This window comes from Amycolatopsis sp. NPDC021455 (assembly GCF_040640995.1).
Classification (GTDB): domain Bacteria; phylum Actinomycetota; class Actinomycetes; order Mycobacteriales; family Pseudonocardiaceae; genus Amycolatopsis.
Map to the genome: position 1 here is coordinate 55,547 of NZ_JBFACT010000008.1, position 55,951 is coordinate 111,497.

A 55,951-nucleotide genomic window follows, 5' to 3' on the forward strand; every position below is an offset into this window, starting at 1 on the left:
CGCACGAGGAAACGGAGCACTTGCAGTCCTTTGTTGCCAGCCCGGGAATCAGGCGCAGGGGGTGGGTGCGGTAGCACCCACCCCCTGCCTTTGGCTGAGAGCCTTCGATCAGCTCACGGTCACGGTGTTGAAACGCTCGTCGGTGAGCGGGCTCGCCACCAGACCCTTGACCTTCGGGCCGACCACGATCGCCGGGGTCGGGTACGCGATCGGGACCGCCGGGAGGTAGTCCATGATCATCTTGTTCACGTCCTGGTACGCCTTGGCGTGCGCGTCGCCGGCCGGCGAGGCGTCCGCGGCGGCCAGCGCCTGGAACAGCTGCGGGTTGTTGAAGCCGAACTCCTTCTTCTCCCGGCCGAAGAAGGTGCCGATGAAGTTGCCGGCGTCGTTGTAGTCACCGGTCCAGCCGAGCAGGTGCAGGTCCTGCTTGCCCGCCTTCTGGACGTCGTCCTTGTAGCCACCGTTCCACGGCTCGGCGTGGGCCTCGATCTTGACGCCGATCTTCTTGAGGTCCTCGGAGATCGCGGTGAAGGTGTCCGCCGGGTTCGGCATGTACGGACGGCTGACCTCGGTCGGGTAGTAGAACTTGAGGGTCAGGTCCGTCGCGCCGGCCTGCTGCAGCAGTTGCTTGGCCTTCTCCGGGTCGTACGGGTACTTCGTCACGTCGTCGGTGTAGCCCGAGATGACCTTCGGGACGAACTCGGTCGCGACCTCGGAACCCTCGGCCAGCTTGCTCTTGACGAACTGCTCGCGGTTGATGCCGTAGGCCAGCGCCTTGCGGACGTTGGCGTCCTTCAGCTTCGGGTTGTTGGCCTGGTTGATGCCCAGGTACAGCACGTTGAACGACGGGCGGATGAGCACCTGCTCGCCGTCGTTGCGCAGCAGGCCGTAGTCCGCCGGGCTCGGGTAGTCGTAGCCGTGGATGTCGCCGGCCTTGAGCGCCTGCTTGCGGGCGTTCTCGTCCGGGATGACCTTGAAGATCAGCTTGTCGAGCTTCGCCGGCGTCGGGCTGGTGTCGTTCTTCACCAGGGTGATCTCACCCTTGGCCTGGTCCCAGCTCTCGAACTTGAACGGGCCGGTGCCGACCGGGTGCTTGTTCGCGTACTCGCTGTAGGTGAACGAGTCACCGCTCTGGGTGACGGTGTCCGCGTTGTACTGCTTGAGCGCGGTCGGGCTCTGGATCGCGAACGACGGCAGCGTGAACGCCGCCGGGAACGCGCCCTTGGCCTTGTTCAGGTTCAGGACCGCGGTCGTCGGGTCCTTCGCCTCGCAGCTCTTGTAGACCGGGTCGCCCGTCGCGTCGCCCTCGTTCTTGGCGAAGCCCTCGAAGACGTCGCCGTAGTAGATCATCTGGCTCTGGGCGGCGGCGCCCTTCATGTTGAACCAGCGGTTGAAGTTGTAACAAACCGCCTCGGCGTCCATCGCGGTGCCGTCGGAGAACTTGACGCCCGACTTCAGGGTGAACGTCCAGGTCTTGCCGTCGTTGCTCTGCTCCCACTTCTCGGCGAGGGAGGGCTCGAGGTCGGCGGTGCCCGGCTTGTTCTGGATCAGCGTGTCGTAGATCTGCCGCGTGATCCGGAAGGTCTCGCCCTCGTCGTTGAACGCGGGGTCGAACATCTTCGGGTTACCGGCCGCGCCGAAGATCATCGTGCCTCCGGAACCACCCCCGGCGCCCTCGTCACGCTTGGATTCCGCACAGGCGGACAGCGAAACCGCGAGCGCGCCGGCGAGCCCGATCAGGGCCACGCGGCGTGTTCGGGTCAGCCGCAATTGCTGCATCTGGCACCCCTTGGGAGATGTTCGGGTTCAAAGTCACCGTCCGGTCGGTCAGGAACTCGACGGACGATCGGTGTGCCCGCCGACACTAGCGGGAACTCGGCCCGCACTTAAGCACGTGAGGTTACGATCGCGCTACGTGGACGTCGATTTGACCGCAATGTGTCCGTAAATCACGACAGAATGTGACCATTTGAGGCTCGTGACACCATTCGGTGCCCGATCACTAACTCACTTGGCGGTACACACGTTAGCCCGCTCGTGTCTGGACGGACAGCAGGCTTGATCGATTCAGGGCAACCCGTGCACTGAGGGTGACGGGCTGGAATCCTCCGAAAGTCGGGACGCGGCGGCCCCGGCGGTGCCGTCGACGGCGAACCAGCCGCGCTCGAACCGTTGCCAGCGCGCTAATTCGGCCCGTGCGCCCTCGCCGTCGCGCGCGACGGTCTTGGCCAGCCGCTCGGCCTCGGAGCCGCCAGAGAGCCAGCAGAGCCCGGAAAGCAGGGGTCTTACCGAAGTCCGGCCGCTCGACACGCCCTCGAGCACCAGGACGTCGGGCACGGGCACCCGGACGAGCTCGCCCGGCCGGGGTACCCCAGTGGTCCAGTCCATCCGCCGATAGGCGCCGGCCACGCCGTCGCCGAGCGGACGCAGGACGCCGTCGACGAGCCGCGGCCACCACGCGACCGGGTCGTCCCAGGTCGCGAAGGCGTCGGTGCTCACCAGGGCCGTCCGGCACCCGCGAGCTTCGAGTCCGGCGACGACCTGGGCGGCCAGGGTGGACTTGCCGGCGCCCGAAGGGCCGTCGATGGCCAGCACCCGCACCCGGCCGAGCCGGGGTGGGGCGGCGAGCAGGGCTCCGATCAGCGCGTCACTTGCTGACGCGCTCGACCTCCGGGAGCCCTTTGACGTCGTCGGGCGCCGCCGTCTTCGCCTCCAGCTCGACGATCCGGCGCTCCAGCTCGCGCTTGGCGTCCTCGAGCTCGCAGCGCAGCAACGCGATCTCCTCGACCGACGTCCGCACCTCTTCCTCCAGGTGCCCGACCTCGGTGGACAGGTGCAGCGACACCAGCGCCAGCACGACGCCGGCGAGGAGGAACACGAAGTTCGACGGGGTCTCCACCCCGGTCAGCCGGGCCAGGAACTGCGCCGCGGACGGGATCGCGGCCAGCACCACGACGCCGATGGCGACGATCAGCCACACGCCCGCGTACTTCTCACGGAGCTTGCGCCGCCGCATCATCTCGATGACGACGAAAAGCACCAGGCAAGCGATGACGATGCTGAGGATGCGCCAACCGGCCATCTTCGGAAGCTCCTTATGCCGAGTCTGAGGAGTCGACCGCGGGGCGGCGGCGGACCAGCGCGAGCAGCAGCGCGAGCCCGGCACGGCCCAGGTAGACGGCCGACTTGACGGGCGAGTGGCTGGGCGTGCCGCCCGCGCGCTCGCGCATGATGACCGGGATCTCCTTGATGGTCAGCTTGGCCCGGATGGCCATGACCAGCGATTCCACCGTGTCGCCGAGGTACTCCGCCGGGTAGTAGCCGGCGAACAGCCGGATCGCCCGCGGACCCATCGCCTTGAACCCCGACGTGACGTCGGTGAGCCGCGTCTTCGCCAGCCGGGAGAACACGATCGACAGCGCGACCATGGCGTACTTGCGCGGCCCGCTGGCCTTGTACGCGCCCTTGCCGGCGAACCGCGAGCCGATCACGATGTCCGCGTCGTCCAGGCCGCGCAGCAGCGCGTCCAGCTCGTCCGGGTCGTGCTGGCCGTCGGCGTCCACCTGCACGACGACGTCGTAGCCGCGGGCGGCGGCGTACCGGAAGCCGGTGCGCATCGCGCCCCCGACCCCGAGGTTCACCGACAGCCGGGCCACCTCGGCCCCGGCGGCGCGGGCCAGCTTGGCGGTGTCGTCGACCGAGCCGTCGTCGACGACCAGCAGATCGCCGTCCGGCAGCGCCCGCTTCACCTGCTCGATGACCGACGCGACGCTCGCCGACTCGTTGAGGGCGGGCATCACGATGAGCACCCGGCGGCTGGTCACGGACGTCACAGACACGCGATCACTTTAGCCCTTCACTTGCCGTTACCGGCGGTGGACCCGGGCGCCGCACCGGACGTGACGACGCCCTGCTGGCCTTCGATTTCGTAGATGGAGGCCCCGGCGTTGCGGAAGACCAGCTTGAAGCCGGGGGTGGTGTCGAGGTGCTGCAGGCCGACGTCGTTCTGCCGGTCCGCGATGACCTTGCCCTTGCCGACGAACGCGTACCGGACCTTCAGGTCGGTGAGCGCCTTGCGGACCCGGGGGAACCGGTCCAGGTCGTTGGCGTAGATGCTCAGGTACTGCTCGTCGGTGTTCGTGGTCTTGTCCGAGCCGTAGAAGCTCCACTGCGTCGGCATCACGCCCGCCAGCGCGTACATCCAGACCGAACCGTCGATCCGGTCGTTCAGCACGCGCTCGCCGGGCTTGGTGTGCGCGGCGAGCCAGCCGAACGCGGCCTCTTCGTCCTTGCTGATGGTCGGGCTGTCGTTGTAGGCGTACTGGACGCGGGCGGCGTTGCGGCCGACGTAGCCGCCGCGGCTGAGCCCGCCGACGACCAGCGCGATCAGCACCACGCCGACCAGGGTCAGGGTGGCGGGCCGGAGGTTCGGCAGCCGCGGCCGCACCTTCTCGGCGAACCAGCCGGACGCGGTGTGCACGAACTCGCCGAAGGCGACGCACCCCGCCAGCGGCACGAGGGCCGCGACGCGCCAGTTGTCGTTGTAGAACGGGCTGCTCAGCAGGTGCACGATGTCGGTCTCGAGCGAGACGGTCGCGGCGAACAGCGCGCCGAGCAGGATGTACGCGCCGACCATCCACATCATCCGGCGGTGCCTGACCAGCATGAACACGCCGATGAGGGCCGGGACGCCGATCCACCACTGCGGGAACGACGCCATCGGGGAGAACGTGATCGTCTCGCCGACCGCACCGGACACGGTGGCTTCGGAGGCCCAGTACGTGCTGGTCACGCCGCCCGCGTTGTAGAGCGAGGGCAGGACGACCGGGATGCCGAACGCGGCGGCCAGCACGAAGGTCGCTACCAGCGACGGCATCGAGCGGCGCCAGGTGATCTTCTCGAACTTGAGCAGCACCGCGGCGAGGATCGTCAGGAAGTACACGATGACCACGAACACGACGCTGGTGTGCAGGCCGGCCAGCCCGGCCACGCCGACGCCGATGCCGACCGGCCCGGCGATCGCGCGGGGCTCCAGCAGGTGCCGGGCGACCGCGAGCATCGCCGGGATCAGCGCGACACCGGCGACGAACGGCCACAGCGGGCCGCGCCACAGCGAGTCGTACGGGAACACCGTGAAGCAGGCCGAGACCGCCGCGGCCGAGGCCACGGCGACCGGCGGCATCCGCCAGGCGTGGCACATCGCGGCGACGCCGATCGGCACGGTGAGGACCACGGTGAGCGCCGCCAGGTTCAGCGTCGGCATCATCGTGAGGCCGCCCTTGCCGAAGACCAGGGCGAGCAGCGCGTGGTAGGTGTCCGGGTAGAAGTAGTTCGTCTGGTTCGGCAGGTTCGCGATCGTGCCGACGGTCGACGGCCGGGCGTCGCCGTGCTCGGCGATCCAGCGGACGAGGTTGGCGTGGAACGGCGCGTCCCAGCCCTGCTGAACGTTGTTCAGGTTCCGGACGCCGCGCAGGAACGTGACGGCGCCGATCCCCAGGCCGGCGGCGACGCCGAGGCCGATCAGGACGTGGTCGCGGACACTGCGCTCGGGCCGCTCCGGCTCGGTCCAGTCGGGGTGGCGGCGGCGCGCGAACCGCGCCACGGCGAAGGCGAGCGCGAACCCGACGGCCGAAACCAGGACGGACCACAGCGCGACGTTCAGCATCGACCAGCGGATGCCGAGCTTGCCGAGGACCGGGATGCCGAGGGCGACGAGGCCGAAGGTGAGCATCGGCCCGGCGGCGGCCAGCGTCCAGCCACGCAACCGGATCGCGGCACCGAACAACAGACCAGGCAGCCAGAACGCGAGCAAAACGAGTAGTACGTTCATCGAATTCGCTGTCCAAACCTTACCGGCGTTTCACGCCGTTTCCCGTCCCCACCGGCGGGTTCGCCACGCACCTTACTGGGCCGCTACGAAGACGTTTCACCGGTGCCCGGGGTTGTCCCGGTACCCGTTTCCGGAGCGCGCCGCAGGACGAACGCGAGCACCACGGCCAGGCCCAGCGCCGGCGCCGCGGCCAGCGCGACGACCGCACGGAACACCGTGTCGCCCGGCAGGAACAGCAGCACCAGCGAGGCCGTGCCGGTGACCACGGCCCACGTCGCCAGCACCAGCTTCGCCTGGGTGCGGGCCACCAGGACCGCCGTCAGCAGCTGCATCGGGACCAGCAGCACCGACGACCACACGAGTCCCGCCACCGACCAGCCGTCGATGGCGTACTTCGGGCCGCTGACGAACCGGACCGCCCACGGCCCGAGCCACAGCCCGACCAGCGCGCCGAGCGCGGCCAGCACCAGCGAGGCGGCCGCGCCGAGCGCGAGCACGCGGCGCAGCCGGTGACGGCCCTCCTCGGTGACCGAGAGCCGGACGACGAACGGCACGGCCAGCGACTGCACCGGCCCGATCAAGGTCAGCGGCAGCCGCGCGATGACCAGCGCGGCGAACAGGGCGCCGACGCGGTCGCCGTCGCCGCCCGGGGCGAGCAGGCCGACCAGGGCCGGGTAGCCGGTGATGACCGCGGCCGTCAGCGCCGCGCCGGTCAGCAGCATGCCCATCCGGCGGGACGTGACGCCCCAGCCGTCGCCCTCGACGTGGACGTCGAGCAGCTGCCGGGCCGGGCGCGCGAACAGCAGCCAGGCGAACGAGCCGGCGGCGACCGCGATGGCCAGCGAAACGACGTTGTAGGCGACCGAGACGAACAGGACACCCAGGATGAGCGCCCGGATGGCCGGTTCGGCGATCACGAGCAGTGAGAAGGCCTTCACCTTGTGCTGCCCGATCAGCAGCCCGCGCGTGCCGAACTGGCAGGCGAACGCGACGCCGCCGGCCAGCACGATCACGGCCAGCGACCAGTCGCCGTGAAAGAGCTTTTCGTTGATCGGCGGGATCAGCAGGGCGAGGGAGAACGCGGCCGCGACGACCACGCCGACGGCGACCGCGCGCAGGGCCGGGCGGCCCGCCTTGCCGCCGGTGAGCGCGGCCACCGCGGACTGCCGCGAGAGCTCCTGCTCGAGCGGCGAGAGCGTGCTGCCGAGGCCCATCACCAGGCCCCAGAACGTCACGAAGACCGCGTACTCCTGCGGCGGCAGCAGGCGCTGGCAGGCGACGGTGAGCAGGTAGCCGAGGCCGATCGACACGATCAGCGAGCCGCCGAGGCTGCCCGCGGTCGTGCGCCCGCTGGTCGTGGCGGCCGGGGTGTCCACTTCGGTGCTCATCGGCGGCGGAGCTTGGTCCGCACGGCCATCGCCAGCCCGCGCAGGACGCCGGCGCCGAACCCGCCGGCGAACACCGGCAGCAGCTTGGTGACCGCGCGGGCCTCCGGGCCGGTCGCCCCGCACTTCTTGACGACCTCGCCCGCCGCGACCGCGCCGAGGACACCGGCGGCCAGCGTCGTCTTCGGCTTCTTCGCGGCGAAGGCCAGGCCGAGGACACCGGCGGCGAGCGCGCCGAACAGGGCGTTGCGGGCCGGGCCGGGCGAAGCGATGTAGGAGTCCACGTAGGTGGTGCCGCGGAAGTAGGCCTGCTGCGTGAACTTCTTGAACGAGTCGCGCCCGTTGTAGGTCGCCGACAGCTCCGGGGCCAGCCAGATCCGCTCGCGCTCGGCGATCCAGCGCAGCATGCGGGTGTCGTCGCTGGCGAAGCGGATGTCGTCGAAGAGCGACGCGAACGCCGTCACCGAGCCTTCGAGGAGGCCGCGGCGGGCGCAGAAGAACGTCGTCCCCTTCGGATAGACGTCGAACTCCTCGATGCCGTACGACATCAGGCGCGGGTTCGCGCAGTACTTGCGCCACGGCACCTTGACCAGGCCGGCCATGAATCCCGCGTACGGGTTGTGTTCGGAAGCGACGTTGATGTGGCCGTTCCAGACCGCGCGCTCGGGGTGCTCCACGAGCTGGTCGCGCAGGAACGTCAGGGTGTGCTCGTCGACGATGACGCGGCTGTCGAGCAGCGCGATCCACTCGCCGGAGGACTTGGCGATGCCCGCGCTCCTGGCCTCGAACCGGCCCGCGTTGGCCTGGCTGATGACCGTGATGCCGTGGCGTTCGCGCAGGTCGTCGAGCCGCGACGGCGTCGCGTCGGTGCTGCCGTCGTCGACGACGACGACCTCGATCGGCCAGCTCGCGGCCGATGCCGAAGCGAGCAGCGCGCCGACACTGCGTTCGATCCAGTCCTGCTCGTTGTAGACCGGGATCACGACGCTGAGCGAGGGGAGGAGCGGGTTCGCACTCACCGTGCCGAGGCTACCCGGCGGCCCCCGCGGCGGGTCGGCCAGTATCCTTACGCCACCGCACCCGACCGGAAATGGGCTCTTCTGGTGATTTCCTTCATTCTCGGCACCACCGCGGAACTGATCAAGATCGCGCCGGTCTACCACGGAATCCGCGAGCGCGGGATGCGGCCGAAGATCTGGTTCACCGCCCAGCACGTCGACGAGGTCGCCGACGTCCTCGCGGACCTGAACATGCCGGCGCCCGACGTCTGGCTGGTGCCGGAGGACAAGGCCCACAACCTCGAGTCGCCGGCCCAGGTGCCCGGCTGGGCCGCGCAGGTGCTGCGGACGGCGTGGAGCCGCCGCCACGAGCTGCGCGCCGCGCTGACCGAGGACGGCCGCCCGCCGCTGGTGCTGGTGCACGGCGACACGTTCACCACGCCGTACGGCTCCCTGATCGGGAAGCGGATCCTCAAGTCCCGCGTCGGGCACGTCGAGGCGGGCGCGCGGTCGGGCAGCATCCTGTCGCCGCTGCCGGAGGAGCTGAACCGCAAGATCGCGGCGAAGATCGTCGACATCCACTTCGCGCCGAGCATCCGCGAGGTGAACAACCTGCGGCACGCCCGCGGCGTCGTCGTCGACACCGAGGCGAACACGGCGATCGACGCGATGCGCCTGGCGATCAACGGGCCGCTGGACGTGCCGAACCTGCCGGAGAAGTTCGGTCTCGCGACGCTGCACCGCTTCGAGCTGGTGTCGCGGCCGGACAAGTACCGCGAGGTGCTGGAGATCCTGCGCGAGCAGAGCCGCAAGATGCCGATCCTGTACATGGCCGGTGCGCCGGAGCGCGAGAAGATCCGCGCGCTGGGCATCGGGAACATCTTCGACGACCAGTTCATCGTCCAGCCGAAGATGCGGTACCTGAAGTTCCTGCCGCTGGTCGCGCGCGCCGAGTACGTCGTCACCGACTCGGGTGGTCTCTCGGCGGAGTGCTACTACCTCGGCCTGCCGTGCGCGGTGCACCGCGAGCGCACGGAGACGCCGCAGCACCTCGGCGAGACGGTCGTGCTGACCGAAATGCGCGGCGACAAGCTGCAGAACTTCCTCGACACGTACCAGAACCGCCGCGGCGAGTCCTGGATGGACAAGTACCACCCGTCCGAGATCGTCGTCGACACCCTGGCGCAGCTCGGCTACTGCTGAGTCCGTCGTCCGGGTGACCGCCGGATTTTGCGGCGGTCACCCGGATTTCGACGTCTCTTAGAGCGCGCGTCGACCTGAAAGCGCGCGGCCCAGCGTCAGCTCGTCGGCGAACTCCAGGTCACCACCCATCGGCAGGCCCGACGCCAGGCGCGTCACGCTCAGGCCCGGGAAGTCCCGCAGCATGCGGACCAAGTACGTCGCCGTCGCCTCGCCCTCCGTGTTGGGGTCCGTGGCGATGATGATCTCCTTGATGTCCGCCTCGCCGATGCGCTTGAGCAGCTCACGCATCCGCAGCTGCTCCGGGCCGATGCCCGACAACGGGTCGAGCGCGCCGCCCAGGACGTGGTAGCGGCCCTTGAACTCACGCGTGCGCTCGACCGCCAGGACGTCCTTCGGCTCCTCGACCACGCAGATGACCGTGAGGTCGCGGCGCTCGTCCCGGCAGATGCGGCACGTCGGCTGCTCGGAGACGTTGCCGCAGATCTCGCAGAACTGCACGCCCTCCTTGACCTTGCCGAGCACGTCCTGCAGGCGCGCGATGTCGGCCGGGTCGGTGGCCAGCAGGTGGAACGCGATCCGCTGGGCACTCTTCGGCCCGACCCCGGGCAGGCGCCCGAGCTCGTCGATCAGGTCCTGGACGACACCTTCGTACAAGTTCGTCAGCCGCCGAAGCCGAGGCTGCCGAGGTCCGGCATGCCGCCACCGCCGCCGAGCCCGCCGGCCAGCGGGCCGAGCTTCTGCTCGGTGAGCTTCTGCGCGCTCGCCGAGGCGTCGCGCACCGCCGCGACGATCAGGTCGGACAGCGTCTCGACGTCGTCCGGGTCGACCACCTTCGGGTCGATCTGCAGGCTCTTCAGCTGGCTGTCACCGGAGACGGTCGCGGTGACCAGCCCGCCCCCTGCCGTGCCGGTGACCTCGGTGTTGGCCAGTTCTTCCTGGGCCTCGACGAGCTTCTGCTGCATCTGCTGCGCCTGCTGCATCAGCTGGGAAAGGTCGAAGCCGCCGCCGGGTTGGGCCATGATCGCACTCGGTCCTCTCTGCACGCCTGTGTCCCCACCAGGGTAGTCGCGCCACGCGGGAGCCCGGGGTGTGGCACCGTGGTCGCCGTGCGACGCGCGACTGTCCCCCTGCTGCTGGCCGGTGCTCTCCTGCTCACCGGCTGCTCCGACGACGCTCCCGCGGCTCCCGCGCCTGCTCCGGTGGTCACGCGGACGATCACGCCCACGCCGTCCTCCCCGTCGGCGTCGCCGTCGCCTTCGCCGCCGGCCACGTCGTCGTCCGCCACCGCGACGCCGGTGCCGCCCGCGGCCGGGAAGGTCGTCGTCCTGGATCCGGGGCACAACGGCGGGAACGCCGCGCACCCGGCGGAGATCAACCGGCAGGTGCCCGCCGGGCGCGGGCAGACCAAGCCGTGCAACACCACCGGCACCGCGACCAACGCCGGCTACCCCGAGCACGCCTTCACCTTCGACGTCGCCCGGCGGGTCGGGGAAGCGTTGGCGGCCAACGGAATTCGCGTCGTCTACACGCGACAGGACGACACCGGGGTCGGCCCCTGCGTCGACCGCCGGGCGGCGATCGGCAACGAGGCGAACGCGGACGCCGTCGTCTCCATCCACGCCGACGGTTCGGACGCGGCCGGCGCGAACGGTTTCCACGTCGCGTATTCGTCACCGCCGCTGAACGCCGCGCAGGGCGAGCCGTCGACGCGGCTGGCCCGGACGCTGCGGGACACGATGCGCACGAGCGGCTTCAGCCCGGCGAACTACATCGGCTCCAGCGGCCTTTCGGCGCGCGCGGACCTCGCCGGCCTCAACCTTTCGACGCGGCCGGCGGCGCTCGTGGAGTGCGGCAACATGCGCGACGCGGCCGAGGCCGCGCGGATGGCGAGCGCGGAAGGACGGCAGCAGTTCGCGGCGGCCATCACGGCGGCCATCGAGGCCTACCTGGCTTCCTGAGCCGCGACGACGGCTTCGCCGTTGACGGTCGCCCACCTGGTGAGGACGCCGATGGGCTCGACGAGCGTCCGCCCGAGGTCGGTCAGGCAGTACTCCACCCGCGGCGGCGCTTCGGCGTACGCGCGGCGGTCGACCAAGCCGTAGCCCTGGAGCTTCCGCAGCGTCTGGGTGAGCACCTTCCGCGAGATGCCGCCGATGAGGCCGACCAGCTCGCCGTGCCGCCGCTGAGCGCGAACACCACGACGACCGCCCAATTGTCGGCGATGATCTCGATCGCCAGCCGGTACCGAGAGGTACCTTTCGGCTTCCTAATCTCGGGACCATGGAACTCCCCGAAACTCGATGGTCTGGGCCAGCCGGGAGGGCGACGAGATCGTCATGGGCATGGAGGGCCGCCGTCCCAAGGTGCGCAACATCCGCAACGACCCGCGCGTCACGGTGCTGATCGAGGACCACGACGGCCACGACGAGCGCGGCCTCCCGCAGTACCTGCTGGTCCGGGGCACCGCCCGGATCATGGGCCCGGACATCCCCGGCGAGTTCACGGCGCTGATGGACCGGCAGGCCCGGCGTTACCTGGGCGCCGAGAAGTACGAGCTGGGCAACCAGGGCTCGACGACGGCGGTGATCGTGCGAGTCACCGCCGACCGGGTGACCGGCATCGGCCCCTGGGCCTCCTGACGCGGCGTACCTGGACGGTCGGTTCGCGTACTTGGAGGGTCGGCTCGTGAGCCGACTGTCTGGGTACGGCCCGTCAGTCCAGGGGGCGGGCGCCGAGGTGGTCGGCCAGGAGTTTGCGGGCCACTTCGTCCGGGTCCTGGTCCGGCGGGGGCGGGGGTGGCGGCGGGGCCGGGCTGGCGTCCTCGTTGTAGAGGTCCTCGTCGTCCTCGTCCGACGGTTCCGGGGGCAGCGGGATGTCCGGCTCGGTCGTCGTGACCTTCGGGCGCGCCGGTGGCGCCGGTGGCGGCGGGGTCGCCGGGCGCGCGGGCTCGGCGGGGGGCGGCGGCGCGGCCGCCGACTGGCGGGTGAACGACCGCTCCGGCGCCGGGGCCGCCTGCTGCGGCCGGGCGGCGGGCGCGGCCGCAGCAGCGGTGCCGTGGACGCAGCGGACCTGCCAGTCGCCGCCGAGGACGTCGGTCAGCGCGCCGGCGATCTTGCGGGCGTTGTCCTGGTCGGACAGGCGCCGGGCCAGCGGCTCGGACTTGTGGGTCAGCGTCACGGCGTTGCCCTCGACGCTCGCCACCGCCGCCTGGGTCAGCATCGCCTCGAGGCTGCGGCCGCCGGTGAACTTGCGCAACGCCGTCATCAGCTGCGGCCAGACGTTCCGGATCGCGGCGGCGTCCATCCCGCCCGACGCTGCGGGCGCAGCCGGCGCGGCGGGGGCCTCGGCGGCGGCGGGAGTGCTCGGTCCGCCGCCGGAAGACGCGGAGGCGTTCGAAGCCGCGGGCGTACCGCCGCCGGGCGTGCGCACCGCACCCCAGCCACCATCGCCCGGCTGAGCCGGGGCCGCCGAAGCAGCCGGTGCTGCCGCAGCGGAGGAAGTAGTCGCGGCCGTGCCGCCTCCCGGTGGCCGCGATGCGCCCTCGTCGGCGGGCCTGGCCGCCGGCTCGGCGGTGGCCGGGCGGGCGGGCGGCTTGACCGGCTCGGGTACCGGCGCCGGGCCCGCGGCCCCCGCGCGCTGCGAGGGCCGCGAAAACTCCCGCTCGGGTGCCGCCCGCACCGGCGGCTCCACGCCGCCCTCGGCCGGGGCCGCGGGCGCGGTCGCGCGGCGCTCCAGCCGCTCGATCCGGGCCAGCAGCGCCTTCTCCGCGTCCGTCACCGACGGCAGCAGCATCCGCGCGCACAACAGCTCCAGCACGAGCCGCGGCGACGTCGCGCCGCGCATCTCCAGGAGTCCATTGTGGACGATGTCGGCGTAGCGCGAGAGGGTGGCGAGGCCGATCCGCTCGGCCTGCGCGACCATCCGCGACAGCTCCTCCTCCGGCGCGGACACCAGCCCGCCCGCGGATTCCGGCACCGCGCGCAGCAGCACCAGGTCGCGCAGCCGGTCGAGCAGGTCGGTGGCGAACCGCCGCGGGTCGTGCCCGGCCTCGGTGAGCTTCTCGACCGTGCCGAACACCGTCGCCGCGTCCTCGGTCGAGAGCGCGTCCACCATGTCGTCGATCAGCGCGACGTCGGTGACGCCCAGCAGCGCGACCGCCCGCGAGTACGAAACGCCTTCCGGGCCCGCGCCGGCGAGCAGCTGGTCGAGCACCGACTGCGTGTCACGCGCCGAGCCGCCGCCCGCCCGGATGACCAGCGGGTACACCGCCGGCTCGACCTCGACGCCCTCGGCCGCGATGTTGCGCTCCAGCAGGTTGCGCATCGAGCTCGGCGGGATCAGCCGGAACGGGTAGTGGTGCGTGCGCGAGCGGATGGTGGTGAGCACCTTGTCCGGCTCGGTCGTCGCGAAGATGAAGATGACGTGCTCGGGCGGCTCTTCCACGATCTTCAGCAGGGCGTTGAAGCCCTGCGTGGTGACCATGTGCGCCTCGTCGATGATGAACACGCGGTAGCGCGACTCGGCCGGGGCGTAGAACGCCTTGTCGCGCAGCTCGCGGGCGTCGTCGACGCCACCGTGACTGGCGGCGTCGAGCTCCGTGACGTCGACGCTGCCCGGGCCTTCGGGCGCGAGCGCCTTGCACGAGTTGCACTCGCCGCACGGGTCCGGCGTCGGGCCCTTGGCGCAGTTCAGCGAGCGCGCCATGATGCGCGCGCTCGACGTCTTGCCGCAGCCGCGGGGGCCCGAGAAGAGGTAGGCGTGGTTGATCCGCCCGGCGGACAACGCCGTGCGGAGGGGTTCGGTCACATGCTCCTGACCGACGACCTCGGCGAAGGTCGCCGGACGGTACTTGCGGTACAGCGCGAGAGCCACGCCGCGAGACTACCGCCAGGGTCCGACAACCTTCGCCGTGCGGTCAGGGCAGCTGGGCCAGCAGCGCGTTCACCTTGGCGACGTGCGCCGCGGTGAAGGCGTCACGCGCCCGCGCCCTGGGCAGGTCGTTGTCCAGGTAGGGCTGCAGACCCGAGTCCGGGCCGTCGAGCACGCCCTGCCCGACGGCGTCGACCTCCGGGCCGCCGGCCGACAGCGACTGGGCCACCTTGACCCGCAGGTCGATCAGGTGCGCGACGTACTGGCCGTGGGCCAGGAACTCGCGGACGTCGGCGACCGTGCCGTCGAGCGCCTTCTGCGCCGCCGACTTCGTACTCGGGCCGCCGGCCGCCATGAGCTGGTTGACCTCGACGCGGTCGTCGGTGTCCCGGCCCGGGTAGTCGCCGGTGCGCAGCAGCGCGGCGACACCGGCGTACGGCCCGGCGAGCGCGTCACGAGCCGCCTGGCGCAGGCCAGGGCGGGCCTTCGGGTCGGCCGCGATGGCCGCGACGGCGGCGCGGTCGTCCGACTCCTGCGCGACGGCGAGCCCGGTGCGCACGAACGTGACGACGTCGTCGTCGGAACCGCTCAGTGCGGCGCGGGCGGCGTTCTTGACCGCGGAGCCGCCGTTGCGCAGCAGATAGACCGACGCGCGACGGCCGTTCGGCACGGTCAGCGCCGGGTCGGCGGCATCGGCGAGCAGCTTGTCGTTGTCCGCCTCGGCCTGCGCGGCGCGGGCCGCCGCGTCCTTGGCCGCCTGCTGCGCCGCAGCTTCCGCGTTCAAAGCGGCACCGGCGTCCTGCTGGCCCTTGGCCCGCTGGGCGGCGAGCCGGTTCGTGTTCACCGTCCGGGCGTCGCTCGCGAGCGTGGTGGCGCGGCTCCTGGCGAGGTTGACGCCGATGGCGCTGTGCCTGGCCGCGGCCGCCTTGGCGAAGTCGACCTGGAACTTGACCGCGGCGAGTTCGGCGTCGCCGTCCGCCGCGACCTTCCGCCAGAGGGAGAGGAAGTACCGGACGTCGTCCGGGGTGCCGTCGAGCGCCGTCTGCGCGGCGGCCTGGACCTCGGGTCCGCCGGCGGCGAGCGCCTGGTCGGCCGCGATGCGCTCGTCGGTGTTTTTCGCCTGCTGCAGGCCGGTCTCGAGGAACGCCCGGACGTCGCCGGGCGTGCCGTCGAGTGCCTTCTGGGCGGCGGCGTTGACGGTCGCGCCGCCGGCGCTCATGGCCTGGCCGACGGCGATCCGGTCGTCCGCGATCCGGGCCTGGGCGAGGCCGTGGGCCAGGAACTCGCGGACGTCGGCCTGGGTGCCACTGAGTGCCTGCTGGGCGGCGCGCTTGGTGGCCGGGCCGCCGGTGGTCATGGCCTGGGTGACGAGGACCCGCTCGTCGTCGTCCTGGGCGCGCTGACGGCCGGTGGCCAGGAAGGCCTGCAGGTCGGCGGGTGTGCCGAGCAGCGCCGCTTCGGCGGCCCTGGCGACGCCGGGACCGCCGGTCTCCAGCAGCGAGACGGCCTGGGCCCGGTCGGGCAGGACATCGGCGGCCGCGGGTGCCGCGAAGACGCCGGCGGCGAGTGCCGCGGCGACGATTACTGCGTTCGCACGCAAGGAGAACCCCCTCGATCGATGATCGTTCCGTTCCCCTATCGCGGAGATGGGCGGAATGTTTCCGTTAGTCTCGGATTTCGTGAGCCGCACGCGGAAAGCCGATCCGGTGCCCGGCCGGTACCCGGTGCGCTTCGGGACGGCGGAACTGGTGAAGGACGCCGACCGCGCCAACGCCTGGCTGGTGTCGGTCGACGGGGTCGCGCAGTCCTACGTCGACCTCGACGACCCGGCGCACCTGGAGTTCGACTACGTCCGCCGGTTCGGCGACGTGGTGGACCGGCTGCCGCCGGGCCCGGTGGAGGCCCTGCACATCGGCGGCGCGGCGTGCACGCTGCCGCGCTACGTCGCGGCGACCCGCCCCGGGTCGAGGCAGCTGGTGTTCGACGCCGACGGCGAGCTGGTGGAGCTGGTCCGTGCCCAGCTGGGACTGCGGATCCCGGGCCTGCGCGTCCGGGTGACGGACGGCCGCGCGGGCCTGGCGACGCGCCGGGAGGATTCGGCGGACCTGGTGGTGGTCGACGCGTTCGAGCGCGCGACGCTGGCCGGCGGCCTGGCGACGCGCGAAGCGACGAAGGCGATCGCGGGCATCCTGCGCCCCGCGGGCCTCTACCTGGCGAACATCACGGACGGCTCGGGCCTCCCGTTCGCCCGCCGCTTCCTGGCGACGCTGCTGTCGGTGTTCCCGGAGGTCCTGCTGCTGGCGGACCCGGGAGTCCTGCGCGGCCGCCGGTTCGGCAACTTGGTACTGGCGGCCTCGGCCACCCAGCTCCCGACGGCGGAGATAGCGACCCGAACGGCCTCGGCGGCATTCCCGGCAAGGTGCGTGTACGGCCCGGAGCTGCGGAAACTGGCGGGCAAGGCGCCCCCGATCACAGACGCGGACGCACCCTCGCCCCCGAACCCGCCGGAAGACATCCTGGGCCTGTTCTGAGGCGCCGACCCGCCCCAAACGCCCCAATGTGGCGTTGGTTGCATCCAACGCACCGAACGCCACATTGGTTGCGTCCAACGCACCCAACGCCACATTGGGGCGCTTGAAACCCGACCGGCTCGCCAGGTGGCGCGGGAGGCACCGTGGGGGTCCGGGGGCTCGGCCCCCGGGCGAAAGGACGAAGTGAAGGCCCGGCGAAGGGGCGAAGCCCCGAGAGCCGGAAGCCGAAAAGAAGGGGACCCCGCGCACCCGCCAGAGCCTGCTTATCCTTGCTGCCTTCCGGCCCTGGGGAGGTTCACAGGGTGGACGCCGCGCGGGGTCCGTGGATCAGTGTAGCGAAGGCCTCTCAGGCGCCCGCGCCCGCCTGGGCACGGGCCTTCTTGAACGTGTTGTGCAGCACCGCCAGCAGGGCGTCGCGCACCGACAGCTTCTGCCGGGCGTCGAACGTGATCAGCGGGACGTCGTCGCTGACCGCGAGGGCCCAGCGGACGTCGTCCAGGTTGTGGCCGAGCGATCCGTCGAACATGTTCACCGCCACCACGAACGGCAGGCCCGCGTTCTCGAAGTAGTCGACCGCCGGGTAGCAGTCGTCCATGCGGCGGGTGTCCACGATCACCAGCGCGCCCAGTGCGCCGTGGACCAGGTCCTGCCACATGAAGCCGAAGCGGTCCTGGCCGGGGGTGCCGAACAGGTACAGCTTGACCTCTTCGTCGATCGTGATGCAGCCGAAGTCGAGCGCGACCGTCGTCGTGGTCTTGGCCGGGACGTGCCCGGTGCGGTCCACGGACGCCGCCACCGACGTGATCGCGGCCTCGGTCGTGAGCGGCTTGATCTCCGAGATGGACGACACCGCCGTCGTCTTGCCGACGCCGAAGCCGCCCGCGATGACGATCTTGACCGGGGCCGGCGGCCGGGCGCCCGGTTCAGTGAATGGCTTCGAGTCCACGAATGACCCTTTCGATCATGCCGAGGTCGTGCGAGTTGTGGTTGCCCGGCCGCCGGACGACGACGTAGCCCAGTTCGGCGAGGTCGGCCACCAGCACCCTGGCCACGCCGATGTGCAGGCCGAGCATGGCCGCCACCTCGGCGACCGACATCGTGTTCCGGCAGAGGGAAACGATTTCCTGGCGTTCGAACGTGAGCTTCGGGTGCGACGCCGCGCCGAGGCGGGACGTCATGACCTGCGCCTCGATCTCGAGGCTCTGGTCGACCGGCTGGGCCCGTCCCGAGGTCATCAGGTACGGCCGCAGCAGCGAAGGCTCTTCGGTCATCACGACCCCACGGTGTTCTTCAGCTCCTCGATCAGCCCCGGCGTCAGCACCTCGGTGGCGCGGTTGGCGAACATCGCCATCTCGTAGGCGATCGTGCCGAGGCTGGCCTGCTTGTTGGCGAGCACGCCGAGGGAGCAGCCGATGCTGATCGTGCAAACGAGCAGGTACCCGTGCTCCAGCTCGATGATCACCTTGTCGGGTGAACCGAGCGGGTGGCTTTCGGAGACGCCGTGGGCGAGGCCGAGCATCGCGGAGGAGATCGCGGCGAGGCGGTCGGCGTTGGAGCGTTCGAGCTCCGACGACATCGCGATCAGCAAGCCGTCGGCCGAGACCGCGATGGCGGCTATCGCGCCCGCCGTGTGCTGCGCGAAGCGGCTCACCAGCCAGTTGAAGTTCTGGGCTTCGACACTGACGCCAGCTGCGGGGATGCTCATTTCCTGCTCTCTTCTCCTCGTTCCATCACACGACCGGCGACCACGCCTTGGGGCGGGCTGTCTGCCGTAACGTCCTCCGCCTTGGCGAGGCCGGCGGCGAACGCGTCGAACGCCGCTCGCTCGGCCGCCGGGTCCCGCCTGCTGCGGTTGGCGACGGCTCGGGCGATCGGCCGCCCCGCGGTCTGCTTGCGCAGGCCGGGGGCGAGCTGGGCGCCGGGGACGCGGCGGATCAGGCCGTCGCGCGACTGCGCGGCGGCCGTGATCGGGGCCGTGGCCACCGGCGGCGCGCCCACGGGGACGCGGACCGGAGGAGGGGACACGGGCGCGGTGACGACCGTGGGCGGCGCGGGCGGCGGGTCGGTCGTCAACGCGGTGACCTCGGCGGCCTTCGCGAAGGCGCTGGCGAAGCCGTCCATCGCGGCCTTGGTCGCCTCCGGGTCGTGCCGCGGCTTGCCCTCGTCGGCCGCCGCCGTCGACGTGCCCGGGCTGGGCAGCTGGGCGCCGCGGACCCGGCGGCGCAGTCCGCCGCGGGTTTCTCCGCCGCCGGTTTCACCGTCGGTATCCGGCGCGAGTTCTTCGGCCGGTTTGACGTCGGGTTCGGCGTCCGGCCACACCGGTTCCAGCTCGCGGAACCAGCGGAAGCCGTTGCCGTTGCCGAGCAGCGCCGGGATCGCCGGCGCGGGCAGTTCGGCGGGCCGGTCGAGCACCGGCCCGGGGGCCGGCTCGGCGACGGACGGCCGGAAGTCGTCCAAAGTGGACAGACCGGTGGCCGGCGCCGCGTGCCGCGGCGGCGCGCTCACGGGCGTGGCCTGTGCGGGGATCGCCGGGATCGGCTCGCTCTTCGGGCGCAGCGCGGTGCGGTGGCTGAACAGCGACGCCGGGATGGTCAGCCGCGCGGTCACGCCGCCGGTGGTCGGCGTCGCGAGCAGCTCGACGCCCAGCTCGTGGCGCCGCGCCAGGCGGCCGACCACGAACAGGCCGAGCACACTGGTCGGCGCGAGCTCCAGGCGTTCGCGCTCGACGAGCCGCTGGTTCTCCTCCGCCAGCTTCTCCGCGGTCATGCCGATGCCGTGGTCGACGATGCTCACCAGGCAGGCGCCGTCGGACAGCAGCATCGTGTCCACCTCGACCATCGAGCCCGGCGGCGAGAACGACGTCGCGTTCTCCAGCAGCTCCGCGAACACGAGCACCAGGTCGGCGCCGAGGGCCGACGACAGCAGGATCTCCGCGACGACGCCGAGCTTGACGCGCTGGTAGTCCTCGATCTCCGCGAGTGCCGAGCGCAGCGCCGTCGACAGCTCGATCGGGCCGGCGATCCGGGTCTCGTCGCGGGTGCCGGACACGACGAGCAGGTTGTCCGCGTTCCGGCGCAGGCGGGTGGAGAGGTGGTCGAGCCGGTAGAGGCTGGCCAGCAGCCGGGTGTCCTGCTCGTTGCGCTCGACCTCGTCGATCAGGGCGAGCTGGCGGCCGACGAGGTTCTGCGTGCGCTTCGCGACGTTCGCGAACATCAGGCTGGTGTTGCGCCGGGTGAGCGCCTGCCGTTCGACCAGCTCGGCCGCGGTGGTCTGGACCCGGTTGAACGCGGCGGCCAGCTGGCCCAGCTCGTCGGCGGAGACGACGTCGATGGTGGCCAGCCGCGGGATCTGCTCCTCGGCCTCCTCGGTGTCGGTCACGCGCACGAGCTCGGTGCCGGCGAGGTCGGCGACCGACGTCGCCGCGGTGGTCAGCTGGCGCAGCGGCCCGGCGATCGAGCGGGAGACCGCGACGGCGAGGAAGGCGACCAGCAGGAACAGCCCGCCCGCGCCCAGACCGACCGTCCAGGCCAGCCGGGTCGCGGCGCTCGCCCGGCTGGTCGCCGAGTCGGCGATCTCGCCGATGACCCGCTCCTGGACGAGTTTGCGTTGCCCCGCCTGGCTTTCCGACGCGGCGAGCACGTCGGCGACGTACTGGGTGGTGCCCGCGGCGTCGCGCACGTTGCCGATCTGGGAAGCGAGTTCCTCGATCTTGCGGCCCGCTTCGCTCGCCTCGACGTTGACGACCAGGGCGGCCTGCGAGCTGTCGGTTTCGTCGTCGGCCTGCTGGACGAACCGGTCGGTGAAGATCGGCGCCTGCTGGGTCGCGTCGTCCAGGATGGACCGGCCCGCCTCGGGTGACACCGCGGTCACGATCAACGCCATGCCCCGCAACGAGTTCTCCTCGTTCGCGCGCAGCAGCGCCTCCAGCGCGGACAGCTCCCGGGTGCCCTCGGCGTCGTCGCTGAGCTGCGGGACGAGCCGCAAGGCATCGATTACCGCGCCGATCACAGCGTGGTAGGTGCGGGCGACGCTGTCGAGCGCGACGCCGCGGCGTTGCGCGTTCTGCCGCAGCTCGGCCAGCGAGCCGATCCGGGTCAGCGCCGCGGACAGCTCGTCCGGCGCGTCCGAGTCGAGCGACTTCCGCACGCCCTCGACCGCCGCGTCGACCGTCTTCTGCTGCTGGAGCATCTGGTCGGGGGCCATCGACGGCGTCGCGACGAACGCGCCGGTCAGCAGCCGCTCGCGCTGCAGCTGCCAGACGAGCCCGCCGAGCTGCTGGGTGTACCGCGCCACGGTCGCCGACTGCGAGGCCGCGCCGGCGCTGTTCGCCTGGGTCAGCACGAACGGCACCGACACCAGTGCCACCGCGATCAGCGGGGGCAGCAGCAGCAGGTTCAGCTTGCCGCGAATGCCGAGCCGGGCAAGGAGACCCCCGCCGCCCGCCGGTCTCGCGGTCGACCTGCCGTGCCTCATCCCGCCACCATCCCGTCTTCCGTTCTCACTCGACCGCGGCCACCCGGCTCACGTGGCCGCGGTGCTGCTCCCGGACGAGGTCCTCGATCCGGGCGCGCAGCGCGAGGAACGCCGGCTCGCGCTTCACCGCCAGGTCCCGCTCGACCGGCAGCGCCACCTCGACGTCGGCGGCGACCCGGCCGGGGTCGGAGGCGAGCACCACCACCCGGCCGCCGAGGAACACCGCTTCCTCGACGTCGTGGGTGACCATCAGCACCGTGGTGCCGGTGTCGGCCCACACCTGGCGGATGAGCACCTGCATGTCCTCTTTGGTCTGGACGTCCAGGGCGCCGAAGGGTTCGTCCAGCAGCAGGACTTCCGGTTCGCAGGCCAGTGCCCGCGCGATCGCGACGCGTTGCTTCTGGCCGCCGGAGAGCTGCTTCGGCAGCGACCGCCGCACGGCGTCGAGCCCGGTCTCGGCCAGGTACCAGTCGACGCGCTTGGTGCGTTCGGCCGCGTCGATCGGCAGCAGCTCGAGTCCGAACGCGACGTTCTTCTCGACGCTGCGCCAGGGGTAGAGCGCGCCGTGCTGGAAGACGAGCCCGCGGTCCGGGCCGGGCCCGGTGACGGGGATGCCGTCGAGCACGATCTCGCCTTCGGTAGGCGGGTTGAGCCCGGCCACCAGGGACAGCAGCGTCGACTTGCCCGAGCCGCTCGCGCCGACGACGCAGACGAACTCGCCGCGCCGCACCTCGAGGTCGACGCCGTCGAGGGCGCGCGTGACCTTGCCGCGGACGGTGTAGTCCTTGGCGACCTTCCGCAGTTCCAGTGTCATGCCGCCCACTTCCCGACCCGCGTGCGCAGCAGGCGCAGCAGGACGTCGATGGCGAGCCCGGCGAGCCCGATGACCACGAGCACCGCGAAGATCTTGTCCGTCTGCAGGAACCGCTGCGCGCGGACGATCCGGTAGCCGAGGCCGGCCGAGGAGTTGATCAGCTCGGCGACGACCACGAAGTTCCACGCCGCGGCGGCGTTGACCCGGATCGCGTCGATCATGCCCGGCAGCGAGTGCGGCACGACGATCTTGCGCAGCACCTCGCCGCGACGCGCGCCGAGCGTGTAGGAGACGTCGATGAGCGAGTTCGGCACGGCGCGGACGACGTCGGCGGTCATCAGCGTGTTGAAGAAGACCGTCCCGATGAACAGGATGGCGATCTTCGACGGTTCGCCGAGGCCGAGCCAGATGATCAGCAGCGGGATGAACGCGCTCGCCGGCAGGTAGCGCAGCAGCCCGATCAGCGGCTCGAAGAACGCCTGCCCGGCGGCGAAGGTGCCCATCAGGATGCCCAGCGGCACCGAAACCACCACGGCGAGGCCGAAGCCTTCGAGCACCCGCAGGGTCGTCGTCCAGAGGTCGTCGAAGAGCTCACCGGTGCTCGCCATGTCCACCCCGGCCCGCAGCACCGCGGCCGGGGACGGCAGGAACGTCGAGTCGACGGCGCCGCCGGCGCTCAGCGCGATCCACGCCAGGAACGGGATCGCGAACGACAGCACCGCCAGCGTCCAGCGCGCCGCGGCGGAAATCGGCGTGCGGAGGGAAAACAGCGGCGAAGCGGAGGGCTTCAGCCCCGCCCGGCGGGGCAGCGGCGACCAGTCCGGCCTGCCGCCGCCGCGGGCGGACTCCTGCTGTTCGGCGAGCCGCTGTTCGGCTTCCTGGGCCTGGGCGGCCCGCTCGTCGGCCGAACTCGCCGGGGTGGTGCGCTGGGTCGGACCGGTCACTGCGGCGCGGCCTTCACGAACTGGTCGTCGAACAACCCGTCGAGCGACGGCCGCTGCTGGGCGAGCCCGGTGCTGACGATGAAGTCGATGATCTTGTTCGCCTGGAAGTCCAGGTGCTGCGGGGTGACGCCCGGGGTGAACGCGTCGAGGTTCTGCTGCCGCGTGAAGATCGTGGTGCCCGCGTCGTAGCTCTTGTAGTCCGCCTCGGAGACGCCACCGCGCTTGGCCATGATCTTGACGGCCGCGTCCTTGTTGTTCTTGATCCAGGTCAGCGTCTCGAACCAGGTGTTGACCAGCGCCTGGACGTCCTTGGGGTGGTCCTTGACCAGCTTCTGCGAGGTCACCAGGTGGTCCGGGATGGCACCGGGGAACTCGGCCGACGAGGAGATCGCGCGGCTGCCCGGGCGCTCCAGCGCCGTCGAGGTGAACGGCGCGAACGCGGCGACCGCGTCGACCTGGCCGCCCTTGAACGCGGCGGCCGCGGCGTCGGTCGGGAGGTTGACGAGCTGGATGTCCTTTTCGGTCATCTTCGCCGACTGCAGCGCGAGCAGCAGCAGGTAGTGGTCGACGGCGCCCTGCTCGACGGCGACCTTCTTGCCCTTGAGGTCGGCGATGCTCGTGATCCCGTCCCGCGCGATGATCTTGTCGTTGCCGGTGGAGTTGTCGTTCACCAGGACGATCGACAGCTTGGCGCCGCCGGAGACCGACGACAGCGTGTCGTTGAGGGTCTGGCTGTTGGCGTCGATGGCGCCGCTGGAGAGCGCGTTGATGCTGTCGGTGTAGTTGTCGAAGTACTTCAGGTCGACGTTGACACCGTTCTTGGCGAAGAGACCCTGTTCCTGCGCCACCTGCCAGGGGAACCAGCCCGGCCAGGCGCTGAACCCGATGGTGATCTTGCTGCCGCTGCCCGACGCGGAACTGTCACTGCACCCGGAGAGCGCGGTGACCCCGGCGAGGGTGAGCACGGTCAGGAGCACCGTCAGCAGACGGGGGCGGGGACGGGAAATCACAACGAACTCCAGGTTGCGGGGGAAGTGGAGTGGTGCGTGCCGAAGGGTGATTGCGGTGCTCGGGGCTACAGGTCGTCACCACGAGGAGGTGGGTCGGGCCGAGCTGCGCCACCGCGCACGGTCATCGCTGCTCGCTTCCGTTCCCACCTGATCGGGTCATGACGAGAGAACGAGGACAGGGAGCACCTACGTCCAGTGAAAAAGCCAGCGCTCAACGCACCGGATCAGCCACCCCTTGTCCCTCTCCCGGCGGAGAGCCTAGCGAGTAGCACAAGATCCCCACAACGCCCTGGTAGTGCCTCCGAACGAGTGACCATCAAGTGGGTCAACCAGCAACATCGATGCGTTCCGGCCCGGTTTCGGGGAGATTTCTGTCGGCCGACCGGTCAAAACCATGTCCCCGACGTCCGGTATCGCCGTGGAACAGGACAAGTGATCCTTTCCGGCCGTTACTGCGGCAGCGCCGCGTGCCGAGATCATCACCGACGGCTAACCGCGATTTCCGAACAATCGTTCGCGATATGCGACCGGTCGGAGTAACGTTCGAACACCTGTCCGCATCCCGCGATACCGCACAGATCTAGGACTCGGGGAATGATTCCCAGACTGTTAACACGCCCGAAACAAAAGAGCCCTATTTCTATCACCCGATAGATTTAGTCAGGTCGTAGACGGTCGTGCCCCCGACGGTCACCGGGGCGAAGCTCTGCTCGACCCAGGCCTGGATCTCGCCGGCGGTCCCCCGGCCACCCCCGAAGCCGCCGCGACCACCGGCGACGTAGTAGTGGATGTCGCCGTCGGCGACGTACTGCCGGAACTGCTCCAACGTCGGCGCGGGGTCGCTGCCGCTGAAGCCGCCGATCGCGAGCACCGGCCGTCCGCTCTCCAGCGCCAGCCCGGCCGACTGCATCGCACCGCTCTGCGCCGCCGCCCACTTCGTCGTCGTGTTCTTCAGCAGGTCGATCACCGCGGTGTCGGCCTCTCCCGCGCCGAAGCCGCGCGGGCCGCCGCCGAAGCCGCGTCCACTCGCGACAGCCGGCCCGGACGACGGCGTCCCGCCGGAATGCGCGGTCGACGCCGTGGCCAGCGTGAAGGACGTGGTCCCGAGCAGGGCGCCGCACAGGCCGGCCGCGGCCACGACCGGACCCAGCCGCCGGAGCCGGTCGGCACCGAAGAGCAACGCCGCCACCGCGGCCGCGCTCAGCACGAGAAGCGCGTAACGCACCCACGGCTGCCAGTCCGGCGTCCGCGCGAGGAGCACGAACCCCCAGACCGCGGTCACCGCGAGCATGACGGCCAGCACCGCGCGAGCCGCGAAGTTCGCCCGGCCGCGCCAGAGCTCCCGCGCGGAGATCCCCAGTGTGGCAGCGATCCCGGGGGCCAGCGCGACCGTGTAGTACGGGTGGATGATGCCGCTCATGTAGCTGAACACGAGCACGGTGACGACCATCCAGCCGCCCCACAGCAGCAGCGCCGCCCGCGTCCGGTCGGTGCGCGGCGCGCGGCGGGTGAACCAGAGCCCGGCGACCAGGCCGATCAGCGCGGCGGGCAGCAGCCACGACGCTTCGCCGCCGAACTCGCCGCCGAACAACCGCGTCAGCCCGGTCTGGCCGCCGAATCCCCCGAAGCCACCGCGGCCCCCGGACGGCGGGGCGAACGTCCCGCCGCCGCCACCGCCGCGGCCTTCGCCGAAGATGCGGCCGAGGCCGTTGTAGCCGAAGGCCAGTTCGAGCACGGTGTTGTCGGTCGACCCGCTGATGTAGGGCCGGTCGGCGACCGGCCACAGCGCGGCTGCCACGACCCACCAGCCGGCGGAGACGAGCACCGCGCCGGCCGCGGCGAACAGCTGCCCGATCCGCCGCCCGAGCGACGTCGGCGCCGCGACGGCGTACGCCAGCACGAACGCGGGCAGGACGAGGAACGCCTGCAGCATCTTGTCGAGGAAGCCGAACCCGATCGCGACCCCGGCGAACACGAGCCACTTCGTGCTCGCGTGCTCCAGCGCCCGCACGACGCAGTACGCACCGGCGACGAGCAGCAGCACGAGAAAGGCGTCGGGGTTGTCGTAGCGGAACATCAGCGCGGCGACCGGCGTCAGCGCGAGCCCGGCCCCGGCCAGCAGCCCGGCACCGGGCCCGGACAGCCGCCGCACGGCGAGGTAGAGCAGCCCGACCGACGCGACCCCGGCGAGCGCGTCCGGCACGAGCAGGCTCCAGCTGGAGAAGCCGAAGATCCGGCCGGACAACCCCATGACCCACAGCGAAAACGGCGGTTTGTCCACGGTGACGACGTTGCCCGGATCGAGCGAGCCGAAGAACAGCGCCTTCCAGCTCCACGTGCCGGCCTGCACGGCCATCGCGTAGAAGTCGTTGCCCCAGCGGTTTTCCGCGAGGTCCCACAGGTAGAGCAGGCCGGTGCCGAGGAGCAGCGCGGTCACGGAAGGCTTGATCCAGCGGGGTTTCCGGGCGGCTTGGGGCGCGGGCTGGGCGTGTTCGGGCGCCGACAGCGTGGTCGTCATGACGTTCACCGTGTCGGCACCGCATGTGGTGAACTTGTGCCGAACCTGTGCGCCGGCTGTGCATCCACCCCGATCAGGTGACACCTCAAGCGCCCCAATGTGGCATTGGGTGCGTTGAACGCACCCAATGTGGCGTTCGGTGCGTCCAACGCAACCAACGCCACATTGGGGCGTTAGGGAGCCGGGGCCGCCGGGAAGGTGATCTCGAACTCCGTGCGGCCCGGGACGCTCTGCACGCCGACCCGGCCACCGTGCGCCCCGACCACCGCCGCCACGATCGCCAGTCCGAGCCCCGTGCTCCCCGCCGCGCGCGAACGCGAGTTGTCGCCGCGGGCGAAGCGCTCGAAGATGTTCGGGAGGATCTCGGGCGGGATGCCCGGGCCGTCGTCGGCCACGCGGAGCCGGACAATTCCGTCCGATGTGGACAGTGTGGTCGTCACCGTGGTGCCCGGCGGCGTGTGCGTGCGCGCGTTGGCCAGCACGTTGATCACCACCTGGTGCAGCTGGCCCGCGTCGCCGAGGACGCCGAGCGGCTCGCCCGGCACGTCCATCAGCCACTTGTGGTCCGGGCCCGCGACGTGCGCGTCCGCGACCGCGTCGGCCACCAGCCGGCACAGGTCCACCCACTCGTGCACCACCGGGCGCCCCGAGTCGAGGCGGGCGAGCAGCAGCAGGTCCTCCACCAGCGTCGTCATCCGGCGCGACTCGGACTCGACGCGGCTCATCGCGAAGGCGACGTCCGGGGGCACCTGCTCGCCGCCGCGGCGGGTGAGCTCGGCGTAGCCGCGGATCGCCGCCAGCGGCGTCCGCAGCTCGTGGCTGGCGTCCGCGACGAACTGGCGGACGCGGTTTTCGCTGGCATGCCGGGCCGACAACGCGTTGGCGACGTGCTGCAGCATCCGGTTCAGCGCCGAACCGACCTTGCCGACCTCGGTGCCGGGGTCGGTGTCCGCCTCCGGGACGCGTTCGGACAGCGCCACCTCGCCGCGGTCCAGCGGCAGCTCCGACACCCGGGTCGCGGTCGCGGCCAGCCGGTCGAGCGGCTGCATCGTGCGGCGGATCGTCGCCGCGCCGACCGCGCCCGCCACCAGGATCCCGGCGAGCGCGACGCCGCCGAGGATGAACCCGAGCTGCCAGAGCGTCTCGTTGACGTCCTTCAGCGGCAGGCCGATGACCGTCTTCTCCCCGTTGGACGACTTCGTCGAGACGACGCGGTACTCGCCGAGGCTGCCGCCCAGGTCGATGCTGCGTTGCTTGCCGTCGGACGGCAGCGCCAGCAGCCGCAGGGCCTGGTCCTGCGGAACGCTCTTGAACGGCGGCCTGCGCTTCGACGCCCCGGCCGCGCTGGAGTCGATCACGGCGGCCGAGGCCTTCGAGCCGGTCTGGACGACGGCGAGCGTGCCGTCGCCCTGGCCGAGCACGCGCAACGCGTCCGGCGGTGGCGGCGTCTCGCCGTACTGCCACGGCGGCGGCCGCTCCCCGCTGTGACGGGCGCGATCGCTCGCCGCCGCCAGCCGCTGGTCCTGCTGGCCGATGAGGAACTCGCTCAGCGCGAACTCCGTGACCACGCCGACGACCAGGCACACCAGCGCGAGCAGGGCGGCGAGCTGCACGATCAGCCGCCGCCGCAGCGACCACGGCCGGCGGGTGCGCTTCGGTTCAGCCTGCGGGCTTGAGGACATACCCGGCGCCCCGCATGGTGTGGATCATCGGCTCGCGGTCGGCGTCGATCTTCTTGCGCAGGTAGGAGATGTAGAGCTCGACGATGTTGGCCTGGCCGCCGAAGTCGTAGCTCCAGACGCGGTCCAGGATCTGGGCCTTCGACAGCACCCGCTTGGGGTTGCGCATGAGGTAGCGCAGCAGCTCGAACTCGGTCGCGGTGAGCGGCACGAGGTCGCCGCCGCGGTGCACCTCGCGGCTGTCCTCGTCCAGGGTGAGGTCGCCGACGACCAGCGTCGACCCGCTCGCGCCGGTGACACCGCCGGCCCGGCGCAGCAAGGCGCGCAGGCGCAGGGCCACCTCTTCGAGGCTGAACGGCTTGGTGACGTAGTCGTCGCCGCCCGCGGTGAGCCCGGCGATGCGGTCCTCGACCGCGTCCTTCGCCGTCAGGAACAGGACGGGCAGGTGGGGCGCCTCGGACCGCATCCGGCGCAGCACCTCGAGGCCGCTGAAGTCGGGGAGCATGACGTCGAGGACGACGGCGTCGGGGCGGAAGTCGCGCGCGATCCGGACGGCTTCCGTGCCGTCGCCCGCGCTGCGCACCTCCCAGCCCTCCATCCGCAGGGCCATCGACACGAGCTCGGCCAGCGTCGCCTCGTCGTCGACGACGAGGACCCGCACCGGGCTCCCGTCGGCGCGGCGCAGGTCGGCCTTGCCAGGGCCTGGTGACGCGGCGTTCATAGCGGTCATAGTGCCATCTTCCCGGCGAGTGTTCAGTACTCACTGTGCGCTCGCTGTGCGTTCCCTGTGAAGGTCCTTCGCCCGGGTAAGGGAGCCACAGCACCCACAGACGCTCCGCACAGCTCGGACACAGCCACGCCGACGAATCTGGTCCCAACCAGTGTGGGTACGACCGGAGGACACGATGACGACCCCGAACACCCCGCCCGAAGGCGGAGCGAACCCCCCGGCCTGGGGCGAGCCGGCCCCGGCGAACTGGGGTGACCCAGGTGAAGGTGTCCCGCCGAAGAAGGGCTGGTCCGGCAAGAAGACGGCGATCGCCGCGGGCATCGCGGTGGTGATCGCGGCCGGCGGCGGCGCGGCGATCTGGGCGGGCACCAGCAGCGCGGACAACTCGGCGCAGCAGGGCCCCGGCGGCTTCGGCGGTCCGGGCGGCGGCGGCCAGTTCCGCGGCGGCCCCGGCGGCGCCTTCGGCGGCGGCATGGCAGCGTTGCGAGACGCCCTGCACGGCGACTTCGTGGTGGCGAACGGCAGCGGCGGCTACACGACCGAGCGCCTGCAGACGGGCGACGTCACCGAGCTGAGCGCGACGTCGGTGACGCTGACCAGCAAGGACGGCTACAAGCAGACGTACACGATCGACTCGTCGACGCAGAAGACGGGCGACGTGAAGACGGGCGACACGAACATCACGGTGGTGGCGAAGGTGGAGGGCCAGACGGCCACGGCGACGTCGCTGGGCAAGGGCTTCGAGCCGGGCCAGCGCCAGCCGGGCCAGCGCCGCAACGGCGGCGGCAACTACTCGGCCCGCCCGACGAGCTGATCCACGCCCCTGATGCCGGGAACGCCCCGGGTGTCGCGGACCCCCTCCCGCCGCGCCGGGGCGTTCCCAACCTTTCTCAGTCGGCCGGGACGAGCTTGTGCCGGTAGGCGTAGACGACGGCGTGCACCCGATCGGGCAACCCGAGCTTGCTCAGCACGCGCGACACGTGCGTCTTGACCGTCTCCTCGCCGACGTGCAGCGTCCGCGCGATCTCGGCGTTGCTGCACGCGCCGGCCAGCAGCAGGAGGACCTCGCGTTCGCGGGACGTCAGCCGGGCCATTTCCGGGGGTTCGGCGGCCGCCGGTTCGAGCACCGTCGCGAACTTCGCCACCAGGCGGCGCGTCACCGACGGGTCGATCAGCGCGTCCCCGCGCGCCGCCACCCGCATGGCCGCCACCAGTTCCTCCGGGGCCGAGCTCTTCAGCAGGAACCCGCTCGCCCCTGCCCGCAGCGCGCGGTAGACGTACTCGTCGGCGTCGTACGTCGTCAGCACCAGGACGCGCGTGTCGTTGCCCGGTGCGGAGAGGATCGCCTCCGTTGCCGCGAGGCCGTCGAGGCGGGGCATCCGGACGTCGAGGACCGCGACGTCCGGGCGCAGGCGCGCGGTCTCGGCGACGGCTTCGCGGCCGTCGGAGGCCTCGCCCACGCACGTGAAGTCGGGCTGGGTGTCCAGCAGCGCGCGCATCCCGGAGCGGAACATCGCGTGGTCGTCGGCCAGCAGGACGCGGATCATGTGCTCTCCACCGGGAAGGTCGTGCGCAGCTGCCACTGCTCGCCGGTCTCGCCGTAGGAAACCTGGCCGCCGAACAGCGTGACGCGCTGCCGGATCCCCGCCAGGCCGCGGTGCGCGTGCTCGCTCTGCGGGCCGCGATCCGGGCGGAGGCCGTTCGTCACCGTGAGCACGACCTCGGTGCGGCCGTGGTTCAGCTCCACCTCGACCGGGCCTTCGCCGTGGCGCAGCGCGTTGGTCAGGGCCTCCTGCGCGATCCGGTACAGCGCGACGTCGAGGGAGCCCGGCAGCTCGCGGGGCTCGCCGCGCAGGGTCAGCCGGATCGGCAGGCCTGCCTCGCGGACCGTCTCGATCAGCTCGTCCAGGTTGTCCAGCCCCGGCTGGGCGGCGGTGGTTTCGGCGTGCAGGAGGTCGAGGAGCCGGCGCAGGTCGGCCATCGCCGAACGGCTCGCCGATTCGACCGCGCCGAGGGACTTCCGGACCGGCGAGTCGCCGTCGGGCAGGCCGAGCCGGGCCGCGCCGGCGTGCACGCCGATGGCGCTGACGTGGTGGGAGATGACGTCGTGCAGGTCGCGGGCGATCGCCGTGCGCTCCTCGGTGACGGCCCGCCGCACGAGCTCCTCTTCGTGCTGACGGCGTTCGTCGGCTTCGCGTTCGAGGTCGGCGATGTAGGCGCGCCGGGCGGTCGTGTACCGGCCGACCAGCCACGGCAGCAGCGCCGACACCCCGACGTTGATCGCGATCAGCCGGACGTCGGACGCCGTCCGCCCGCCGCCTTCGAGGCAGCCGATGGTGACGCCGGCCAGCAACGCGCCGAGCGCGAGCACCGCGGGTTTCGGCCGCAGCCAGGCCCCGGCCCGGAAACCGGCGATGAGCAGCCCGGAGTTGTTGCCGGTGACGTACCAGCCCTGGCACGTGCAGAGCAGTATCGGTGCACCCGCGAAGAGCACGGCGTGCGCGAGCGCCACCCAGCCGGAGTACCGCGCGGCCCCGGCGAGAGCCGCGTTGGCGCCGATCCCGGCCAGCAGCACCACCCAGGCGCGCCAGCCCGCCTCGCCGAGCGGGCCGCGGAGGACGAACAGGGCGGCGTCGCAGACGACGCAGACCAGGGCGACCAGCAGCGACTGCCGCCTCAGTGACCCCCGGATGTCCTGCACACCGCAACTCTGCCCTAACCGGCCCGGCGACCGCGATGTCCCGGGCGGCCCCCGCGCTTAGACTGGGTGGATGAGGCGGTGGATCACCCTCGCGGCCGGGGTCGTGCTCGTGCTCGTCGGCGCCGTCTGGGTGCTGCAGGGCATCGGCGTCATCACCGGCAGCTTCATGACCGGCCAGAAGCTGTGGTTCCTCATCGGGCTCGCCGCGTTCCTGCTCGGCGTGGTCCTGGTCGCGGCGACGGCGACCCGGCGCAAACCTACTTCGTGAAGATCTCGAAGATCGGGTAGCCGGGCGCGATCTCGCGCAGTTTCTCGTCGGACGCCTTCGCGTCGACGCCGTCGAAGAACACGCCGACCTCGAACTTCCAGCGCTTGAGGTAGGCGCGGAGGATGCCGGGCTTCTCGTCGTGGCCCAGCTCGCGGAAGGTGAACGTCTCGACGCGGCGCCCGACGCGCAGCGTGCCCTGACCGGCGGCGCGCAGGTTGCGCACCCACTGCGTCTCGCCGCGCGGGGCGACCAGGTAGCGGACGCCGTCGACGGTCAGCAGGTTCACCGGCACCGAGCGCGGCTCGCCGCTCTTGCGGCCGACGACGGTCAGCACCCGGCTGCCCCAGACGCTCACGCCCAGCTTGGTCAGCTTCGCGACCACCTCGTTGAAGACGTTGGTCGACTTGCCGGGCTTGACGTAGCGGGTCTCGTTCACGGTGTCCTCCGAAGTTTGGGAGAGCAGTGCTCTCGGTTAAGAGCAGTGAACACCAGAGCGCCGCACTCTGTCAAGAGCACTGCTCTCTGTTTTGTGCGCCGCTCTCGTCGTGGCACACTGATCCGCATGACCGCCACCCGCACCGCACGCGAACGTGCCCGCGCCGAACTGACCCAGGAGATCAAGGACGAGGCCCGCCGCCAGCTCGCCGAGGTCGGCGCGCAGGGGTTGTCGCTGCGCGCGGTGGCCCGGGAGCTGGGCATGGTGTCGTCCGCGATCTACCGGTACTTCCCGAGCCGCGACCGGCTGCTGACCGAGCTGATCGTCGACGCCTACAACGCGATCGGCGAAGCGGCCGAGAAGGCGGACCCGGGTGAGGGCGAGCCGCGCGATCGATGGCTGGCGATCTGGCAGGGAACTCGCGATTGGGCCCGCGCGCACCCGCACGAGTACGCCCTGATCTACGGCTCGCCGATCCCCGGGTACGCGGCACCGCAGGACACGGTCGTGCCGGCCTCCCGCGTCGCGCTCGCCCTGGTCAAGGTGCTCACGCACACCGAGCTGCGGGCCGAGGGCGAAGTCCCGCCCGAGCTGCGCGCCCAGGCCGCGGCACTCACGAAGGCCCTCGGGATCGTGGCCGGGCCCGAAACCGTGGCCCGGCTGCTCATGGCGTGGACCCAGCTGTTCGGCGCGATCAGCTTCGACCTGTTCGGCCAGTACGTCGGCAGCGTCGACCCGGCCGACGCGTTCTTCGCCCACTCGGCGAAGCGGATGGCGGAGTTCGTCGGGCTCTAGGCTGAGCGGGAGTGCAGGCGGCGGAAAGGCGGGCGCGACGTGACGGGGTGGGCCGGGAAGGTCGGCAGGATCCGGGTGATCGGGACCGGGGTGATGGGCCGCGGGATCGCCCAGCTCGCCGCGACCGCGGGCGTGACCGTCGAGCTGGCCGACGTCCAGCCCGAAGCCGTCGCCAAGGCCGTCGAGTTCATCGGCGGGATGGTCGGCAAGCTCGCCGCCAAGGGCAAGCTCGACGAGGACCCGCGGGCGGTGAAGGACCGGCTCGTGCCAGTGGACGCGCCCGCCGCCCCCGCGGACGGCGTCGACCTCGTGCTCGAAGCCGTCCGGGAAGACCTCGCGACGAAGCGGGCCCTGTTCGCCGACCTCGAGCGCGTCTGTCCACAGGAGACGATCTTCGCGACGAACACCAGTTCGCTGTCGGTCACCGAGATCGCCGCCGGCCTGGCCGATCCCGGCAGGCTCGTCGGCCTGCACTTCTTCAACCCGGTGCCGCTGATGCGCCTGGTCGAGGTGGTGCCCGGCGCGCGGACGCACGACTGGCTGCCGGGTGCGGCACTCGAACTGGTCAAGAGCTGGGGCCACGAACCGGTGCTGGCGAAGGACGCGCCCGGTTTCCTGGTCAACCACGCCGGCCGCGGCCTGAACACCGAGGCACTGCAGATCCTCGCCGAGGCGCTGGCCGAGCCCGCCGACGTCGACCGCATCGCCCGTGACGTGCTCGGGCTGAAGCTCGGCCCGTTCGAGCTGCTCGACCTCACCGGCCTCGACGTGTCCCACGCCGTGCTGGAGAGCATCTGGAGCGGCTTCCACGGCGACCCGCGGCTGCGGCCGTCGTGGCTGACCCGGCCGCGCGTGGCCGCCGGGCTGTTCGGGCGCAAGAACGGCGAGGGCTTCTACTCCTATGTGGATGGACAGCAGCGGGTCGCCGAGGAGCCCGCGGCGCCGCCGAAGCCGTCGAGCCCGGTGTTCACCGCCGACGAGCACCTGGCCCGCGCGCTGTCGTCCGCGGGCGTCCAGGTGGTTTCCGACGCCTACCCGGACGCGGTCCTGCTCGTGCCGCTCTACGGCGAGTCCACAGTGGACGCCGCCGCCCGCGCCGGGCTGCCGTCGCAGCGCGTCGCCGGCGTCGACCCGCTCGGCGGCTACGAACGCCGCCTGACGATGTCGGTGCACCCCGGTCTCGACCCGGCCGCGGGCCGCGCCGCCTGGGGCGCGCTGGCCGCGACCGGCCATCCGGTGACGGTCGTCCGCGACGGGCCCGCCCCGATCGCGCAGCGGCTGCTGGCGTCGATCGTCAACACGGCGTGCTTCATCGCGGGCCAGCACCTGGCATCCCCGGCGGACATCGACACGGCGGTCCGCCTCGGCCTCGGCTACCCGCGCGGCCCGCTGGCCTGGGGCGACCTCGTCGGCGGCGACGTCGTGCTGCGCATCCTGCGCGGCCTGACCGCGGCCACCGGCGACCCGCGCTACCGGCCGAGCCCGTGGCTCACCGAGCGCGTCGCCCTCGGCCTGCCGCTGACGACGGCCGGGACCACGCCGTCGGACCTGCTCAGCTGACGACCTGGACCTCGTCGCCCTTCTGCAGGGAGGTGAAGAACTTCAGCGACGCCGCGTTCGAAAGGTGCACGCAGCCGTTCGAGTACTTGCTGAGGCTGCCTTCGTGGAACGCGACGCCGTTGTAGAAGAACACCGAATTCGGCATCTCCGCGTTGTCGAACTCGCGGCTCAGGTGCATCTTTTCCTTGTAGAGCACGTGCCACGTGCCGAGCGGGGTCGTGCTGCCCTTCTTGCCGGGCATGATCTTCACCGGCCCGTAGACGATCTTCCCTTCGTCGAGCAGCCACGCCTGCTTGTCCGAAAGGGACACACAGGCCTTCGCCGTGATCGTGCACGGCACCCCGGCCGCCACCACGGGTTTCGCCGGCGCCGCCTTGGTCTCCTTGGTCGGAGCCGAAGTGGACGACGTGGCCTGAGGCGCCGAAGGCGTGTCAGCCGCCAGCCGGACCTCGCCGGTGCCGCTCGTCGCCGAGCAGGCGGTCAGCACCGCTGCGGCGACCAAAGTGGACAGACCAGCCAGAACGCGCCGAATGCGCATGTGTTCCCCCAGAAAGTATCCGTGTTCCCTGCTTTCTGCCACCCAAGACGTGCGGCCCCACGCGAAGGTTGCGCAGAAAAACGCGGGCCGCCTCCGGAAAGTCCGGAGACGGCCCGCGCCGTGTTCGGTCAGACGTCACCAGGGGCGGTCGACTGCTCCGCCGGAGAGGGTGAAGGTGATGTAGCCGCCTTCGAAGTCGCTGCGGTACACCCCGTTCGTCACGTACTCGTCGGTCTTCGGGTAGTGCAGGTAGGACGTCTCCCACCCGAGCGCCGCCCACCGCTTGCGGATCTCGCCCTTCACGGCGTGCGCACCGGTCGCCACCGTGTAGTAGATCGAGTGGCCGAGGCTGAAGTGGTTGTAGCGGCCACGGCCGTCCGGCGTCCCGAGTTCGTCGGTGATCGGGTAGCCGAGACCACGCTCGAAGTCGAGCGCCGCCCACTTCTTCCGGATCTCGCCGAAGATGGCGTGCGCGCCGTTCGCGGCCGTGTAGTAGATCGAACCGACGTTGGTGCCCTTGATGAAGTGGTTGTAGCGGGCGATGCCGTCCGGCGTGCCGGCTTCGTCGGTCGTCGGGTAGCCCAGGCCACGCTCGTAGTCGAGCGCCGCCCACTTCTTCCGGATCTCACCGTAGAGCGCGTGCGCCCCGGTCGCGGCCGTGTAGTAGATCGAACCGACGTTGCCGTTGTTGATGAAGTGGTTGTACTGCGCGACGCCGTCCGGAGTCGTCGTCGTGTCGCTCGTCGGCGGCCCGAGGACGCTGTGGCCACCGAAGGCGACGTACTTGTCCAGCACCGGGCCGGTGATGTACTGCGTCCCGGTCGCGGCGCTCCAGTAGAGCCGTCCGTTCGCGTAGGTGCGGTAGTGGACCGGACCGTCGGTGACCTCCGGCGCCGTCGGCGCCCCGAGCTTCGCCTGCAACGCCGGGTCGGCGTTGTAGCGCTGGTCGATCGCGGTCGCGTAGTTCGCCGTCAGCGTCATGTCGGTCGAGCCGACGGTGATGGTCCACGTGTTGTCCGTCGGACCACCCTGCCAGCCGGTGAACTTCGAGACGCCGTCGATGGCCGTCCCCGCGGCCTCGACGCCGAACGTCGCCCCCTCGGTGACCTGCGCCGAGCTGGTGCCGATGCCACCCTCGATCGCGATCGTCAGCACCGCGGGCTGCGTGCTGACCAGCGTGAGCTGGTGCCGTCGCGGCATGGCCTTGTACGTCTTGGACGTGGTGACACCCGCGCTGTCGGTCACCGTCGCGGTGAAGACCATCCGGGAGTCCGGGTGCGCGGTGAACGGCATCGAGAAGCTCGCCCCGTTCCCGCCGATGTCCGGGTGCAGGTGGCAGGTCCCCTCGGTCGGGCAGTGCTGCACCGCCGAGGTCCAGGTGATCGGCAGCGCGCCGTCCTCGGCGTCGGTCGCGGTGGCGCCGAGGGAGATCTGCTGGTTCACCGCGAACGTCGCGGTGTCGCCCGGTGTGGTGAGCGTGATCTCCGGGGAGTGGTTGCCGGGCGCGACCGCGATGGTGGTCGCGTTACTGGCGCCCAGCGGGTCCCGGACGGTCAGCGTCGCGGTGAACGACTCGGTGCCCGCCGCGTAGGCGTGGGACACCTTCGGGCCGGCGTTGGTGGCGACCTGCCCGTCCCCGAAGTCCCAGTCGTAGGTCAGCACGTCGTTGTCGTAGTCGACCGACGTGGAACCGTCGAACGTCACGGTCCGGGTGTCCGGGTCGGTGGTGGACGTGGCGTTCGCCACCGGGACCGTGTTGCCTGCCGAATAGCTCAACCGGCGCAGCTTCCCGGAGATGATGTCCGCGAAGACGATGTCGCCGTTCGGCGCCGCGGCGAACTTCACCGGACCGCCGATGTCGGTGAACGGCGGCGGGCTCTGCGGCGCCTGCGTGAGCTGGCCCTGGTCGTCGTACTGCAAGGTCCAGATCTTGTTCTTCGCGTAGTCGCCGAAGAAGTAGACCCCGCGGTACGCGGCCGGGTAGCTGGACCCGTTGTAGAGGATCCCGCCGGAGACGCTGTTGCCCTGCATGACGCCGTCGCCGTGCTGGTACTCGTAGATCGGCGGCTGGTTCGCCACGCCGGCACAGCCGGCGAGCCCGCTGTAACCCGGGGTCGGGTGGGTGCCTTCCCAGCACGGCCAGCCCTGGTTGCTGCCACGCTGGACGACGTCGATCTCTTCCCAGGTGTTGAAGCCGACGTCACCGACGACCGGCAGGCCGAGCGTCGGGTCGATGCTGAACCGGAACGGGTTGCGGAACCCGCGCGCGAACACCTTGCTCGCGGTCGAGCCGGGGTTGGCCGCGTCGTAGTACGGGTTGGACGGCACGCCGTTGCCGTCGGCCGTGAGGTGGAAGATCTTGCCGTACGGCTGGTTGACGTCCTGGGCCCGCAGCGAACCCGGGTCCACCTTGGTGAAGTCGCCGTTGTCGCCGATGGACAGCCACAGCGTCCCGTCGGCGGCGGCGATGACCGTGTCGAGGCCGTGGACGTTGAAGATGCCCGGCACCTCGAACAGCGTCTGCTCCCCGGTCAGGCCGGTCGGCGCGCCGTTGGCGTCCAAGGTGACCGTGAACCGCGCCAGCCGCATGACGAAGCCGTTGCCGACGTTGATCGAGCGCGTCAGGTAGATCGAGTGTGACGTCGCGTAGTCCGGCGCGATGGCCAGCCCGATGAGACCGAGGTCCTCGTTGGTGCGGACCGGCAGCGTGGCGAGCGTCTTGGCCGCCCCGGTGACGGGCAGCCAGCGAACGGTGCCCTCCTTGCCGATGACGATCGTCGAGTTGTCCGGCAGGTAGCCGAAGTCCGTGAGTGAGCCTGCCCCCAGGCCGGTGTTGGTGTCTTGCAGGACGAACCCCTGCGGGAGTGTTGCCGCCGACGCCACCCCCGTGGACACGGCGGGCAGCAACGCTCCGGTCATGACTGCCGCCACCAGGGCGTGACGAAGTGCGCGAAATTTTCGCAAGGCCATCTGGCCCCCCTTCCCAAGCGATCACTTATCGCTGGACAAGGGGGGCCAGTTGCACTCTGCCGTGTGAATTTATCTGACCGTGACCTACTGTCCGTGATTATTACGGCACGACCTGCACCACGTCACCGACGTGCAGCGTGTTGAAGAACTTCAGGGACGCGCCCGCCGACAGGTGGATGCAGCCGTGCGAATACACCGAGAGACTGCCCGTGTGGAAGGCGTCACCCGGGTAGAAGAACACCGAGTTCGGCATCTCCGCATTGTCGAATTCCTTCGACAGGTGCATCTTTTCCTTGGAAATGACGCTGAACGTGCCGGTCGGGGTCGGGTTGCTCTTGCGGCCCGGCAGCATCGGCACGGGCCCGTAGATCACCTTGCCGCCCTGCAGCAGCCACGCCTTGTGCGCCGAGATGTCGACGCAGGCGGCGGTCCCCGCCGACGCGGCCGCCGCGGCGCACGGGACGCCCGGGTCAGCCGGGGGCTGCGGCTTCGGCTTGGGCTTCGGCTTGGGGGTGGTGCTGGTCGGCGCCGGCTTCGAGGCCGACGTCGTGGGCGTCGGCGTCGGTGTCGGCGTGGCGCTCGACGTCGTGGGCGCGGCGCTGGTGGTGGACATGGTCGGCGTCCCCCCGCCGGTCCCCGCGGCGGCGACGGCCCCGCCACCGGCGTTCGGGCCACCGGACGCCCCTCCGCCGGAGCACGCGGCCAGCACGAACGCGGTGGCCAGCGCGGCCGCTCCCGCCAGAAGCCTCTTCACGATCCGGTACCCCCAGCTGTCTCGATCATCGCCTTTGGACACCGGTAAAGACGGCGGTCACCCATCCGAGGTTCGTCGGCGAAGGTCACGATTTGGGTAGCCGCGGGCCCGCCCCGCGCTCAGCCGCTGACCCGCCCCAGCATCCGCGCGTACATCCGGCCCGGGCTGGGCACCGACGGCGGCACCAGGAACCCCGGCAGCGGCGGCAGCGCTCCGACGAACGCGCCGAGCCGCTCGTACAGCACCGCGGCGCCGGCGGGCCGGGCCTCGGGGTCTTTCGCGAGCATCTGGGCGAGCAGGGCGTTGAGCTGCTTCGGCAGGCCCCGGACCGGCGGCGGCTGCTCCTTGACCTGCCGTTCGAACACCGCGTACGCCGTCGGCCCGTCGAAGAGCCGCCGTCCGGTCAGCATCTCGTGCAGCACGCACCCGAGCGCGTAGAGGTCGCTTCGCGGTTCGGCGCCGCCGCGCTGAATCTGCTCGGGCGCCATGTACGACGGCGTCCCCAGCAACTGCCCGGCTCGCGTGAACTGCGCGGCGTCGGCTTCGCGGAGCACGGCGAGCCCGAAGTCCATGACCTTGACCCCGCCGTCGGGACCGAGCATCAGGTTGGACGGCTTGAGGTCGCGGTGGCACACGGCGTGCGCGTGGGCGGCGGTCAGCACCGCACACGCCTGCGCCGCGATCGCCGCGGCCCACGGCACCGGCAGCGGCCCGTGCTCGGCGAGCAGGTCGGCCACGGTCACGCCGTCGACGAACTGCATGACCTGGAACAACCGGTCGTCGTGCGTGCCGTAGTCGTACAGCGTCGGCACGCCGGGGTGGTCGAGCGTCGCGAGGATGCGGGCTTCGCGGGCGAAGCGGGCTTCGAGCTCTTCGTCGCGGCCCGGCAGCCTGAGCAGCTTGATCGCGACGCGCCGGCCCAGCCGGCGGTCGTGCCCGCCGTGCACCGCGCCCATCCCGCCGCGGCCGAGCGGCAGCTCGTCGAGCTCGTAGCGGTCGGCGATCAGCATCCGTTCCCCTATTGGCCCGGCCTGAGCCGTCCTTCGACAAGTCCAGCGAAGCCTAGCCGGACCAGGTCACGGCCGATTTCCGCCGCCTGGCGCAGGACGTCGTCGAACTCGGCCAGACGCCGGAAGACCTGGCCGTATTCGCGCTGGGTGGCGAGCGGGACGCGGGGGATCCGCACGCGCCTGCCGTCGATCCGGGTCGAAGCCGACGTGGCGGGCAGGTCCGCCGCGCGCAGGCAGCCGGCCAGGAAGTCCGCGTCCAGCCGGTCCCCGTCGACCCGGTACACGGTGAGACCGGCCCCGACCGGCCGCGATGGTCCACTGTGGACGTATGCGATCCCGGTCACCGACGCCACGACGTCGCCCGCCTCGGCCATCGGGTGCTCGGCGTCCGCGCGGCCCGCGTGCTTGACCTCGACGACGCCCGCCTTGACCAGCTCGCCGATCGTCGTGAACGCCGGTTCGGTGTCCACCGCCTCGAGCGGCGGCAGCTGCGGAACCAGCTCGGCGAACCGGCCCCGCACAGCCTGGAAGGCCTGGCCGGGATCCTCCTCCCTGGCGCGGCGCCGGGCCGGCGTCAGGTCCACGTCGTCGTCGAGCAGGTCGATGATCCGGACGCCGGATTCGGGCCGGTCCAGGAACTCGCGCCACTGTTTTTCCACTGTGGACAGATCGTCGCCCGCCTCGCCGAGCAGCACCGTGGACGGCGGGCGTTCGCCGGCGACCGGCCGCCGCAGCAGCCAGAGGTCGGGACCCGCCGCCGTCAGCGTGACGACCGCGCGGACCGCGCCCGCGCGCAACAGGTTGCCCCGGATGCGTTTCCCGCTGCGCCGCCCGGCCGCCGCGCCCGGCATCAGGATCGCGACCGTGCCGCCGGGTTCGACGTGCGCGAGGCAGTGCTGCACCCAGGCGAGCTCCGGTTCGCCGCGCGGGGGCAGGCCGTACTCCCAGCGCTCGTCGCCGACCAGTTCGTCGTGTCCCCAGGCTCGTTCGTTGAACGGCGGATCGCACAGCACCGCTTCGGCGGTCCGGCCGGCGAAGGCGTCTTCGCGCAGCGCGTCGACCGCGTAGACCTCGGCCTCGATGCCGCGCAACCGCAGCCGCAGGGCCGCGATCGACGCCGTCGTCGGGTCACTGTCCTGCCCCAGCACGGTTTTCGCGCCGCTCGCCAGCGCGAGCGCGCCGAAGCCGCACGCGGGATCCAGGATCGTCGACACCGGACCGGCGAGCCGGGCCATCAGTTCCGCGACCGGTTCCGGCGTCGCCGACAACCGCCGCGAATGCGCCTCGAAGTACCTGCGGCACAGCAGTTCGAACGCTTCGACCGGCCCGGCCCGGTGCGTCAGCTCGCTGAGCAGCGTGAGCAGCTCGGGGTCGTCGAGCTTGCTGTCGAAGGTGTCGAAGATCCCGGCTTGGAAGGCGAAGAAGACGCCGGCGCGGCTCACGCGCTCGGGCAGGTCGAGGTCGTCACCGAGGGCGCGCAGGCGCTGCCACGCGCGTTCGCCGGCGCTGAGCTCGAACTTCTTGCCGCGCGCGGCGAACCAGCCGGCCACGGCGGACAGGCCGAACAACGGGCTCGACGCCGTGCCGCCGACCGGCTGCGGGAAGTCGGGGTAACGGCGGCGCCAGTTGCTCACCGCGGCCCGGCCGACCCCGGCGAGCCGCGCGATGTCGGCCGCGCTGACCGTGGCGTCGTCGTCCATGGCGAGGACTCTATCGGAGGATGCTCCATTCAGCCGTCATGCTTGTGAACTCAGTCAACCAATGCTTTCATGGGATCATGACACACGATCGGTACGTCCTGCGGTACGCCGCCGGGTCGGACGTCGGCAAGCGACGCCGGGTCAACGAGGACGCGGTCTACGCGAGTTCCCGCCTGCTCGCCGTCGCCGACGGCATCGGCGGCCAGCCGCACGGTGAGGTCGCGAGCGCGACGGCGATCGACGTGCTGCGCGAGCTCGAAGTCGACCTGCGCCGGATCGACCTGACGAGCGTCGACCTCGTCGCGACGCTGGCGGGCGTGGTCAAGTCGATCGACGAGCGGCTGGCCGAGGTGGCTTCGAACGAGCCCACGACCGACGGCATGGGCACGACGCTGACGGCGCTGCTCTTCGACGGCATCGAGTTCGCGGCGGCCCACATCGGCGACTCCCGCGGCTACCTCCTGCGCGACGGCGGCCTGCGCCGCCTGACCCGCGACCACACGCTCGTGCAGGCCCTGGTCGAGGACGGCCGCGTCGCCGCCGAGGACGCCGAGTCCCACCCGCGGCGATCACTGCTGATGAAGGCGTTGCAGACGGCGGGTTCCGGCGACCCGGACATCTGGACGTTCACCGCCCGCGAGGGCGACCGGTACCTGCTCTGCTCGGACGGCCTGAGCGGCCCGGTCTCCGAAGCCACCTTGCGCGACGTACTGGCGGCCGGCACGGAGCCGGCCGAGGTGATCCCGGAGCTGATCCGCCTGGCCAACGAAGGCGGCGGCCCGGACAACATCACCTGCGTCGTCGCCGACGTCACGCGCTGACGGCCGCCCTGCTCAGACCCACCTTCGCGGCCCCGGAAGGCCATCCGGTATCGTCTCCTGCGGAGGATTGGCCGAGCGGCCTAAGGCGCACGCTTGGAAAGCGTGTTGGGTTCACGCCCTCGCAGGTTCGAATCCTGTATCCTCCGCGCTTCCAGCAGGCAAAACGCCGGGCGGCCCTCACGGGCTGCCCGGCGTTTTGTCGTCTTCGTCCCGGTTCCAGTCTCATTAGGCCACCGGACCCGCGGCCAACTTTGGGTACGTCCGCGGCTGCCCGTCCGGCCCCTTTGACTGCGGCGAACGTGAAAACGTGTGCAGTGCTGCGAATTTGCAATCCAGTACGCGGAGTCACGAGTAGGGCTGGGCGAAGTGGGTTACTCCGGTCGCGCTAGTCTCAGCCTCACCTCGCCCGCCCCCGTCGAGAAAGGCCGGAAGTGGCACGAAAACCGCTCTGACCTGGGGTAGCGCTGGCCAGCGACTTCAGTGTGCGGTACTGGTGCCGGGACGACCCCCGCACAGACCGTGATCGGCCCGGCCCCGGACGTTCCCACGTCCGGGGCCTTGCTGATTCCGGGCCCGCGATCACTCGGCAAAGTCAGATGATCACGCTGAGTCGCTGGATCTGTTTCAATGGAACCGTCCCCGTACGACACCCAGATTCCGAGGAGTAGAGGCCCGATGGCCGGAGTCGAAGAGATCCGCGCTGGCATCGCGCTCGCCAACGAAAAGGCGTCCGCGAGCATCGCCGCCCTGCAACAGGCAGCGCAGTCTCTCGAAGAAGCCCAGCAGTCGCTCGCACAGGCGACCCAAGGGAGCAGCCAGCACGAAGTGAGCCAGGCACACGGACTGTTGGCGGAGGCCTTGCAAGGCATCAACGGCTTGCAGAGCACCGTCCAAGCCAGCATTTCCTCCGCCGACTCCTACTCGGCGCGTCTGTAAGCCGGATGACGCTCGCCGAACTCCACCAGCTGCTCACCGTTGCCGTGACCGGGCTCGCCGACGCGCGCGCCCACTCCGAGCGGGCCACAAGCCTGCTCGGAGAAGCCCGGCAAGCTCTCGTGGATGCCCAGGCCAAGGCCGATCCCTGGCTTCCTTCGCAGTACGCCCAGGCCGGCGAGGGGCTGGACCAGCTCCTCGTCCGCCTGTCCGCCGCCGAGGATCTGGTGAGCGGATACCGGTCGCGCCTGTAATCCTGCAAGGGACACCTTTTTTCTTGGGGACGCCGATGGCCAACAAGGCAGCCGAGCAACGCAACCGCGTCGAAACCGCCCTCGACCGGGTCCGTCATCAGATCGGACTGGTGCTGGGGGCGGCGGCCGGAGCGCGCCAGGCCGCGGAGGCCGACCTCGCCAAACTGGAGCTGGAGCGGGACATCGTCCGCGTCGGCCTGAACCACGCCACCCCCGAGCAGCAGAACGAGTGGTCCCGCCACCCGGCCGCGCACGAGGTGTTCGGCGCGCTCGGCAGCGTGCGAAGCGCTTTCTACACCGACTGGAGCCAAGGTCCCGCCACGCTGCGGGAGCTCGTCGCGCAGAACGCACCCGGCCCGGCCGGGCTGCCGCCGGGTGATTGGCTCGGCACCGTCGGGCACAACCCGGGCCTCACCTCGCCCGGCCTGTGGCGCGTCGGGTCCGCCGCGGCCGCGGGCGGTGACGCGACCCGCACGTTCGACGTCGCCGTCCCGTTGCTCGACGAGTCGCACCTGGCGATCACGTCGGCGCCCAAGACGCGACCGGTGATCGACGGCATCGTGCAGAACCTGCTGATCCGCGTGCTCTCGACGTTCGAGCCCGGCGCGGTCCGCGTGCACCTGTGGGACATCGGGCAGCTGACCGCGATCCTGCCCGACCTCTACCCGCTGAGCCAGACCAGCGCGCTCTCGCTGTACGACCCCGGACGGCTCGAGGACCTCCTCGACGAGCTGGCCGGGCACATCCGCCGGATCCACGCCAGCTGCATGTCCGCCGGGTACACGTCGCTGCGGGAAATGCGGAAGGAGAGCGGGCAGCGGGGCGAGCCGTTCCGCATCGTCGTGCTGTACGGCAACGGCGAAACCCTCGAACCCGAACGCGCACGCGACCTCAAGCGCGTCGCGAGCGGCGCGCTGGCCGCCGGCATCTGCCTGATCATGGTCGACGTGCCGACCGCGGTGAGCGCGCCGGTGGAAACGTTGAGCCTGATCGACGACCGCCACGCGATCAGCAGCATGACCGGCACCGACCTCGTCGTCGACCTCGATCCGCCGATGCCGTCCGGGCAGGTGATCCGCGCCGTCGACAGGATCGCGAAGGCGCTGATCGCCAAGCAGGGCGGGCCGCGGTCGTTCGACGACCTGCTGCCGACCGAGCTGGGGCGCGAAAGTTCGGCGCGGGAGCTTCGTGCGCCGGTCGGGTTCTTCGAGGGCGAGCCGGTCGAGGTCGTGATCGGCGACGCGAGCCCGCACGCCCTGATCGGCGGTCCGTCCGGTTCGGGCAAGACCAACTTCCTGTACGCGCTGCTCGGCAGCCTCGCGGCGCGGTACACCCCGGACGAGCTGGCGCTGTACCTGCTGGACTTCAAGGAAGGCGTCTCCTTCGCCGGGCTGGCGCCGGGCCGGAAGGACGCGAGCTGGCTGCCGCACGCGCGGCTCGTCGGCGTCAACGTCAACACCGACCGCGAGTTCGGCCTGGCGCTGCTGCGGTTCCTGGCCGACGAGCTGCGCCGCCGGTCGGCGGCCGCGAAGGAGCACGAGGTCACGAACCTCGCCGACCTCCGCGAGGCCGACCCGTCCGGGCACTGGCCGCGGATCGTCGCGGTGATCGACGAGTTCCAGTACCTGTTCGCGGGCCGCGACCAGGTGACGGCGACGGCCACGCAGCTGCTGGAGGACATCGCGCGGCGCGGCCGTTCGCAGGGCATCCACCTGGTGCTGGCCAGCCAGGACGTCGCCGGCATCGAGGCGTTCTGGGGCAAGCCGGCGGTGTTCGAGCAGTGCACGCTGCGGATCGCGATGCCGAAGGCGCGGCGCGTGCTGGCCGAGACGAACAACGCGGCGGTGTCGGCGCCGAAGTGGCACGCGGTGATCAACCACGACTCCGGCGTCGCGCACGGCAACCAGCTGGCCCACATCCCGGACGCGAGCAGCAAGGACGTGTTCGTCCGGCTGCAGCGCCGGCTGTGGGAGGAGTACGCGGGCCGGTTCCCGCGGCCGCGCCTGTTCGACGGCGCGCATTCGCCTGTGCTGGAACAGTTCCCGGCGTACCTCGACCTGAAGCCGAACTCTAAGCCGCGGGCACTGCTCGGCCAGTCGATCGATGTCACGGAGACGGCGTGCGGCGTCGACCTGCCGCGGGCGCCGGGCCGCAACGTCGCGGTGCTCGGGTCCGCCACCGCCGAAGCACTGTCCATCATGGACTCGGCGGCGCGCTCGCTGTCCCGGCAGTACGAGCCGGGCGAGGCCGAGTTCGTGCTGAGCTGCCCGATCGAGTCGTGCGCCGACGCGGCGATGGAGCTGGCCTCCCGGCTGCGCGACGACGGCCACGCGGCGACCCTGGTGGAGGACCTGACCGGGGTACTCGAGTCGATGACTGGCGCGATGGGCAGCGGCGCGAAGATCCTGCTGCTGTACGGAGTGGACGCGGCCCTGCCGGCCTTGGAGGCGAAGGCGGTGGGCCAGCTGAAGAGCGGGCTCGACCACCTGCGGGTGGTGCTGAAGCAGGGCCCGGGCCACGGCATCCACACGATCGGCTGGTGGCGCAGCATCGCCCGGCTGAAGGACACCCTGGGTTTCGGCGGCACGGACGACATCGGCACGTGGGCAGCGCTCGACGTCCAGGGCAACGAGCTCTCGCCGTTCGCGGCGGGCCAGGTCGTGCATTGGTCACCGCGGCCGGGCCGCGCGTTGTTCTTCGACCGCACGACCCACGGCGCCCCCGAAGTGATCATCCCGTTCCAGCGTCCGGAGAACGCGCTATGACCGACGACGGCGCCACCGCGGCCATGCGGTACAAGGAGATCATCGCTCTCTCCCGAGGTTCGGCGGAGAACCTGCGCGAGTGGGAGCTGGCCCGCGCCGAAGCCCTCGAAGCGGAGATCGAGGAAGCCCAGAACGCCATCGACGTCGCGACCGAGCGCGAAGAGGCGGCGGCCAAGCGCGCGACGCGCTGGTGGAAGATGGCGCTGCACAACATCCAGGGCCTGAACTGGCTCGACCCGCGCGAGGACCCGCGCCCGGTCCCCACGGCCCGGGCGGCCTACCTGGAGCGGTACCTCGAAGAGGTCAAGCCGAGTTACCAGGAGCTGGTGCAGGCGGTGCTGGCGCTGGGCTGGCGAGCCAAGCGGGCGGCCGCCAAGCGGGGAGAGCAGCCGCCGCCGGCGTAGCTCAGACGTCGAAGACGGTGTCGTAGGGCTCATCGTCGTCCGCCGGTGTCGGCCGTCGTCGTGGCTGTTTCTGGGGCTGCGCCTGGGGTTGTGGCTGGTGGGCGAGCCGTCTCCCGGCGGCGACGGCCTCCCGGATGGCGGCGGTGATGGTCCGGCTGAGCGTGACGGCGTCGAACCGCATGGCTTCGGGCGCGAGCCGCACCTCGCTGACGACCCCACCGGCCCCGGCGAGCACGGTGACGCTCCGATCCGGCGAGACGACGGTCGTGTGGTTGCTGCTGGCGATGCCCGCGAGGAGGCGCTGGTTTTCGGCCTTGCGGTCTTCGATCTGCTTGAGCTGCCAGCGCATTTCCTCGATCAGCTGCGCGTTGTCGCTCATGCGTATCCCCCCGGACGGTGTGGCGTGTAGAAGAACTCGTAGTAGCTGCCGAACCGGTGATAAGCCATGGAGTAGCCCCGGCTCCGGGCGACCCAGAGGAGGTCAGCCTGCGGCACGCTGAACTCCACCGCCCGGATGGTGACCTTGTTCCGCCCGTCCAGCCGGGCGGCCAGGCGAGCCAGTTGCTGTTCCCGCGGTTGCCCCCGTCGGTTCAGCCGGACGATCATCAACGTCACCACGAGGGCGAAGCCGCTTCCGGTAAGCAGGATCACGAGCAAGGCGAACCAGGGCCCGGCCGAATTGCTCACCGCCCCGCCTCCCCGCTGCGGAGGCTCCACGCGACCTTCGCCGTCGCGTCGGCGATCGCGGGCCAGGCGTCCTCCGAACTCGCGACCACCGAGAGGATCACCACGGACCGCCCGTCGGGCAGCGGGATCTGGTACTCCGCCTTGATCTGCGTGCGCACATCCTGCTCGGGCAGGTGGAACTCACCACCGCTGATCGCCACGACGGCCGGCCCGATCGGCAGCCGGACCGGCTGCACGACCGCGCGCTTGTGCCGCCCGCGGTACTGCTCGGCCAGGGCCGCCACCACGGCGTCACGGTTCCCGGGCGCGGTGTCCGGCCACTGCGCCACGCCGAGCGTCAGGGTCGCGACATCACCTTTTCGGGGGCCGACGGCGAACTTGCCGAACACGCGGATGCCGTTGGCCTGCATCGTCGGCACCAGCGCCATCAGGTAGCTGCCGAACTCCTCGACGCTCTTCCCCGCACCGGCCGCGACGTTCTCGGCGACCATCCAGGCGTGGCTGCGGTTCATCTTGTCGTCGCGGCCCACCGGCATGCCGGCGAAGCCCGGCGGGAGGTCGATCTGCAGCGGCATCAGTTCCACACCTCGTCTTCCGCCCGCTGACGAGCCCGCCCGGGTGCGTTGTCAGCCTGTATGCCTGCTTCGGCGGCGTTCCAATACGCCACACCCGCCGGCGCGAAGACGGCAGCGGCGGCCTGGTTCATGTCTTTCGGCAGCCAGTAGTTCTTGAAGTCGTCGATGGGACCCTCGAAGTTCAACCCCGCCACCTCGGTGGTGGCGTCGGCCTGGAACTGGGCTCCCACCAGGCCCAGGCCGAGGGCCTTCACCCCGATCCCGGCACCTCCGGGAAGAGCCTCGCCGGCGATAGTGGTCACCGCACCGGCCAAATCGAACACGATGGTCTCGGGAGCAACATCCGCCCCGGCGGCACCCGCCACGAGGTGGCCGGTCGTAGCGCCCAGGCTGAATCCCACCGCGACCGCTCCGACGACCTCCTTGGCAGGATCGGGGAGACACTCGCTGACCACGCCGAGGACGTTGCCGACGTCACCACTCACGTCAGACAGCTTCGAGATCAGCTCGGCGTGGTCCTGCACGAAGTCCACAGCCTGATCCACCCCGTCGGCAAGGTTGTTCGTCAGGTCGCCGAGTGCCCCGCTCACCGCGTCGGTCAGCTTGTCGAGGACGTCCGGCTCGTCCGGCGCCAGCTCCTTCGCCTTCCGCAGCGCCTGCGCGACCCGGCCCGCCGCCTCCGCGTGCTCCCGCTGGAGCTGCCTCGCCGCGTCCTCGATGTTCTGGCAGCCGTCGATCGCGGCCTGGAGCTGCCGGCCCGCGTTGTCCAGGAGGCGCTGCGCGATCTGCAGGGTCTGCTGGTCCGGGAACGTCCGGTTGGCCAGCGCCAGGTCCGGGTTCGCACGTGCCTCCTCCGCTGCCTTCGCCGCCGCTTCCGCGCGTGCTTCCAGGTCGGCAGCGCGTTTCTGCAGGTCGCCGAGGTCGCGGGACCAGCCTTCGAGCGCGTCCGCGGCCTCGCCCATCGACCGGGCCGCACCCTCGAGGTACTTCGGCAGCGGACCGATGCGCCGCGCGAAGGCCTCGCTCGCCTCGCCCTGCCAGATGCCCTGCTTCCGGACGATCCGCCGGAGCGAATCGTCGGCCTCCGTCAGGTCTGTGCTCACCGCCCGGTACTTGCCGGCCAGGTCGGTGATGCCGTCCAGCTCGCCCGGCGCGGGGTCGAAGCCCAGGGCCGGGAACTCACGGGCGCTCACCGGTCGCCGCCGTTCAGGATGTCGGTGATGCCGGCGCCAGGGCGGTCACCGGCCAGATCGTTAATCCCCGGAACGCCGCCGGTGACCCCGCCACCGACCATCCCGCGGCCCGGATCCCGCGGGTCGACGCCCGGTAAGCCGCCCGTGCCCGGGCCCTTCCCCGCGGCCAGATCGTTGATCCCCGGAACACCGCCGGTGACCCCACCGCCGACCTTGCCGTCACGGTCGCCGACCGGGGCACCACCGCCGCCCAGTACCGCCGAGCCGAACTTCGACAGCTGGTCGCCGAACTCCGCCTCGATCCGCTCGTACTTCTGCTTCGCCTGCTTCAGGCGTTCCGTGACGCCCGAAGCCGCTTCGCCGAGGCGGCCGATCCCGTAGCCCCAGGCCTCTTCGAACTCGACGCCCGCCTTGCCCAGCTCCTCCGTCCCGAGCGAGCCGAACGCTCCGCCGCCGCCGAGCTTCTTGTTCGCGTCGGCCATCCGGTCCGCCGCCGTGCCGAGGTCGTCGATGAGCTTGCCCAGCTCGTCGACCTTCACCGCATACCCGTCCACGCGCCACCCTCCCCTGTGGTCTCGTCAACGGTAAGACGGATGTCAACGCTCCGCGGTTTCGCCGTCACCCGAAGGAGCTAACAAAAAAGGCCACCGCCGGGCCGCGAAGCCCGGCGGTGGCCTTTCCGTCAACCGGCTAATGCCTGGTCAGCAACTGCTCCAGGCAGTCGAGCAGGTCGTAGATGCCGTCCTCGAACGCGTTGCCCGCGCTCGGCCGGAACCGGATCACCTGCGGGTCGTGGTCGCTGGCCTGGTCGGCGAACTCCGCGTTGATGTGGACGACGTCGTAGTCCACCCCGCGCGGCGCCTTCGACGCCAGGATGTGGTCCAGCACCTGCGACTGGCCCTCGAACACGTAGCTGTACCGCTCGGCTTCCGGCACCGACGCGATCAGGTCCTTCAGCGCGCCACCGGCGGTCAGCGTCTGGACCGCGGGCGAGAACGGGTAGTCGTTCAGGTCGCCCGCCACGACGATGTTCGCGTTGCGGTCGGCTGCCAGCAAAGAGTCGACGAAGCCGCGAAGCACCGTGGCCTGCTTTGCCCGCTGCACCTCGGAACTGCGCGTCGGAGGCTGGAACCGGCCGTGCGTCGGCTGGTCACCGCCCTTGGAGTTGAAGTGGTTGGCGATGACGAACACCGTGCGGCCCTTGAAGACGAACTCGCCGGCCAGCGGCTTGCGGCTGGTCGTCCAGGCCTCGTTGGCCGGGTCGACGCGGCCGGGCGAGAACGTCAGGTGCGCTTTGCCGTGCTCGCGCACCACGCCGACCGAAGTCGTCGACGTGCCACCTGGACGGTCCACAAAGGACACACGGGCCGGGTTGAACAGGAACGCGACGCGGATGTTGCCGCCCGGCTGACCACCGTCCTGGTCGTTCACCGGGTCGATCGAGCGCCACTCATAGCGCGGGCCGCCCTTGGCGACGATGGCGTCGGTGAACTTCTGCAGCGTCTGGTCCGCCGCGACCGTGCCGTCGTCGGTGGCGCCCGAGTTGTCCTGGATCTCCTCCAGGTTCACGATGTCCGGCGTCGCCAGGTGCGTCACGATCGCCTCGCCGAGCCGGTCGTACTTCGCCTGCGGGTCACCCGGAGCCAGGTTCTCGACGTTGTACGTCGCGACCGCGAGCTCGCCGGAACGCTGCTTGCGCGTGGTCTCGCCCTGCAGCCCGTTGTCCTTCTCGGTGCCGAGCACACTGGCGAACAGCGTGTAGCCGCCGAAGTTGCTGTACTCGACCGGGCCCGACGTGGTGCCGGTCAGCACGTCACCGACGTTGAGCTTCGGGAACGGCCGCTCGGCGAACGGGATCAGCGACGAAACCTTCATGACGCCGCTGTTGAGCTGGTCGTAACCCAGGTAGACGCTGCCGCCGCGCACGGACTCGTGCTGGTCCGGCTTCGACGTCACGTACAGCTCGTTGAACGAGTTCGTCGGGCCGACGACGCGCGCGTCGCTGATCGAAACGATCTCGCTCTCGTGCGCCTCCCAGAAGTCGAGCGCGTACTTCGACGGCTCCAGCGTGAGCGGCTCGATGTTCCCGCCGGGCGACGGCGCGTACGTCGTCGGCACGGTGTCCGGGTTCAGCACCGTCGGCGCCGGGAGGGCGTTCCCGTGCGAGTCGACCGTCCACTGTGCACTGCTCAGCTCGGTGAGCGACTGGTAGTTCGACGTCGCGGGCGCGTCCGGGTAGAACTCGCGGACGGTGCCGGTCGCGGTCACCGCGTCGCCGACCGCGACGGCCGGGCTGGTCGAGCCGGTGAAGACGAACAGACCCTCGCTGGTGCGCGGGTCGGTGTCCGGGTTCGGGTCGGTGAGCCAGAAACCGCGCGACGAGCCGAACGTCCGGGTCGCGGTGACGACGCCGGTGACGCCGCTGACCTTCTTGTCCTTGAAGGGCGAAATCCGCGTGGTGCCCTGGATGTCGTGGATCTTCGCCGGGGCCGGCGCGGGGCCGGGGTCCCCGCCGGCCGACTCGCCCGCGGTGTTGGTCGGGGTCGGCTCGCCGACGGTGAAGTCGGCGGCGTTGTCGTCGGTGTCGGCGAGCGCCGTGCCGCGCGCGACGGACGTCGTGTTCGAAGGCGCCGCGGTCGGGTTGCCCTCGCGCACGGTCGCCGCGCCGAAGCCGACGAGGTCCTTGATCCGCGTGTCGGCAGCGCAGTCGGCGGCGGTCTTGCAGGTCAGCGCGGTGGTGCCGGAGACGAGGGCGACCGTGCCGGCGGTCGCCGACATCGCGATCGCGCCGGTCGCGTCCGGCGTGGGCAGCGCGACGGTGCCGCCGGAACCCTTGCCCTCGGCCACGAGGTAACGCCCGCCCGGCGCGACGCTGCCGGCCAGCGGCGTCACCTGCCAGGTGCTCGACGGGCTCGCCGAACCGGGCAGGTACTGGACGCTGAAGCCGGCCAGGCTCGTGGCCGCCGCGCCGTGGTTGGCGAGCTCGACGAAGTCGCTGGTGAGCGTCGCTCCGGAGTTGCCCCCACCGCCGTAGACCTCGGCGATGACCGCGTCGGCGCTGGGTGTGGCGAGCGCCGCCGGTGCCGTCACGCCGCCGAGCACCAGGCCCGACGCGACGGCCACCGTGAAGGCGGCCTTGGATCTGTGGGTCTTGGTCACCCTGAGTCCCCTTTGTACTTGAACAGTCGTGGCATAGTCCCCCGAACAAGTGAGGAGGAGGAAGACAAAGATGCAACGATTCGTAACAACTACTTTCGTCGTCACTCACTCGGCAGAGCAGGTTTCGTGATCACGCTCGTCCTCGGCGGAGACGTCGACATCAAGGCCCGCGCGATGCCGTCGGCCGCGTTCGCCCGGCTGGAGCCGCTGCTCAAGGGCGCCGACCTCCGGTTCGCGAACCTCGAAGGACCCGTCGACGCGGCGATGGCCGGCACGCTGAAGTCGACCGGGATCGACGTCGTCTCGATCGCCAACGACGCCTCCCACCCGCCGGCCACCACCGCGGTCCTCGACCACGCCGCGATCGCGCACTGCGGCGCGGGCGCGAACCTCGACTCCGCGCACGCACCCGCGGTACTCGAGCGGTCCGGGACGAAGGTCGCTTTCCTCGCGTACACCTCGCTTCGCCTCCCCGGCCAAGCGGCGAAGCCGGACGCCCCAGGCGTCGCGCAAGCGTTTGCGACCACCGCTTACCAGCCCGATCCCCGCGTCGCGGAGATTCCGGGCCGCATGCCGCTGGTCCGCACGGCGCCGGTCCCCGAGCACCTCGACCGGCTCGTCGCCGACGTGAAGCGCGCGAAGGCCGCCAACGACCACGTCGTCGTCTCGATGCACTGGGGCCTGCCGGGGCCCGAACTGACCGAGTACCAGGTCACGTACGGGCGCGCGGCGATCGACGCCGGCGCCGACCTGGTCGCCGGGCACGGATCGCACACCATCCAGGCCGTCGAGGTGTACCGTGGCCGGCCGATCCTCTACGGCCTCGGCAACCTGGCCTCCGAGTGGCCGGACGGGCTCCTGGCCGGCTGCATGTTCGGCGACGAACCGCGGCTCGAGCTGATCCCGGTACGGCGGAACGCGGACAACGAGTGCGAGCCGCTCGCCGGGGAGGAAGCGGACAAGGTTCTGCGGTACGTCGCGGAGGTCTCGGCACTGCGTTCGACCACAGTGACGGTCCGGGACGGAATCGCGTCGGTACCCGTTGGCGCGTAACGGATCGCGCCCGTTCTGTGACAACCCGGCACCGGCTTGTCACCCATCCGGCGCATCTGCCTTAAATGAAGGTCAAGGGCCGGAACAACCGGTGCCCAGCGGCGGTACGGTCTGCGTGAGCCGCCGGAAATAGTGGCGCAGACCACTCCCGACAGCTCAGGCCGGCACGACGCGGGGGGAGGGAGAACGATCATGTGGGGGCTGATTGTTCTCAGCTGCGTGTTCGTGCTGGTGCTGGGGATAGCCGCGGTCGTGGACCTCCGGGACCACGACCGCGGCGAACACCGGGTCTAGCGCACCGCCTGCCTTCCCTTGTAGCGACCGAGGAGGGTGCGCGCGCCGGCCACCGCCGCTCGCCCGGCGCCCTTCGCGCTCGCAGCGAGGACCGTCGTCCAGTCGAAGTAGTCCCGCCAAAGCACGATCCGACCGCCCTCGACCTCGAACGTGCCACACACCCAGAACTCCGCTTCCCACGCACCGCGGCGCAGCACGTCGGTGCGCTCGGTGAGCACCACGTTGCCGTCCGCGGCGATGTGGTGCGTCCGCGCCTCGAACCCGGAGCCGTACTTGGCCATGATGCGCAGCTGTTTTTCGAACGCCGCGACGCCGCGGGCGGGCGGCAACGGCACGTTCTGGTACACGATGTCGCTCGCCACGAACGTCAGCGCGCGGTCGACGTCGAGGTCTTCGAGGGCCTTGAGGAAACCGGTCACCACTACCCGGGGTTCATCGGTCATGACCCCAGGCTACGGCTCAGTACGGCCGGTCGCCCGCGATGGCGACGCGCTCCGCGATCCGGACGTGCGGGTGGTAGTCGTTGACCGCGTAGTGCTGCGTCGCGCGGTTGTCCCAGAACGCGACCGAGTTCGGCCGCCAGCTGAACCGGACCTGGAATTCGGGCGTGTGAGCCTGCAGGAACAGGTACCGCAGCAGCCGGTCGCTCTCGGCCCGGTCCAGGCCGACGATGTGCGTGGTGAACGCTTGGTTGACGAACAGGGTGCGCCGCCCGGTCTCCGGGTGCGTCCGGACCACCGGGTGCTCGACCGGCGGGAAGCGGTCCTGCCACCGGGCCAGCAGGGCCGGGTCGGCGAAGCGGGCGAAGCCGGGGAGGTAGTCGTGCACGGCGGTGAGCCCGTCGATGCGGGCGCGGACGTCTTCGGGCAGGTTGTCGTAGGCGGCGGCCATGTCGGCCCAGATCGTGTCGCCGCCGACCGGCGGGACCTCGATCAGCCGCAGCACCGAGCCGAGCGCCGGGTTCGGCCGCCAGGTGACGTCGGTGTGCCAGATGTTCTCGTAACCGGGCATCGCGGCGGTCCGCTCGAAGCGCGTGACGGCGTCGTCGTCGCCCTTCGGGATGAACGGGTTGGTCTCCAGCTCGCCCCAGTTCGCGGCGAACGCGCGCTGCTGCGCCGAGGTGATCCGCTGGTCGCGGAAGAAGATCACCTTCCACTCGAGCAGGGCGCGGTTGAGCTCCGCACGCAGTTCGGGGCTCACCGGCGCGCCCAGGTCGACGCCGCCGATCTCGGCGCCGATCACCCGGCCCAGCGGGCGGATCGTGAACAGCTCGTACTCTTCCCGCGGTTCTCGCAGGAGCCGGGGGCCTTCGAAGATGCCATCCGCGGGCGTGACGGCCTCGCGCAGCGGAATCCGGGCAGGGAGATCTACGGACATGGTTGTGCTCCAAGGGTTTTCGGGAGAATGCGGACGCCGGTCTCGCGTCAGGCAGGAGGCGAGCCCAGGCGGCCGCGGCGCAGCAGCAGCTCCACGACGCCTTCCCCGATCGACCACTCGATGGCCCGGATCGGCGTGCTTTCCGAGGTGACGGGCATGCGTTCATGGTCGCTTTCTTCCCGGCCCGCGGTCAAGACGTCCACTGGGTGGAACGCGGTCAACGCCGCAGGTCACCGCGATGCGGGCCGCGCGGGAGCATGAGGCAAGATCTTCCACGATCAGGTGAGCGCCCTTGACGACGGAGGTTCCCATGCCGGAAGGCAGAGGCTCGCGGATCGGCAGTGACAACCCGGAGCTCGGGCCCGGGGGCTTCCCCATCCGGCACCCCGCGAAGAAGCCCGACCGGCTGCGCGCCGCGGCCGACCTGCTCGACCAGGCGGCGGCCGCCGGCGACAAGGCGGCCGGCCGGTACGCCGAAGCCCGCGTCGATTCGACGCCGTTCGGCATCTCGCCGCAGGCACGCGAACTGGCGGCGCGCTGGGCAGCGGCGCTGGCGGCCCGTGAGGCGGACGCGCGCGTCCTCGGCGACGCGACGTCGGACCTGGCGGGCCGGCTGCGCATGTCGGCGGGGAACACCCGGAGCACTGGCTTCCGGGGGCGGTTAGCGGTGGCGCCGTGACCGTCGAGGTCTTCGAGCACCCGGCACTGTCGTCGGCCGCG

General features: G+C 71.0%; 53 protein-coding genes, 1 tRNA gene, 1 other RNA gene and 2 pseudogenes (2 of these 57 cut by a window edge). 17 read left to right on the forward strand and 40 right to left on the reverse strand.

Features of this window, described 5'->3' with window-relative positions; translation table 11 throughout:
• The 8 genes from AB0G28_RS13560 to AB0G28_RS13595 all read right to left on the reverse strand — a co-directional run.
• Positions 1–20, reverse strand: partial view of an ABC transporter permease gene (locus AB0G28_RS13560; RefSeq protein WP_361087611.1) — the start only. 982 nt of this gene lie to the left of the window's left edge; only the first 20 of its 1,002 coding nucleotides appear in the window; its start codon is at positions 18–20; its stop codon lies beyond the left edge, outside the window.
• Positions 21–108: 88 nt separating this feature from the next.
• Positions 109–1,779, reverse strand: coding sequence for an ABC transporter substrate-binding protein (locus AB0G28_RS13565; protein ID WP_361087614.1), 1,671 nt, complete (start codon positions 1,777–1,779; stop codon positions 109–111).
• 288 nt (positions 1,780–2,067) lie between these two features.
• Positions 2,068–2,643, reverse strand: a complete 576-nt coding sequence (locus AB0G28_RS13570; RefSeq protein ID WP_361088008.1) for a uridine kinase — start codon at positions 2,641–2,643, stop codon at positions 2,068–2,070.
• A gap of 4 nt (positions 2,644–2,647) precedes the next feature.
• Positions 2,648–3,082, reverse strand: coding sequence for a DUF2304 domain-containing protein (locus AB0G28_RS13575; RefSeq protein WP_361087617.1), 435 nt, complete (start codon positions 3,080–3,082; stop codon positions 2,648–2,650).
• Between the two features lie 13 nt (positions 3,083–3,095).
• Positions 3,096–3,839 (reverse strand): glycosyltransferase family 2 protein, encoded by a 744-nt coding sequence (locus AB0G28_RS13580; RefSeq protein ID WP_361087620.1) that lies wholly within the window; start codon positions 3,837–3,839, stop codon positions 3,096–3,098.
• 17 nt (positions 3,840–3,856) lie between these two features.
• A complete protein-coding gene (locus AB0G28_RS13585; RefSeq protein ID WP_361087623.1) occupies positions 3,857–5,830 on the reverse strand; it encodes a DUF6541 family protein in 1,974 nt (657 codons plus the stop codon).
• Positions 5,831–5,913: 83 nt separating this feature from the next.
• Positions 5,914–7,218, reverse strand: a complete 1,305-nt coding sequence (locus AB0G28_RS13590) for a hypothetical protein (RefSeq protein ID WP_361087626.1) — start codon at positions 7,216–7,218, stop codon at positions 5,914–5,916.
• Positions 7,215–8,234, reverse strand: a complete 1,020-nt coding sequence (locus AB0G28_RS13595) for a glycosyltransferase family A protein (protein WP_361087629.1) — start codon at positions 8,232–8,234, stop codon at positions 7,215–7,217. Before AB0G28_RS13595 ends, AB0G28_RS13590 begins: the two co-directional genes overlap by 4 nt.
• Before the next feature lie 84 nt (positions 8,235–8,318).
• Between AB0G28_RS13595 and AB0G28_RS13600 the strand changes: the two genes are divergently transcribed.
• The gene (locus AB0G28_RS13600) at positions 8,319–9,416 is read left to right on the forward strand and encodes a UDP-N-acetylglucosamine 2-epimerase (RefSeq protein WP_361087631.1); all 1,098 of its coding nucleotides are present in this window, start codon (positions 8,319–8,321) and stop codon (positions 9,414–9,416) included.
• 57 nt (positions 9,417–9,473) lie between these two features.
• On the opposite strand, the gene recR is transcribed toward AB0G28_RS13600, so the two are convergent.
• Positions 9,474–10,070, reverse strand: a complete 597-nt coding sequence (gene recR, locus AB0G28_RS13605; RefSeq protein ID WP_361087634.1) for a recombination mediator RecR — start codon at positions 10,068–10,070, stop codon at positions 9,474–9,476.
• A gap of 5 nt (positions 10,071–10,075) precedes the next feature.
• Positions 10,076–10,435 carry a YbaB/EbfC family nucleoid-associated protein gene (locus AB0G28_RS13610; protein WP_013230627.1) on the reverse strand — a complete coding sequence of 120 codons (360 nt, stop codon included), beginning with the start codon at positions 10,433–10,435 and terminating at the stop codon, positions 10,076–10,078.
• A gap of 78 nt (positions 10,436–10,513) precedes the next feature.
• Between AB0G28_RS13610 and AB0G28_RS13615 the strand changes: the two genes are divergently transcribed.
• Positions 10,514–11,374: an N-acetylmuramoyl-L-alanine amidase gene (locus AB0G28_RS13615; protein ID WP_361087636.1), complete on the forward strand. Its 861-nt coding sequence runs from the start codon at positions 10,514–10,516 to the stop codon at positions 11,372–11,374.
• On the opposite strand, the pseudogene AB0G28_RS13620 reads toward AB0G28_RS13615, so the two are convergent.
• Positions 11,359–11,687 (reverse strand): annotated as a pseudogene (locus tag AB0G28_RS13620) (helix-turn-helix domain-containing protein). The gene AB0G28_RS13615 and the pseudogene AB0G28_RS13620 sit on opposite strands and share 16 nt — an antisense overlap.
• A gap of 17 nt (positions 11,688–11,704) precedes the next feature.
• On the opposite strand from AB0G28_RS13620, the pseudogene AB0G28_RS13625 reads away from it, so the two are divergent.
• Positions 11,705–12,055 (forward strand): annotated as a pseudogene (locus tag AB0G28_RS13625) (pyridoxamine 5'-phosphate oxidase family protein); the annotation flags it as partial.
• Between the two features lie 73 nt (positions 12,056–12,128).
• On the opposite strand, the gene AB0G28_RS13630 reads toward AB0G28_RS13625, so the two are convergent.
• Positions 12,129–14,288: a DNA polymerase III subunit gamma and tau gene (locus tag AB0G28_RS13630; RefSeq protein ID WP_361087639.1), complete on the reverse strand. Its 2,160-nt coding sequence runs from the start codon at positions 14,286–14,288 to the stop codon at positions 12,129–12,131.
• Positions 14,289–14,331: 43 nt separating this feature from the next.
• Complete coding sequence (locus AB0G28_RS13635) at positions 14,332–15,885, reverse strand: ALF repeat-containing protein (protein ID WP_361087642.1); 1,554 nt, start codon at positions 15,883–15,885, stop codon at positions 14,332–14,334.
• A 55-nt stretch (positions 15,886–15,940) separates the two neighbouring features.
• Here AB0G28_RS13635 and AB0G28_RS13640 point away from each other — a divergent pair, with 55 nt between their 5' ends.
• Complete coding sequence (locus AB0G28_RS13640; protein ID WP_361087645.1) at positions 15,941–16,816, forward strand: fused MFS/spermidine synthase; 876 nt, start codon at positions 15,941–15,943, stop codon at positions 16,814–16,816.
• A 230-nt stretch (positions 16,817–17,046) separates the two neighbouring features.
• Here AB0G28_RS13640 and ffs read toward each other — a convergent pair.
• The 11 genes from ffs to AB0G28_RS13695 all read right to left on the reverse strand — a co-directional run bounded on the left by ffs (position 17,047) and on the right by AB0G28_RS13695 (position 28,984).
• An RNA gene (gene ffs / locus AB0G28_RS13645) (signal recognition particle sRNA small type) lies at positions 17,047–17,141 on the reverse strand.
• A 21-nt stretch (positions 17,142–17,162) separates the two neighbouring features.
• A complete protein-coding gene (locus AB0G28_RS13650; protein ID WP_361087648.1) occupies positions 17,163–17,762 on the reverse strand; it encodes an ATP/GTP-binding protein in 600 nt (199 codons plus the stop codon).
• Positions 17,740–18,087: a DUF742 domain-containing protein gene (locus AB0G28_RS13655; protein ID WP_091319104.1), complete on the reverse strand. Its 348-nt coding sequence runs from the start codon at positions 18,085–18,087 to the stop codon at positions 17,740–17,742. The genes AB0G28_RS13650 and AB0G28_RS13655 overlap by 23 nt, the downstream gene beginning before the upstream one ends.
• The gene (locus AB0G28_RS13660) at positions 18,087–18,521 is read right to left on the reverse strand and encodes a roadblock/LC7 domain-containing protein (protein ID WP_361087652.1); all 435 of its coding nucleotides are present in this window, start codon (positions 18,519–18,521) and stop codon (positions 18,087–18,089) included. Before AB0G28_RS13660 ends, AB0G28_RS13655 begins: the two co-directional genes overlap by 1 nt.
• The gene (locus tag AB0G28_RS13665; RefSeq protein ID WP_361087655.1) at positions 18,518–21,289 is read right to left on the reverse strand and encodes a nitrate- and nitrite sensing domain-containing protein; all 2,772 of its coding nucleotides are present in this window, start codon (positions 21,287–21,289) and stop codon (positions 18,518–18,520) included. The genes AB0G28_RS13660 and AB0G28_RS13665 overlap by 4 nt, the downstream gene beginning before the upstream one ends.
• Before the next feature lie 25 nt (positions 21,290–21,314).
• A complete protein-coding gene (locus AB0G28_RS13670) occupies positions 21,315–22,103 on the reverse strand; it encodes an ABC transporter ATP-binding protein (protein WP_361087658.1) in 789 nt (262 codons plus the stop codon).
• Entirely contained in the window at positions 22,100–23,047 is a 948-nt protein-coding gene (locus AB0G28_RS13675; protein WP_361087661.1) for an ABC transporter permease, read from the reverse strand. The genes AB0G28_RS13670 and AB0G28_RS13675 overlap by 4 nt, the downstream gene beginning before the upstream one ends.
• Complete coding sequence (locus tag AB0G28_RS13680; protein WP_361087664.1) at positions 23,044–24,057, reverse strand: ABC transporter substrate-binding protein; 1,014 nt, start codon at positions 24,055–24,057, stop codon at positions 23,044–23,046. The genes AB0G28_RS13675 and AB0G28_RS13680 overlap by 4 nt, the downstream gene beginning before the upstream one ends.
• Before the next feature lie 643 nt (positions 24,058–24,700).
• Positions 24,701–26,575 carry a glycosyltransferase family 39 protein gene (locus AB0G28_RS13685; RefSeq protein ID WP_361087667.1) on the reverse strand — a complete coding sequence of 625 codons (1,875 nt, stop codon included), beginning with the start codon at positions 26,573–26,575 and terminating at the stop codon, positions 24,701–24,703.
• A gap of 173 nt (positions 26,576–26,748) precedes the next feature.
• Positions 26,749–28,257: a HAMP domain-containing sensor histidine kinase gene (locus tag AB0G28_RS13690; protein WP_361087670.1), complete on the reverse strand. Its 1,509-nt coding sequence runs from the start codon at positions 28,255–28,257 to the stop codon at positions 26,749–26,751.
• Positions 28,235–28,984, reverse strand: coding sequence for a response regulator transcription factor (locus AB0G28_RS13695; protein ID WP_361087672.1), 750 nt, complete (start codon positions 28,982–28,984; stop codon positions 28,235–28,237). The genes AB0G28_RS13690 and AB0G28_RS13695 overlap by 23 nt, the downstream gene beginning before the upstream one ends.
• A 175-nt stretch (positions 28,985–29,159) precedes the next feature.
• Here AB0G28_RS13695 and AB0G28_RS13700 point away from each other — a divergent pair, with 175 nt between their 5' ends.
• Positions 29,160–29,798, forward strand: coding sequence for a hypothetical protein (locus AB0G28_RS13700; RefSeq protein WP_361087675.1), 639 nt, complete (start codon positions 29,160–29,162; stop codon positions 29,796–29,798).
• 76 nt (positions 29,799–29,874) lie between these two features.
• Here the strand turns inward: AB0G28_RS13700 and AB0G28_RS13705 are convergent, their stop codons facing one another.
• Positions 29,875–30,531 (reverse strand): response regulator transcription factor, encoded by a 657-nt coding sequence (locus tag AB0G28_RS13705; RefSeq protein ID WP_361087678.1) that lies wholly within the window; start codon positions 30,529–30,531, stop codon positions 29,875–29,877.
• A complete protein-coding gene (locus AB0G28_RS13710) occupies positions 30,528–31,685 on the reverse strand; it encodes a histidine kinase (protein ID WP_361087681.1) in 1,158 nt (385 codons plus the stop codon). The genes AB0G28_RS13705 and AB0G28_RS13710 overlap by 4 nt, the downstream gene beginning before the upstream one ends.
• Before the next feature lie 70 nt (positions 31,686–31,755).
• Here AB0G28_RS13710 and AB0G28_RS13715 point away from each other — a divergent pair, with 70 nt between their 5' ends.
• Entirely contained in the window at positions 31,756–31,953 is a 198-nt protein-coding gene (locus tag AB0G28_RS13715) for a hypothetical protein (protein WP_361087684.1), read from the forward strand.
• Here the strand turns inward: AB0G28_RS13715 and AB0G28_RS13720 are convergent.
• Positions 31,943–32,389 (reverse strand): nitroreductase family deazaflavin-dependent oxidoreductase, encoded by a 447-nt coding sequence (locus AB0G28_RS13720; protein ID WP_361087687.1) that lies wholly within the window; start codon positions 32,387–32,389, stop codon positions 31,943–31,945. The genes AB0G28_RS13715 and AB0G28_RS13720 overlap by 11 nt on opposite strands.
• A gap of 126 nt (positions 32,390–32,515) precedes the next feature.
• On the opposite strand from AB0G28_RS13720, the gene AB0G28_RS13725 reads away from it, so the two are divergent.
• Both AB0G28_RS13725 and AB0G28_RS13730 read left to right on the forward strand, forming a co-directional pair.
• The gene (locus AB0G28_RS13725) at positions 32,516–33,184 is read left to right on the forward strand and encodes a TetR/AcrR family transcriptional regulator (protein WP_361087690.1); all 669 of its coding nucleotides are present in this window, start codon (positions 32,516–32,518) and stop codon (positions 33,182–33,184) included.
• Positions 33,185–33,223: 39 nt separating this feature from the next.
• Positions 33,224–34,744, forward strand: a complete 1,521-nt coding sequence (locus AB0G28_RS13730) for a 3-hydroxyacyl-CoA dehydrogenase (protein ID WP_361087693.1) — start codon at positions 33,224–33,226, stop codon at positions 34,742–34,744.
• On the opposite strand, the gene AB0G28_RS13735 is transcribed toward AB0G28_RS13730, so the two are convergent.
• The 5 genes from AB0G28_RS13735 to AB0G28_RS13755 all read right to left on the reverse strand — a co-directional run bounded on the left by AB0G28_RS13735 (position 34,737) and on the right by AB0G28_RS13755 (position 41,716).
• Complete coding sequence (locus AB0G28_RS13735) at positions 34,737–35,282, reverse strand: L,D-transpeptidase (RefSeq protein ID WP_361087696.1); 546 nt, start codon at positions 35,280–35,282, stop codon at positions 34,737–34,739. The genes AB0G28_RS13730 and AB0G28_RS13735 overlap by 8 nt on opposite strands.
• 135 nt (positions 35,283–35,417) lie before the next feature.
• The gene (locus tag AB0G28_RS13740) at positions 35,418–38,252 is read right to left on the reverse strand and encodes a PQQ-dependent sugar dehydrogenase (RefSeq protein ID WP_361087699.1); all 2,835 of its coding nucleotides are present in this window, start codon (positions 38,250–38,252) and stop codon (positions 35,418–35,420) included.
• A gap of 100 nt (positions 38,253–38,352) precedes the next feature.
• Positions 38,353–39,006 (reverse strand): L,D-transpeptidase, encoded by a 654-nt coding sequence (locus AB0G28_RS13745; protein ID WP_361087702.1) that lies wholly within the window; start codon positions 39,004–39,006, stop codon positions 38,353–38,355.
• Positions 39,007–39,125: 119 nt separating this feature from the next.
• The gene (locus tag AB0G28_RS13750; protein WP_361087705.1) at positions 39,126–40,016 is read right to left on the reverse strand and encodes a serine/threonine-protein kinase; all 891 of its coding nucleotides are present in this window, start codon (positions 40,014–40,016) and stop codon (positions 39,126–39,128) included.
• Positions 40,017–40,024: 8 nt separating this feature from the next.
• Positions 40,025–41,716: an N-6 DNA methylase gene (locus AB0G28_RS13755; RefSeq protein ID WP_361087708.1), complete on the reverse strand. Its 1,692-nt coding sequence runs from the start codon at positions 41,714–41,716 to the stop codon at positions 40,025–40,027.
• A gap of 77 nt (positions 41,717–41,793) precedes the next feature.
• On the opposite strand from AB0G28_RS13755, the gene AB0G28_RS13760 reads away from it, so the two are divergent.
• The 6 genes from AB0G28_RS13760 (at position 41,794) to AB0G28_RS13785 (ending at position 46,893) form a co-directional block, all read left to right on the forward strand.
• On the forward strand, positions 41,794–42,537 hold the full coding sequence (locus tag AB0G28_RS13760) for a protein phosphatase 2C domain-containing protein (RefSeq protein WP_361087711.1): 744 nt from the start codon (positions 41,794–41,796) through the stop codon (positions 42,535–42,537).
• A gap of 61 nt (positions 42,538–42,598) precedes the next feature.
• Positions 42,599–42,683 (forward strand) — tRNA-Ser (locus tag AB0G28_RS13765).
• A gap of 529 nt (positions 42,684–43,212) precedes the next feature.
• Positions 43,213–43,473 carry a hypothetical protein gene (locus AB0G28_RS13770; RefSeq protein WP_003056176.1) on the forward strand — a complete coding sequence of 87 codons (261 nt, stop codon included), beginning with the start codon at positions 43,213–43,215 and terminating at the stop codon, positions 43,471–43,473.
• A gap of 5 nt (positions 43,474–43,478) precedes the next feature.
• Positions 43,479–43,724 carry a hypothetical protein gene (locus tag AB0G28_RS13775; protein WP_020642139.1) on the forward strand — a complete coding sequence of 82 codons (246 nt, stop codon included), beginning with the start codon at positions 43,479–43,481 and terminating at the stop codon, positions 43,722–43,724.
• Between the two features lie 35 nt (positions 43,725–43,759).
• Positions 43,760–46,489, forward strand: a complete 2,730-nt coding sequence (locus AB0G28_RS13780) for an FtsK/SpoIIIE domain-containing protein (protein ID WP_361087714.1) — start codon at positions 43,760–43,762, stop codon at positions 46,487–46,489.
• The gene (locus AB0G28_RS13785; RefSeq protein ID WP_361087717.1) at positions 46,486–46,893 is read left to right on the forward strand and encodes a hypothetical protein; all 408 of its coding nucleotides are present in this window, start codon (positions 46,486–46,488) and stop codon (positions 46,891–46,893) included. The genes AB0G28_RS13780 and AB0G28_RS13785 overlap by 4 nt, the downstream gene beginning before the upstream one ends.
• A 1-nt stretch (position 46,894) precedes the next feature.
• Here the strand turns inward: AB0G28_RS13785 and AB0G28_RS13790 are convergent, their stop codons facing one another.
• The 6 genes from AB0G28_RS13790 to AB0G28_RS13815 form a co-directional block, all read right to left on the reverse strand.
• Positions 46,895–47,272, reverse strand: coding sequence for a YbaB/EbfC family nucleoid-associated protein (locus AB0G28_RS13790; RefSeq protein WP_361087720.1), 378 nt, complete (start codon positions 47,270–47,272; stop codon positions 46,895–46,897).
• Complete coding sequence (locus tag AB0G28_RS13795; protein WP_361087723.1) at positions 47,269–47,580, reverse strand: hypothetical protein; 312 nt, start codon at positions 47,578–47,580, stop codon at positions 47,269–47,271. The genes AB0G28_RS13790 and AB0G28_RS13795 overlap by 4 nt, the downstream gene beginning before the upstream one ends.
• Entirely contained in the window at positions 47,577–48,155 is a 579-nt protein-coding gene (locus tag AB0G28_RS13800; protein WP_361087726.1) for a hypothetical protein, read from the reverse strand. Before AB0G28_RS13800 ends, AB0G28_RS13795 begins: the two co-directional genes overlap by 4 nt.
• Positions 48,155–49,348 (reverse strand): putative T7SS-secreted protein, encoded by a 1,194-nt coding sequence (locus AB0G28_RS13805; RefSeq protein WP_361087729.1) that lies wholly within the window; start codon positions 49,346–49,348, stop codon positions 48,155–48,157. Before AB0G28_RS13805 ends, AB0G28_RS13800 begins: the two co-directional genes overlap by 1 nt.
• Positions 49,345–49,902, reverse strand: a complete 558-nt coding sequence (locus AB0G28_RS13810; RefSeq protein WP_361087732.1) for a hypothetical protein — start codon at positions 49,900–49,902, stop codon at positions 49,345–49,347. Before AB0G28_RS13810 ends, AB0G28_RS13805 begins: the two co-directional genes overlap by 4 nt.
• 136 nt (positions 49,903–50,038) lie before the next feature.
• A complete protein-coding gene (locus tag AB0G28_RS13815; protein ID WP_361087735.1) occupies positions 50,039–52,507 on the reverse strand; it encodes an endonuclease/exonuclease/phosphatase family protein in 2,469 nt (822 codons plus the stop codon).
• 126 nt (positions 52,508–52,633) lie between these two features.
• On the opposite strand from AB0G28_RS13815, the gene AB0G28_RS13820 reads away from it, so the two are divergent.
• The gene (locus AB0G28_RS13820) at positions 52,634–53,560 is read left to right on the forward strand and encodes a CapA family protein (protein ID WP_361087738.1); all 927 of its coding nucleotides are present in this window, start codon (positions 52,634–52,636) and stop codon (positions 53,558–53,560) included.
• A gap of 290 nt (positions 53,561–53,850) precedes the next feature.
• Here the strand turns inward: AB0G28_RS13820 and AB0G28_RS13825 are convergent, their stop codons facing one another.
• Both AB0G28_RS13825 and AB0G28_RS13830 read right to left on the reverse strand, forming a co-directional pair.
• Positions 53,851–54,297 carry a limonene-1,2-epoxide hydrolase family protein gene (locus AB0G28_RS13825; protein ID WP_361087741.1) on the reverse strand — a complete coding sequence of 149 codons (447 nt, stop codon included), beginning with the start codon at positions 54,295–54,297 and terminating at the stop codon, positions 53,851–53,853.
• A 16-nt stretch (positions 54,298–54,313) separates the two neighbouring features.
• Positions 54,314–55,231 carry a TauD/TfdA family dioxygenase gene (locus tag AB0G28_RS13830; RefSeq protein WP_361087744.1) on the reverse strand — a complete coding sequence of 306 codons (918 nt, stop codon included), beginning with the start codon at positions 55,229–55,231 and terminating at the stop codon, positions 54,314–54,316.
• A 310-nt stretch (positions 55,232–55,541) separates the two neighbouring features.
• On the opposite strand from AB0G28_RS13830, the gene AB0G28_RS13835 reads away from it, so the two are divergent.
• Both AB0G28_RS13835 and AB0G28_RS13840 read left to right on the forward strand, forming a co-directional pair.
• On the forward strand, positions 55,542–55,910 hold the full coding sequence (locus tag AB0G28_RS13835) for a hypothetical protein (protein WP_361087747.1): 369 nt from the start codon (positions 55,542–55,544) through the stop codon (positions 55,908–55,910).
• On the forward strand, positions 55,907–55,951 hold the 5' end (the start) of the coding sequence (locus AB0G28_RS13840) for a hypothetical protein (RefSeq protein WP_361087750.1). It continues 528 nt past the right edge of the window; the window shows 45 of its 573 coding nt (coding positions 1–45); it begins with the start codon at positions 55,907–55,909; its stop codon lies beyond the right edge, outside the window. Before AB0G28_RS13835 ends, AB0G28_RS13840 begins: the two co-directional genes overlap by 4 nt.

Bases quoted from the DNA above. Each gene is read 5' to 3' on its own strand.
- AB0G28_RS13830 (WP_361087744.1), bottom strand. From the start codon at position 55,231: ATGTCCGTAGATCTCCCTGCCCGGATTCCGCTGCGCGAGGCCGTCACG.
- AB0G28_RS13695 (WP_361087672.1), bottom strand. From the start codon at position 28,984: ATGACCGCTATGAACGCCGCGTCACCAGGCCCTGGCAAGGCCGACCTG.
- AB0G28_RS13800 (WP_361087726.1), bottom strand. From the start codon at position 48,155: ATGCCGCTGCAGATCGACCTCCCGCCGGGCTTCGCCGGCATGCCGGTG.
- AB0G28_RS13780 (WP_361087714.1), top strand. From the start codon at position 43,760: ATGGCCAACAAGGCAGCCGAGCAACGCAACCGCGTCGAAACCGCCCTC.
- AB0G28_RS13700 (WP_361087675.1), top strand. From the start codon at position 29,160: ATGACGACCCCGAACACCCCGCCCGAAGGCGGAGCGAACCCCCCGGCC.
- AB0G28_RS13835 (WP_361087747.1), top strand. From the start codon at position 55,542: ATGCCGGAAGGCAGAGGCTCGCGGATCGGCAGTGACAACCCGGAGCTC.
- AB0G28_RS13685 (WP_361087667.1), bottom strand. From the start codon at position 26,575: ATGACGACCACGCTGTCGGCGCCCGAACACGCCCAGCCCGCGCCCCAA.
- AB0G28_RS13610 (WP_013230627.1), bottom strand. From the start codon at position 10,435: ATGGCCCAACCCGGCGGCGGCTTCGACCTTTCCCAGCTGATGCAGCAG.
- AB0G28_RS13565 (WP_361087614.1), bottom strand. From the start codon at position 1,779: ATGCAGCAATTGCGGCTGACCCGAACACGCCGCGTGGCCCTGATCGGG.
- AB0G28_RS13750 (WP_361087705.1), bottom strand. From the start codon at position 40,016: ATGCTGATCGCCGACCGCTACGAGCTCGACGAGCTGCCGCTCGGCCGC.
- AB0G28_RS13725 (WP_361087690.1), top strand. From the start codon at position 32,516: ATGACCGCCACCCGCACCGCACGCGAACGTGCCCGCGCCGAACTGACC.
- AB0G28_RS13590 (WP_361087626.1), bottom strand. From the start codon at position 7,218: ATGAGCACCGAAGTGGACACCCCGGCCGCCACGACCAGCGGGCGCACG.
- AB0G28_RS13670 (WP_361087658.1), bottom strand. From the start codon at position 22,103: ATGACACTGGAACTGCGGAAGGTCGCCAAGGACTACACCGTCCGCGGC.
- AB0G28_RS13705 (WP_361087678.1), bottom strand. From the start codon at position 30,531: ATGATCCGCGTCCTGCTGGCCGACGACCACGCGATGTTCCGCTCCGGG.
- AB0G28_RS13715 (WP_361087684.1), top strand. From the start codon at position 31,756: ATGAGGCGGTGGATCACCCTCGCGGCCGGGGTCGTGCTCGTGCTCGTC.
- AB0G28_RS13825 (WP_361087741.1), bottom strand. From the start codon at position 54,297: ATGACCGATGAACCCCGGGTAGTGGTGACCGGTTTCCTCAAGGCCCTC.
- AB0G28_RS13755 (WP_361087708.1), bottom strand. From the start codon at position 41,716: ATGGACGACGACGCCACGGTCAGCGCGGCCGACATCGCGCGGCTCGCC.
- AB0G28_RS13575 (WP_361087617.1), bottom strand. From the start codon at position 3,082: ATGGCCGGTTGGCGCATCCTCAGCATCGTCATCGCTTGCCTGGTGCTT.
- AB0G28_RS13770 (WP_003056176.1), top strand. From the start codon at position 43,213: ATGGCCGGAGTCGAAGAGATCCGCGCTGGCATCGCGCTCGCCAACGAA.
- AB0G28_RS13775 (WP_020642139.1), top strand. From the start codon at position 43,479: ATGACGCTCGCCGAACTCCACCAGCTGCTCACCGTTGCCGTGACCGGG.
- AB0G28_RS13785 (WP_361087717.1), top strand. From the start codon at position 46,486: ATGACCGACGACGGCGCCACCGCGGCCATGCGGTACAAGGAGATCATC.
- AB0G28_RS13790 (WP_361087720.1), bottom strand. From the start codon at position 47,272: ATGAGCGACAACGCGCAGCTGATCGAGGAAATGCGCTGGCAGCTCAAG.
- AB0G28_RS13760 (WP_361087711.1), top strand. From the start codon at position 41,794: ATGACACACGATCGGTACGTCCTGCGGTACGCCGCCGGGTCGGACGTC.
- AB0G28_RS13735 (WP_361087696.1), bottom strand. From the start codon at position 35,282: ATGCGCATTCGGCGCGTTCTGGCTGGTCTGTCCACTTTGGTCGCCGCA.
- AB0G28_RS13585 (WP_361087623.1), bottom strand. From the start codon at position 5,830: ATGAACGTACTACTCGTTTTGCTCGCGTTCTGGCTGCCTGGTCTGTTG.
- AB0G28_RS13660 (WP_361087652.1), bottom strand. From the start codon at position 18,521: ATGAGCATCCCCGCAGCTGGCGTCAGTGTCGAAGCCCAGAACTTCAAC.
- AB0G28_RS13665 (WP_361087655.1), bottom strand. From the start codon at position 21,289: ATGAGGCACGGCAGGTCGACCGCGAGACCGGCGGGCGGCGGGGGTCTC.
- AB0G28_RS13690 (WP_361087670.1), bottom strand. From the start codon at position 28,257: ATGTCCTCAAGCCCGCAGGCTGAACCGAAGCGCACCCGCCGGCCGTGG.
- AB0G28_RS13655 (WP_091319104.1), bottom strand. From the start codon at position 18,087: ATGACCGAAGAGCCTTCGCTGCTGCGGCCGTACCTGATGACCTCGGGA.
- AB0G28_RS13640 (WP_361087645.1), top strand. From the start codon at position 15,941: ATGTTTCCGTTAGTCTCGGATTTCGTGAGCCGCACGCGGAAAGCCGAT.
- AB0G28_RS13740 (WP_361087699.1), bottom strand. From the start codon at position 38,252: ATGGCCTTGCGAAAATTTCGCGCACTTCGTCACGCCCTGGTGGCGGCA.